This window comes from Streptomyces sp. ISL-99, assembly GCF_018614005.1.
Lineage (GTDB): Bacteria > Actinomycetota > Actinomycetes > Streptomycetales > Streptomycetaceae > Streptomyces > Streptomyces flavidovirens.
Window position 1 is genome coordinate 112,048 of record NZ_JAGGPC010000011.1, and the last position, 57,671, is coordinate 169,718.

Sequence of the window (57,671 nt, forward strand, 5' to 3'; positions counted from 1 at the left end):
CCGGGCCGAGTTGCCGACGACCGCGATGCTGCTGGTGTTGTGCAACAGCGCGGCGAGGACGGGATTCATGGACCCTCCGGCGCCGGCGAGCAGGCCGAGCAGGTTGACGCCGATGGCCAGACCGTAGTTCTGGCGTACGACGCGCAGCGTATGGCGGCTGAGTTCGACGACGGCGGCGACCTGGCGCAGGTCGTTTCCCGCCAGAGCGATGTCGGCGGTTTCCAGCGCCACGTGCGAGGAGTGCTCGCCCATGGTGATCCCCACGTCGGCCAGGGCGAGCGCGGGGGCGTCGTTGGTGCCGTCGCCGACCATCGCCACGGTGTGGCCCTCGGCCTGGAGGTCCCGGATCAGCTGGAGCTTGCCCTCCGGCAGCGCGTGCGCGTGCACCTCGGTGATGCCGAGCGCGTCGGCGACGACCTGCGCGGTCTCCGGAGCGTCACCGGTGAGCAGCACCAGGCGTGACACACCGAGCTCTCTCAGCTGCCCGATGACGGTCCCGGCGCCCGCCCGTACGGCGTCGGAGACCCCCAGCATGCCGATCAGGTCCTCGTCGTGGGCCAGGCAGATGACGGTCTCGCCGCCGCCCCGCAGCCGCTGCGTCCACCCCTGGGCGTCCTGGGTCAGCTCGACGCCGTGCCGGCGCAGCAGAGCCGGGCTGCCGACCAGCAGGCGCGTACCGTCCAGCTCGGCGCGCATGCCCATGCCGAGCACGACCTCGCAGGCCTGGTGGATGGGAACGTGCAGGTGCTGTTCCTCGGTACGGGCGACGATGGCCTGGGCGAGCGGATGCCGGGCGTGCAGTTCCCCGGAGGCGGCCAGGCTGAGCACCTCGTCGGCGCTGAACCTGTCGCTGAGGGTGACCACGCTCGTGACCAGCGGCCGCCCGAAGGTCAGGGTGCCGGTCTTGTCGAACACGACGGCGGTGACGCGCCCGACGCCCTCCAGGTGGGTTCCGCCCTTGATGAGCGTGCCGCGGCGCGCTCCGTTGCCGATGGCGGCGCTGATGGCGGTGGGCGTGGCCAGGCCGGCCGCGCACGGGCAGGCGATCAGCAGCATGGTCATCGCGCGCCTCGCGTCGCGGGTGACGAAGTACGTCAGTGCGGCGAGCGCGAAGGACACGGGGACGAAGCGCTGGGTGAAGCGGGTGGCGACGGTCTGGATCGGCGCCCGGTCCGCCTGGGCCTCTTCGACGCGGCTGATGATCCGGCCGACCGTGGTGTCGGCACCGACATAGGTGGCACGGACCTGGAGCGATCCGGACGTGACGATGGTGCCGGCGTACACGTGGGAGCCGGAACGGGCGTACACAGGAAGCGCCTCACCGGTGACCGCCGCCTGGTCCACCAGGGCCTCGCCGGCGACGACGTGTCCGTCGACCGGGATCCTGTGGTGCTCGTACACCGCGACCACGTCGAACGGCCGCACGTCTTCGAGCGCCACCTCGGTTTCGGCGCCGTCCTCCTGTACGAGCCAGACGCGCTCCTCGCCGATGGTGAGCAGCTCTTCGATGGCGCGCCGGGTGCGGCGCAGGGTCAGCGTCTGGAGGAACTCGCCGATGTTCAGGAGCCACAGCACGGTGAGGGCCACGACGTTTTCGCGCAGCACCAGCGAGATGACCGTCGCCGCGGTGACGAGGGTGTCCGTCCCCGGCGAACTGCGGCCACGGAGCGAGCGCAGAGCGCCACGGAAGAAGGGCAGGCCGGTGAAGACCGTGACCGCGCCGAGGAAGCCCGAGGAGCCGAGGGTGATCCGTGGTCTGCGCAGCAGGCGGCGCAGCGCGACGAGCGCGAGGACGGCGCCTCCGACGACCAGCCGGGCGACCTCGCCGGTGGAGGAGTCGGGTACGGAGCGGGTGGGCGTGGCGGGCGCGGACTCGGGTGGGGGTTCTTCGAGCGCGGCCACCAGCCGGTCGACGTCCAGGCGGTCCGGCTCCATCCAGATCACGACGCTGCCGGTGCGCGGGAAGATCCGCAGCGCGCGGAACCCGCTGACGCCGGTCAGGCGTTCGTCCACGAGTCCGGCGCTGCCGGGGCGGGCTCGCACCCAGGGAACGGTCAGCCGCGCCCGGCCCGCGGCGACGGAGCACACGACCACGGCGGACACGGCGGACATGGTCAGTGCTCGTGGTTGTCGACCTTGACCGCCGAGGGCGGCGGGACCTCTTCGCCGAGGCTGGTCCGGGCCTCCGCGAGCACGTCCCCGGCCTTGAGCCGCGCCTCTTCCGCGGCCGAGGCGACCCATCGCCCGGCGACGATGCTGCCCGCGATGCCGCCGATCAGGGCTTTGCGTGCGACCGGTTTCGCGTCGGGAAGGCGCTTCGAGGCTCCGCGGAGGATCAGACCGCCGACGACTCCGGAGACCGCGTAGTGCGCGAGACGGCCGGCTGCGGCACCGGCGAGAGCCACGGGGTGCATGAACGTCTCCTTCCGTCTGTGCCCAGGGGGCTCGACGGACTCTTCCTTCAAGTGTGCGCCCGCCCGGTGAACCCGGGCCAACGCAAGCACACCGCGGAACGGAGACTTGAACGCGTTCAACAGACCCCGTATGGTCAGTGCGAGATTGAATTGAACACGTTCAAATCTGGGGGGGGTTCGTGGTGTCCGTGCTGGTCAACCTGATCGTCATGCTCGGCATGCTCGTTGTCGTCCCCATGGGCCTGCGCCTCGTCGGTTCACCGGGACTCAGCCGCCTCCGGCGGGTATGGCCACTGCTCGCGGCGCCGGGGGCCGTCGCCCTGTGGCTGCCGCGCGGCGCGGCAGCGACCGCCCTCGCCGCGGTGTACGCCGCCGCGACCCTCGCTCTCGCGCTGCACGCCCCGGCGCGACTGGCCCGTACGCGCTCCCTCGCACCGGCCGAGATCGCGGTGCTCACCGCGCTCGCGACGCCGTCGGTCGCCGGGCTCGCGCTGGTCGCCGAGCGTGGTGGGCACGAGCTCTTCGGCTTCGACCTGGAGATCCTCGCGCTCACCGTGCCGCACTTCCACTTCGCGGGCTTCGCCGCGGCGCTGGTGGCGGGGCTCGTCTGCCGGGTGGCCGCCGAGCGGCCCGCCGCGCGATTCGCCGCCCTGAGCGTGCCGCTCGGCACGCTGCTGGTCCTCGCCGGGTACTTCATCGACGACTGGGCCGAGCTCGTGGGAGCGCTCGTACTGACCGCGGGCATGTGGGCGGTGGCGCTGCTGACGTGGCAGGACGTACGCGACGACCGGCAGGACCGGACGACCCGCACGCTGCTCGGCGTCTCGGCCGCCGTCCTGGTCGCGACGATGCTGCTGGCCCTCAGCTGGGCGCTCGGCGAGGCGACCGGCATTCCGCACCCCAACCTGACCTGGATGGCCGCCACCCACGGCCTGGGCAACGCGCTCGGTTTCGCGCTGTGCGCGGTGCTGGCCTGGCGACGACTCGAAGAGGAGACCAGCACATGAGCGACTTCACCTACCCCGAGGTCGGCGCCACCGGGCAGGCCCTCCTGCCCGCCGGCTACAACCATCTGCGCCACCGCGTGCCCGTGGGCACGGGCCGCGCCGCCTTCGAGGCGGCGGGCGCGGCGGTGACCACCTGGCGGATGCACCGCGAGTCGGGCGCACGGGTACGGGCCGACGCGGTGCGGGCCGAGCCCGGCGCGGCCGTCGAGGTCTCGATCGGAGTCGGGCCGCTGCGGGTGGCCGCACCGTGCGAGGTGGTCTGGACGGCGTACGAGAAGGACCGGACCGGGTTCGCGTACGGGACGACCGGCCGGCACCCGGAGTGCGGCGAGGAGTCGTTCGTCGTCGAGCTGGCGGACGACGGAACCGTGTGGTTCACCGTGACCGCGTTCAGCCGCCCGGCCGCCTGGTACACCCGGCTCGCCGGACCCCTCGTGCCCGTCTGCCAGCACTGGTACGCCCGGCGTCTCGGCAGGACCCTGCGGCGGATCGCCACCGGAGCGCCCGTACGCCGATAATGGGCGTGATGGAGTGGTTCGCCGCACCCGACTACTGGCTGAGCCGGCTGGTCTTCCAGCGGGCTCTGGCCGCCGTGTATCTGGTCGCGTTCCTCACGGCGGCCCTCCAGTTCCGGGCGCTCATCGGCTCACGGGGCATCCTGCCGGTACCGGAGTATCTGCGGCGGGCGCCCTGGCGCGAGTCACCCACCCTCTTCCGGCTCCACTACTCGGACCGCTTCTTCGCAGGATGCGCCTGGGCGGGCGTGCTGCTCGCGGCGGCGCTGGTCGCGGGCGCGGCGGACCAACTCCCGCTGTGGACCGCCATGCTGATGTGGGCGGCCCTGTGGGCGCTGTATCTGTCGATCGTCAATGTCGGGCAGACGTGGTACGCCTTCGGCTGGGAGTCACTGCTCCTGGAGGCCGGCTTCCTCGCGGTCTTCCTCGGCAACGAACACACCGCGCCGCCGGTTCTGGTGCTGTGGCTGCTGCGCTGGGTGCTGTTCCGGGTGGAGTTCGGCGCCGGCCTGATCAAGCTGCGCGGCGACCTGTGCTGGCGGAAGCTGACCTGCCTGGACTTCCACCACGAGACCCAGCCGATGCCGGGCCCGCTGAGCTGGTTCTTCCACCACCTCCCGAAGCCGCTGCACCGGGTGGAAGTGGCCGCCAACCACGTGACCCAACTGCTGGTACCGGTGCTGCTCTTCACGCCGCAGCCGGTCGCGAGTGCGGCTGCCGGCCTGATGATCCTGACCCAGCTGTGGCTGGTGCTCTCCGGCAATTTCGCCTGGCTGAACTGGCTGACGATCGTCCTGGCGGTGTCGGTCGTCGACTTCTCGCCCTGGGTCACCGCGCCCGCCCTGCCCGCTTCCCCGCTCTGGTACGAGGTGCTGGTCATCGCCGTCACCGCGCTGCTCCTCGTCCTCAGCTACCGGCCCGCGCGCAATCTCTTCTCGCGCCGCCAGGCGATGAACCGCACGTACGATCCGCTCCACCTGGTCAACGCCTACGGCGCGTTCGGGAGCATCAGCCGCGTCCGCCAGGAGATCGTCGTCGAGGGTACGGACGAACCTGTGGTGCACCGGGGCACGGTGTGGCGCGCCTACGAGTTCAAGGGCAAGCCCGGCGACCCGCGCAGGCTGCCGCGCCAGTTCGCGCCGTACCACCTGCGCCTCGACTGGTTGATGTGGTTCGCGGCGCTCTCCCCCGCGTACGCGTACTCCTGGTTCGACCCGTTCGTGGAGCGGCTGCTGACGGGTGACCCGGCGACGCTGAAGCTGCTGCGCCGAAACCCCTTCCCCGAGGCTCCGCCCACCTACGTCCGGGCCCGGGTCTACCGCTACCGCTTCACCACCTGGCGCGAACTGCGGGAGACGCACGCCTGGTGGCACCGCACGCTCGTCCGCGAGTTCCGGCCGCCGATGGCGCTCGCCTTCAGGGAGTCGCGCTGAGAGAATCGCCGTCCATCCGGAATGCGGGGAGGCGGGGGCGATGACGGCGGGAGCGTTCGACGCGGCCACCGGTGACGGGCCGGCCGCCGACGCGCCCGACGGGCGGCGGGCCGCCGAGGTGCGGGTCGCGTTCGAGGGGCTGATGCAGATCCGGCGCCTGACGAACACGGGGACCGACGATCCGCTGGCCGTACCGGCGGCGTGGGAGATCAATCAGGTGGTGCGGTCCGTGGCCCTGACACTGGAGGCCGCGGGCATCGCCCCCTCCGCCGTTGACGCGGCGGGCGCGCGGAGCGCGACGGGCTACCGCGTCGGCGCGGGCGAGCGACCCGGCACCGCCAGGGTGGAGTGGCTCGGCCCGCCGGGCGGCGGCGCCGCCCAGGAGGAGCAGGAGGCGCTGACCCGGTGCGCCGCGGAGCTCGGCCGCCTCGGCTGGACGGCCCTGCTGTACCGGGGGCCGCGCCGACGGCGCTTCCTGGAGGTGGAGCCGCCGGCCGCCGTACGCCCCCGCTGACGGACGGCGTCCCCCCTGCCGGGCCGTGTCGGCCCGGCAGGGGGGACGCCGTCGCACAGGTTGCTCAGTCGATTCCCGGAAGGATGTGCGGCTCCGCCAGGTCCTCTTCGTACCCCGCCAGTCTGATGGGAGCCGACCGGGACCACACTTCGAGGCTGCCCAGTTCATCGGGCCTGCGGCGGCGGGGCTGACCGGCCCGTTCACCACTTTCACGAGACCGCTTGTCCTGCTTTGTCATCTCTGGCGTCACCGCGCACTCCTCTGTGTCGCGTAACCCGTCGGACGTATCGCCTCGGCCTGGGCCGGCGGCGACCGGTCGCCCGGCGGGTCAGGAAAGTTGGGGCAGTTCGGTCGCGGTGGCGCCGGTTACTCACACTGGAGTGGCCTTGGTGAGGCTGTCCGTGACCAACAGAGTACCCATATGAGCGCGGTTCCGCTCGATGGATTGCGTCACCTTTCGGCCTGCCACCGTTCGTGCCCTGTTCAGCCGCGGGCCCGGGCCCTCATCACCCGCATTGGCCACCACGCAAAAAGTCCGGTGCGTGGCGCCCCGCCTGGGGCCCCACGCACCGGACTTTTTTCCGCTTCCTACCAGTTGGCGGGTGCGTAGTCCTTGAGGAAGACGCCGAAGACGTCTTCGCCGTCCTCGCCGCGCACGATGGGGTCGTAGACGCGGGCCGCGCCGTCGATCAGGTCGAGCGGGGCGTGGAAGCCCTCCTCGGCGAGCCGCATCTTGTCCGGGTGCGGACGCTCGTCGGTGATCCAGCCGGTGTCCACGGCGGTCATCAGGATGCCGTCGGACTCCAGCATCTCCTGGGCGCTGGTACGCGTGAGCATGTTCAGCGCGGCCTTGGCCATGTTGGTGTGCGGGTGGCCGGCGCCCTTGTAGCCGCGACTGAAGACGCCCTCCATCGCGGAGACGTTCACGACGTACTTGCGCTTGGCGGCGGCGGCCGCCATGGCCGGGCGCAGCCGGCTGATCAGGATGAACGGCGCCGTCGAGTTGCACAGCTGCACTTCGAGCAGCTCGACGGGGTCGACCTCGGAAACTGTCTGGATCCAGCTGTTCGTGTCGTCGAGGTCGGGTACGAGCCCGCCCGCGTCGATCGCCGTGCCCGCCTCGATCCTGGCGAGCGACGTCGAGCCGGTGACCAGCGCCAGGTCGGTGACCTGCTGGGCGGTGAGGCCCTCGGGGCGGGCCGTGGGCAGGGCGAGCTGGGCGCCGGAGCCGAAGGCGCCGATGACCTCGGCGGGCGGGAGCTCACCGGCGGGCAGCGGGGCGGACTCGGCGGCGATCAGCTCGCTGTACGCGCGCGGGGAGCGGCGTACCGTCTGCGCGGCGTTGTTGATCAGGATGTCGAGCGGGCCGTCGGCCGCGACCGAGTCGGCGAGCGCGACGACCTGGGCCGGGTCGCGCAGGTCGATGCCGACGATCTTGAGGCGGTGGATCCACTCGTCGCTGTCCGGCATCGCCTTGAAGCGGCGGATCGCGTCGTTCGGGAAGCGGGTGGTGATGGTGGTGTGCGCGCCGTCGCGCAGCAGCCGCAGCGCGATGTACATGCCGATCTTGGCGCGGCCGCCGGTGAGCAGGGCGCGCCGGCCGGTCAGGTCGGTGCGGGCGTCGCGGCGGGCGCGGTTCTCGGCGGCGCACTTCTGGCACAGCTGGTGGTAGAAGGCGTCGACCTCGACGTAACGGGTCTTGCAGATGTAGCAGGACCTGGGCCGCTGGAGTATGCCCGCGATCTCGGCGGTGGCCGTGGAGGACGGCAGGACGCCCTGCGTCTCGTCGTCGATGCGGTCGGCGGAGCCGGTGGCGGTGGCGTGGGTGACGGCCCGGTCGTGGGCGGTCTTGGCGGCGCGGCGCTCCTGGCGGCGGCGCTGCTTCACGGTCCGGTAGATGCCGGCGGTGGCGCGGCGTACCGCGATGGCGTCGGGGTGGTCGACGTCCAGCTTGTCGAGCTCGTCGAGCACGCTCAGGCAGACGGCCATGCGGTCCGGGTCGATGCCGGGGCCGAACGCCGGGGTGTCCTGGCCGTCCGGGATGTCGCCGTACGCCGCCGGGCTGTCCTCTGTCACCGTCATCGCCGCTGCTGTCCTCGTGTGCTCGTGCCGCTTGTGCCGCTGGTGAAGTACCAAAATCCGAACTTTACGTAAGCGGAGGGCTCGGAGCCAAACGATTCACCCCCGCAGGCGACGCGCAGCGACGTATCTCACACGGGCCGGTCAGGACACCACCTGGCCCTTGCCGAGCGCGACGACGCCGTTCCTGGAGACGGTGTAGAGCTGCTCGTCACGCTCCGGATTGACGCCGATCGTCGCTCCGGGCGGTACGTCGACGTTCTTGTCGAGTATCGAGCCCCTGACGACCGCTCCCCGGCCGACGCGGACGTTGTCGTGCAGTACGGACCCCTGCACCACGGCCCCCTCCTCCACCACCACGCCCGGCGAGAGCACGGAGCGGGTGACCTGGCCACGGATCACGCACCCCGCGCTGACGACCGACTCGCCCGCGATGCCGCCGGAGACGAAGCGGGCCGGGGGCAGCTGGCCGGGGTGGGTGTAGACGGGCCAGCGCCGGTTGTACAGGCTGAACTGCGGCTGGTCGGAGATGAGATCCATGTGGGCGTCGTAGTACGTGTCGAGGGTGCCGACGTCGCGCCAGTAGCCGTGCTCGCGCGGGGTCTCCCCCGGCACGTGGTTGTCGTCGAAGTCGTAGACCTGCGCCACCCCGCGCTCGGTGAGCATGGGCAGGATCGAGCCGCCCATGTCGTGCACCGAGTTCTCGTCCTCGGCGTCCCGGTGCAGCGCGTCGACGAGCACCTTGGCGGTGAACATGTAGTTGCCCATGGAGGCGAAGACGCGGCGGGGGTCACCGGGCAGCCCCGGCGGGTCGGCGGGCTTCTCCAGGAACTGCTCGATCCTGGCCCCGTCGGCGGCGGGCGTGATGACGCCGAAGGACGACGCTTCGGTGCGCGGCACGCGGATGCCGGCGACCGTGACGCCCGCGCCGCTCTCGACGTGGCGTCGCAGCATCTGCCGGGGGTCCATGCGGTAGACGTGGTCGGCCCCGAACACCGCGATGTAGTCCGGCTGTTCGTCGTGCACGAGATTGAGCGACTGGAGGATCGCGTCGGCGCTGCCCAGGTACCAGCGCGGGCCGAGCCGCTGCTGGGCGGGGACCGGGGTGACGTAGTTCCCCAGGAGGCTGGACATCCGCCAGGTCGTGGTCACATGCCGGTCCAGCGAGTGCGACTTGTACTGCGTCAGCACGCAGTTGCGCAGGATGTCGCCGTTCACCAGGTTCGACAGAACGAAGTCGACGAGCCGGTACGTGCCGCCGAACGTCACCGCCGGTTTCGCCCGGTCGGCGGTCAGCGGCATCAGCCGTTTGCCCTCCCCGCCCGCCAGTACGATCCCGAGCACCGAAGGTCCACCGCGCATCTGCACCGCCCCCTGCTCCGTCGCTCATCCGGACTTCAGGATCTCCTCGTACACCTGGACCGTGCGGCGTGCCACGGCGTCCCAGCCGAACTCCCGCACCGCACGTTCGCGGCCCGCCACGCCCATCCGCAGACCCGTGCGCCGGTCGCCGGTCAGCCGGTTGATCCCGTCGGCCAGACCCGCCTCGAACGCCTCGGGGTCCGACTCCTCGTACGGGACGAGCAGTCCGGTGCCGCCGTGCTCGACGACCTCGGGGATGCCGCCGACCGCCGAGGCCACGACGGGCGCGCCGCACGCCATCGCCTCCAGGTTGACGATGCCGAGCGGCTCGTACACCGACGGACACACGAACACCGCCGCATGGGTGAGGAGTTGGACGACGTCCGGGCGCGGCAGCATCCGTTCGATCCAGTGCACACCGTCGCGCGTGCGGCGCAGCTCGTGGACGAGCTCGCGGAACTCCCGCTCGATCTCCGGGGTGTCGGGGGCGCCGGCGCACAGGACGAGCTGCGTGGACGGGTCGAGCCGGCGGGCGGCGCGCAGCAGGTGCGGGACGCCCTTCTGCCGGGTGATGCGGCCGACGAAGAGGGCGTACGGGCGCTCCTGGTCGATGCCGACGCGCTCCAGCACTTCCGTGCCGGGATCGGGCCGGTAGAGCGAGGTGTCGATGCCGTTGTGTACGACGCGCACCCGGTCGGGGTCGAGAGCCGGGTAGCTGCTCAGGATGTCGGCGCGCATGCCGTGCGAGACGGCGACGACGGCGTCGGCCGACTCGATCGCGGTGCGCTCGGCCCAGCTGGAAAGGGTGTAACCGCCGCCCAGCTGCTCGGCCTTCCAGGGGCGCAGGGGCTCCAGCGAGTGTGCGGTCATGACGTGTGGGATGCCGTACAGCAGCTTCGCGACGTGGCCGGCGAGGCTGGTGTACCAGGTGTGGGAGTGGACCAGGTCGCACCCTTCGAGCGCGGCGGCCATCGACAGGTCGACGGAGAAGGCGCGCAGGGCTTCGTTGGCATCCGTGAGTGCGCTGTCGTGGCGGTGGCCGCGGATGCCGTCGCGGGCGGCGCCGCCCGCGCCCCAGCAGTGGACTTCGACCTCGGCGAGGGCCCGTAACTCCCGTACCAGGAACTCGACGTGGACCCCGGCTCCGCCGTAGACGTCCGGCGGGTACTCGCGGGTGAGCAGTCCCACCTTCACCGCGGTCCCCCCGTCGTCGCCTTCCCTTGATGGTCACTCAGATACGGGCTGTGCGGAAGACCGCTGCGGAGAGTGGTCGAATACGCAGTCGCCGCACAGGCCACCGGACGGGCAACGGTAGTAGAGACAGCAGCTGCGGCGGCGGAAGGACGCACCGTCCCGGTCCGCGGACAGCGTGCCGGTGGAGCGCAGGTCCGGATGGCGGAAGAGCTCGGCGGCCAGCTTCAGGGCCCGCTCCCCCACCTCGGGCCGCCCGTTCTTCCGTGCCCAGGCGTGCAGCTCGCGGGCGGCGCCGGCCAGCGCCGAACCCGCGTTGCCCCAGAGCAGCGGGCGCGAGATCCGGCCGCCTCGGCGGAGCGCGTCCGCGAGGGGTACGAGATGCCCGTACTGCACCACCTCGCGGACGCGCTCGGCGGTGGCGGGCATCGGGCGCGGCGGCGCGGACAGCCACAGGTCGTGCGGCGAGGTCAGGCCGGCGTCCCACCGCAGGCCGTCCGGCGGGAGGTCGGGGAACTCGCCGTACAGCGCGGCCGGGCCCAGTGCGACCGACCAGAGCCGGGCGGCGAGCCCCAGATGCGCGATCGAGGCGGCGACTCTGCGCTCGGGGGCGCCCAGCCGTGCGGCGACCTTGTCGACGCGGAACGTCAGTGGTGCGGTGTCACCCGCGTAGATCCGCGCGAGGGGTACGTGGGCACCCGCGTCGGGTGTCCCGGTGCGCAGCGCGAAGAACCCGCCCACCGCTGCCACTTCTGCCAGATCCATGTCCCGCCCTTCCGTCGCGGGCAAGTCTCACACGCCGCCGCGGTGCGGAAGTGGCCCGCTGTCCTCCACCCCTGGGTGGGGGAACATCACCGGGAGGAGGACCTTGGAGGTACCCCGTACTACGTCGGCAGTACGACCGAATGCCTGCTCAAGGACGACGACGCGAACGCGTTGAGCAGACATCGTGGATCACATGAGTGCTCTCGCGCTGTCCGTGCTGCTGGCGCTGGTCTCCGCTGTCGCCTATGCGGCCGGGGCCATCGTGCAGGAGCGCGTCGCGTCCACGACCCCGGCCCGCCCGTACGCCCCGCTGCGCCACGGCGTGTGGTGGGCCGCCGTGGCGCTCAACGGGCTCGGTGCGCTGCTGCATGTCGGGGCGCTGGCGTACGGGCCGCTGAGTCTGGTCCAGCCGCTGGGCGCGCTGACCATCGTCTTCGCACTGCCGATGGCGGCCGTGTTCGTACGGCGCAGGGCGGGCGCCGCTGCCCGGCGCGGCGCGATCATGGCGTCGGCCGGCCTCGCGGGCCTGCTGTCGCTCACCGGCACGGCCGACGCGCAGTCGTTGGGCGGCGGCGAGCGGACGGCGCTGGCGCTGGTGACGTCCTGCGCGGTGGCGGTGCTGTTCGTCGTGGCGCAGCGGGTGCACCGTGCCGTCGTACGCAGCATCCTGCTGGCGACTGCGGCCGGCGCCGCGTTCGGTATCGCGTCGGTGTTCACCAAGACGGTGGCGGTCGACTGGTCGGCGTCGGGCGGTCTCGGCGGGCTGACCGGACAGCTGCCGAGCCTGCTGACGATCGCGGGGCTCGCGGCCGCCGGAATGATGCTCTCTCAGGCGGCGTACCGGGGCGCGGGACTGGCCGCCCCGCTGGCCACGGTCACGGTGGCCAACCCGGTGGTCGCGGCCGCCGTGGGCATCACGCTCTTCGGCGAGCACTTCAGGTACGGCGTGACCGGCACCGCCCTGGCACTGGGCTGCGGGGTCGTGGCGGCGGGCGGGCTGATCCTGCTGACGACGGAGCGGCTCACCGCGCACACCGAGCGGCAGCCGCGGCCGGCCGGCGTACCGACGCGGGTGCCCGTGACACCGGCAGTCGCACCCGCGCCCGCACTGGTGCCCGTGACACCGGCAGTCGCACCCGCGCCCGCACTGGTGCCCGTGTCACCGGCGCTGCGGGCGCGGGTTCGTCCTTCGAGCCCGCCGTCGCGGACTCAGACGGTGACGCCGCCCGCCCTCAGGTAGGCCAGCGGGTCGATGTCCGAGCCGTAGCCGGGCCCGGTCCGCACCTCGAAGTGGAGGTGCGGGCCTGTGCTGTTGCCGGTGGAACCCGAGCGGCCGATGCGCTGGCCGCCGCCGACCTTCTGGCCCTCGCGGACGGTGAGCGCCGAGAGGTGCGCGTACTGGCTGTACTTGCCGTCGGTGTGCTGGATGACGACCTGGTAGCCGTACGCACCGCCCCAGCCGGCCGAGACGACCCGGCCGGGGGCGACGGACTTCACCGCGGTGCCCGTGGGCACGGGGAAGTCGACGCCGGTGTGGTAGCCCTTGGCCCAGGAGGAACCGGCCGCACGGTAGGGCGTGCTGGGGCCGGTGTCCACGGGGGCGGTGAGACCCGGGGACTTGCTCTCCTTCTTGGGCGTTCTGGTGTCCGAGGCGCGTTCGACCTCGCTCCCCTTGCCGGTTCGCGGTCCCGCCTTCGCGCCCGGTTTGGACCGCTGCGCGCCGTCAAGAGTCAGCCGCTGTCCGGGAAGGATGAGGTCGGGGTCGCTGCCGACGACCTCGCGGTTCGCTGCGTACAGGCGCTGCCAGCCGCCCTTGACGTCCTCGGCGTCCGCGATGGTGGAGAGGGTGTCACCGCCGGCGACGGTGTACGTCTTGCCCTTCGCCCGGCCGGAGTCCTTGGTGCCGGGTGGCGTGGTGGGAGCCGGGGCCTTCTTGGGCTGCGTCGCCGCCGCGGGGGCCTTCCGCTGTCCGGTGCTGATGTCCGGCGCGTCGCCGCCGCGGGTCAGGCCGGCCCGTACGGAGCACAGCGGCCAGGCCGTCGGCCCCTGGCCCTTGAGCACCTTTTCGGCCACGGAGATCTGCTGGTCCTTGGTGGCCAGGTCGGCGCGCGGGGCGTAGGCGGTGCCGCCGTACGCCTGCCAGGTCGACTGCTTGAACTGCAGCCCGCCGTAATAGCCGTTGCCCGTGTTGATCTGCCAGTTGCCGGTCGACTCGCAGGCGGCGACCTTCTCCCAGACGTCCACCGAAGCGGCGTCGGCCGCTCCCGGCGCGACCAGTGGCAGGGCTATCCCGGCTCCGCCGGCCGTGACCGTCAGCGAGGCACGGTTGATCCGGCTCGGCTGGTACCTGCGGTGTCGACCGGATGCGGCCATGGCTCGGTTCCCCCCACTCGCGCGTCGGACACGTCGCAATCGGAAAAAGTACGGCCACCGTACGGGCCCTGACAAGGGCCCGTACGGTGAACTCACCCCTGCCGGTGGCATATTGACGGGTGTCCTCAGCCGGGACCGCCCGTCACGGCTCCGTACGGACTGTGCCCGTTCCTGCCCGTGTCGCGATCGGTGTCGTCGCTGTTCAGGGGGCCTTACGCGGGTTCACGCGCGGGCGGAGCTGCCCGTACCGCCGCCGAACGGGCCCGAATCGCGTCCGTGTGGGTGAACGGGCGGGCCCCTTGGTACGTATCCCTGCGCACGCAGACACGGACACCCCAGGAGCTCACACATGAGTGGTAAGGCCCAGATCGGTGTAACGGGGCTCGCGGTAATGGGCAGCAATCTCGCCCGTAACTTCGCACGCAATGGCTTCACGGTGGCGGTGCACAACCGCACGGCGGCCAGGACCCACGCCCTCGTCGAGGAATTCGGTGACGAGGGCGCGTTCGTACCGGCCGAGCGGGCCGAGGAGTTCGTGGCGGCCCTGGAGCGACCGCGCCGCCTGGTCGTCATGGTGAAGGCGGGCGAGCCGACGGACGCCGTGATCCGGGAGTTCGCGCCGCTGCTGGAGCCCGGTGACGTCATCATCGACGGCGGCAACGCGCACTTCGAGGACACCAGGCGCCGCGAGAGGGAGCTGCGGGAGCTCGGGATCCACTTCGTCGGTACGGGTATCTCCGGCGGTGAGGAGGGCGCGCTGCACGGCCCGAGCATCATGCCGGGCGGGTCGGCCGAGTCGTACGCGTCACTGGGGCCGCTGCTGGAGAGGATCGCCGCGAAGGCGAAGGACGGGACCCCGTGCGTCGCCCACATCGGTCCGGACGGCGCGGGGCACTTCGTCAAGATGGTCCACAACGGCATCGAGTACGCCGACATGCAGCTGATCGCCGAGGCCTACCACCTGTTGCGCGCCGTCGCGGGATACAGCCCCGAGCAGATCTCCCGGACGTTCCGTTCGTGGAACACCGGCAGGCTCGACTCGTACCTGATCGAGATCACCGCCGAGGTGCTGTCCCACATCGACGACGCCACCGACGAGCCCTTCGTCGATGTCGTCGCGGACGTGGCCGAGCAGAAGGGCACGGGGCGGTGGACGGTCCAGATCGCGCTCGATCTGGGTGTGCCGGTCTCGGGCATCGCGGAGGCGGTCTTCGCCCGCTCGGTGTCTGGGCACACCGGCCTGCGGCAGGCGTCGCGCGGGCTGCCCGGACCCACGGCCACGCCGCTGGGGGAGGCGGAGGCGGCCGCCTTCGCCGACCAGGTGGAGCAGGCGCTGTACGCGTCCAAGATCGTGGCGTACACGCAGGGCTTCCACCAGATCCGGGCGGGCGGCGAGACGTACGACTGGGGCATCGACCTCGGGGCCGTTGCCTCGGTCTGGCGCTCGGGCTGCATCATCCGGGCGGCGTTCCTCGACCGGATCAGGGCCGCGTACGACGCCGAGCCCGGGCTGGTGAGCCTGCTGGCCGACAAGGGGTTCACCGAGGAGGTCGGCGCGGCGCAGGACGACTGGCGCGCGGTGGTCGCGGCCGCCGCGTTGCGCGGCGTGCCGACGCCGGGCTTCGCGGCGGCGCTCGCGTACTACGACGCACTGCGCGCCGAGCGGCTGCCCGCGGCCCTCACCCAGGGGCAGCGCGACTTCTTCGGGGCGCACACCTACCGGCGCACCGACCGCGAGGGTTCGTTCCACACCCTCTGGGGCGGCGACCGGTCGGAAGTACGGACCGGCTGATCAGACTCCCGTGGGCCCCGGCTGAGGCTCCGGGTCGGGTACGGGGTCGGGCCCCGGCGGCTTCGGAATCGGGTCGGGCGCCGGGCCGGGCGGAACGGGCCCGGGGCCGGGCTTGGGACTCGGGCCGGGGGCGGGACCCGGTTCCGGACCGGGGGCGGGTCCTGGCGCTGGGCCCGGGCCGGGCAGCGGCCCCGGATCCGGCAGCGGGCCGGGGTCCGGTGGCACGGGACCGGGGGGCGGCGTCGGGGACGGCGGTACGGGGTCGGGGTACGGATGCGTCATGGCTGGCCTCCTGCCTGTACCCGTCGGATGACGGAATCAAGACCCACTTTCTCCCGCTGCGACTGCCCTCGCCCGCCGGTGTCACACACCGGGGGCCGGATAAACCGCGAAGAACCGCCGATGCGTCCGCGATGAGGGCTACGGCAGACGGCGGCGCTCGGCGCAGCCAGGGAGGCGGCAGTCGGGAGCCGCACGCGGGCCGCGGCTACCGTACGGCCGCCGCCGCCGCCGCGCGCAGTCCGGGCGCCGGGCTGGAGAGCACGGGCGCGGCGGTGCCGGTACGCGTGCGGGCCGCCGCGTCCGCCATGGAGGCCTGGGCCAGCACCACCACGTCCACCCCCGTGATGGTGTCGACGGTCCGGGCGACGAGGTCCAGGTAGCTCTCCCGGTCGCCGTCCTCGAAGTACTTCCAGGCGCCTTCGGCCGGCACGGTGCGGATGACGGCCGTCCGCCCTGCGGCGTCCGCCTCTTCCCGAATCACATCGCAGGTCGGACCGAAGGTGCTCTCCACCGTGGCGACCACGGCTATGCGGACCACGTCGCGCTCCGGCGCGGCGGCGACGGCGGCTGCCGCCATCGGTCGGTCCACGCGCAGCACGGGAACGCCGAGCCGCGCGGCATTCGCCTCGGCCACCGCGCCGATGGTGGAGCACGTGCAGAGCACGGCCGTGGCCCCGCCTTCGCCCACGGCCGCGTCGAGCACCGCGGCGATCGCGGAGTCCGCGGCGCCGATGGTGGAGCACGTGCAGAGCACGGCCGTGGCCCCGCCTTCGCCCACGGCCGCGTCGAGCACCGCGGCGATCGCGGAGTCCGCGGCGCCGGGCCCGCCGGAGCGGGCCCGGTCCAGCAGTGCCTCGTCGACGACGTGGCGCATCGCGAGGCCGGGGTGCTCGCGGTCACGCAGGGCGTCGAAGACCGGGACGTGGACGGGGGACGTGTGCAGCAGGGTGAGCATGCCGCGCATGCTAGGCCACGGTCCCGAGCACGAGGCGGGACGTCTCACCCCTTCGGTGACGGTCCCTCCGTGGAGATCAGGTCCGGCAGCGGCATCTCCGGTCGGGCGGTGGCCATGGCCAGTTGGCGGGTGAACTCCTGCGCCCAGCGTGCGATTGTCGCGGCGTCGAACAGGTCCGTGGAGTACTCGAACGTCATGGTGATGCTCCCGGCCCGGGGCACGAGGACGACGTACAGCTCGTTGCGGGCGACGTTGCCGACGGGCACGCCGCGGATGCTCGCCAAGACCCCTCTCAGGTGGAGTGCCGGGGGCGGGGTGGTGACGACGGTGAACAACACCGTGGGAAACAGGCCGTCCGCCTCTTCGGGCGCGAGGAGACGGACGATCTCGTTCAGCGGCAGGGCCTGATGGTCGAGGGCGTTGAAGACCGTTCCGCCAAGTCCGCTGACGAGGTCGGCGAAGGTGCCGGCCTCGGAGAGCCGGGCCCGCAGCAGAACGGAGTCTCCCAGCAGACCCACTACGTCCTCGTGTTCGCGGGAGCCTGCCCGGTTGGCGCTGGAGGCGGCGAACACCACGTCGGAGTCGCTGCCGCGCAGCCGGGCGGCCCAGGTGGCGAAGGCGGCGGCGAGCACCATGTAGGGCGTGGTGCCGAGACGGGAGGCGACTTCGGCGACACGGCCCGGCACGTCGCCCTCGACCACCTGGTGGTGCAGGGCTCCGCTGCCGGAGAGCGTGGCCGGACGAGGACGGTCGTACGGCAGCTCCAGACGCAGGGGTACGCCGCCGAGTTCGGCTCGCCAGAAGGCCTCCAGCCGGGCGCGGCGTCCGCCGCGGAGCTGTTCGCCCTCCCAGCGCGCGTAGTCCGTGAACTGGGCGGCGGGCGGGTCGAGGGGCTTCGCGGCGCCGTCGTTGTACAGCGTCTGCAGGTCGTTCCACACGATGCCCATCGACCAGCCGTCGCAGATCGCGTGGTGCAGGACGACCATCAGAACCCACCGGTCCTCGGCCTGCCTGCCGAGCCGGAAGCGGAACAGCGGTGCCTGGTTCATGGCGAACGGGCGTGCTGCCTGTTCCTGGCACCAGTGGTCGAGTGCCAAGGTGTCCAGGGCAGTGAGGTCGTCGACGGGGACGCCGACCGGGACCTCGGCCAGGGTCTCGACGAGAAGCCCGCCGTCCCGGAGCACGGCCTGGCTGCGCAGCGCGCCGTGGCGTCGTACGAGAGCTTCGAGCGCGCGGGTCAGGGCCCGCGGGTCCAGGTCGCCCCGCAGGTCGATCCGGTGAGCGACGTTGTACACGCTGGGGTCGGCACGCTCGTGGTGGCGTCGCCACAGTCGGCGCAGCGTGGCAGGCGCAGGGACGGGATCCGACGACGGCCCCGCTCCGGGGTCGAGGCGGCGGGCGACGGCGCGGATGGTCGGCGCGCGGAAGAATTCCGCCATGGACAGCGCGGTGCCGTGCTCCGTGGTCATACGGTTCAGCAACCGTACGGCGCTCAGCGAATGGCCGCCGAGTTCGAAGAACGAGCGAGTCACCGGCACGCCGCTGAGGCCCAGTTCGGCGCACCACAGCTCATGGAGTGTCTTCTCCACGGGGGTGGCCGGTGCGTCGTCCGCGTTCACCGGGCCGGGCGCGGCGTCCTCGGGGGCGGGCAGCCGGCCGCGGTCGAGCTTTCCGGCCGTGCTCACCGGCAGCCTGTCCAGGCTCACCCACTGACTCGGCACGAGGTGGCCGGGCAGCTCCGCGGCCAGTTCGGCGCGCAGCCTTTCGGTGTGCGTACGGTCCGGGGCGGCGGGCGTGACGTACGCGACGAGTTCCCATTCCCCGTGACGGTCCCTGCGGGGCAGGACGGCGGCGTCCCGGACGCCCGGCCGCCGCGTCAGTGCCTGCTGGACCTCGGCGGGTTCGACGCGGTGGCCCCGGATCTTGACCTGGTCGTCGGTACGGCCGAGGTACGCGAGCGTCCCGTCGTCGCGCCAGCGCGCCAGGTCTCCGGTGCGGTAGAAGACCTCGCCCGTGCCGGTCGGCAAGAAGGCCGCGGCCGTCTCGTCGGGACGGCGGTGGTAGCCGTGCGCCACCGCTGTGCCGCCCACATGGATCTCACCGGTCACACCCCGTGGCACCTCGTCGCCGGCGGCGTCGAGCAGTTTGATGCGCGCGCCGGGGACGGGTGTGCCGATGGGCGGGCAGGTGCCCTGGCGGGGGTCCACCCGGTGCGAGGTGACGATGACGGACGTCTCGGTCGGACCGTACTGGTTGTACAGCGCGCACCGGGGGTGCGTGTCGAGGAACCGGAGGAACGCCGGGGTGAGCTGCAGGGCCTCTCCGGCCGAGAACAGCTCGCGCAGCGCGGGCAGCCGGGGGCCGGTCTCGATCAGGTACTTCAGCGGAGTGCACGGCATGAACATCCGCTGCACGTCGTGGCGGCGCAGCAGCTCGGCGAGTGCCACCGGATCGTGCCGCACCTCGTCGTCCACGAGCACGAGCGCGGCCCCGGATGCCAGGGTGGTGAAGATTTCCTGGACGCTGACGTCGAAGGCGGGCGATGTCCACTGCAGGGTCCGCAGCGCCGGATGCCGCTCGATGTGGCGGAGCACCAGGTTGACCGGGCCCCGGTGGGGTACGACGACACCCTTCGGACGGCCGGTGGAGCCCGAGGTGTAGATGCAGTACGCGGGATCCTCGGCGCGTACGTCGTCGGCCCCGGCGTCCGCTGTGTGGTGCGGCGTGTCCTGGCCGGCTGCCTGCTCCATCGTGCGCACGCGCCTCTGCTGGAGGGCGGGACACCCGGCTGCTGTCGCCTCGTCCGTCAGCACCAGCACGGGAAGGCCGTCGGCCAGGAGCTGTTCCCTGCGGGCCGACGGCAGGGACGCGTCGACGGGGAGGTACGCCGCCCCGCTCTTCAGCACCCCCAGCAGCGCCGTGATCAGTTCGGGGCCGCGCGGGAGCACGACCGCGACCCGTTCGCCGCGGCCTGCCCCCTGCGACTTCAGCCATCGCGCGAGACGGGTCGCCCGCCGGTCCAGTTCCCCGTACGGCACGTGCCCTGTTCCGGTGAACAGCGCGACAGCGTCCGGAGTCCGGCGGGCCTGCGCTTCGAACAGTCCGTGCAGGGTCTCCTCGACGTCCGGCAAGGGCTCCTGCTGCCGGCCGAGTAGCGCCAGGTCCGCGCGATCGGCTCCGGTGAGCGCGGTGAGTGCGGAAAGCGGGGCCCGCGGATCGGCGAGGGCCCTGCGCAGCACGTGCTCGACGTAGTCCACGAGCCGTCGTACGTCGCGTTCCGCGAACAGGTCCGTGTCGTACTCGGTCATGAAGCGCAGGCCGTCGCGGTGGTGCGTCAGGTAGAAGCTGAGGTCGAAGGGCGCGCGGTCGGAGGGCGTGTCGAGGAGGGTCGCGGTCAGCGCCGGAGGGTCGAAGTCCACTTCCCCTTCGTTCTCGTACTCCACCATCACCTGGAACAGGGGGTTGCGGCTGGGGTCGCGATGCGGGTTGAGCTCGGAAACGAGTTCGTCGAAGGGGACGTCCCGGTGTTCGTAGGCGGCGGTGCTGCGCTCCTTCACCCGCCCCAGCAGGTCCGTGAAGCCCGGGTCACCGGTCAGATCGAGACGGAGCGCGACGGTGTCGAGGAACAGGCCGATCTCGTCCTCGGCTCCCTCCGGCCTGGCGGCCACCGCAGTTCCGACCACGATGTCCCGCTGCCCGCTGAACCGGCCGAGCACGGCGCCGATCGCGGCCGTCAGCACCATGAACAAGGTGGCACGGCGCTGCGCGGCGAACTCCCTCAGCCCGGAGACCAGTCGAGCGTCCAGCGCGTGGGTGAGGCTCGCGCCCGCGCCGGAACGGACGGGCGGACGTGGCCTGTCGGAAGGCAGGGTCAGGTCTTGTGCGCCCTCCAGTTCGCGTCGCCAGAAGGCGAGCACTTCCGCCGTCCGGTCGGGGCCGACAACGGCTTGCGGGCGCGCGACCAGCGGCGCGAGAGCGGGGTCGTCGGGCCAGGATCGGTAGTGGGCGGCCACCTCACGGGCGAAGACCCCGGTGGACGAGGAGTCGAAGACGATGTGGTGCGCCAGGAGGAACAGGATGTGCCGCTCGTCCGACAGGCGCAGCAGCCGGCAGGAGAACAGTGGCCCTGTGGTCAGGTCGAAGGCAGCGCCTCCCCCGGTCCGCAGAGCCGAGCGCAGTGCCTGTGCCTCGGTGGCGCCCGTGTGGTCCTCCACCGGGCAGTCGAACTCGATGTCCTCGTGGGTCCGCCGGCGGGGGACGCCGTCCACTCCGGCGAAGAACGTGCGCAGCGCGGGCTGACGCGCCACTGTCCGGCGCAGGGCCCACGTCAGCCGCGGCACGTCCAGCGGGCCCTCCAGTCGGATCGCCTTCGGCTCGTGGTACATGCTGGTGCCGGGGTACATCTGCTCCACGAGCCAGATCCGGCGCTGAGCGGGCGACAGGTCGCTGGGGACGGTCTCGACGGCCGCCGGCGGCCGCTGCTGTGTGCGAGCGCGCAGGGCGTCGATCGCGGGCAGCGCGGCGAGCACCTTGTCGGCGGGGACGCCGAAGTCCACGAAGCAGGCGATCTCGTCCGCGCCGGCTTCGGTCAGCCTCCGCACCGTCGCGGCCACCGAGTCGGTGTCGCCGATCAGGGCGCGTGAGGCGCAGTAGCTCTCGTAGGCCCGGCCGAGCAGGAAGTCCACGTCCTCCTCGGGCGTGTTCTCCAGGTCGACTTCGAAGCCGAGGCTGTTGGTGACCTGGTCGAAGAGGGCGAGCGAGGAGCGCAGGTACGCGACGAAGGGGTGGTACGCCTCGGCGCGTGCGGTCTGCGCGTCCGCGCCGAGATAGGTGTGTACGAGGACCACGACCCGGCCCGCGGCGGGGTCGAGACCGTGCTCGGCCCGGGTACGCCGGTAGAGCGCGATGTTCTCGGCCAGTTGCTCGACGGACTGCGACATCAGGTTGGTGACGACCCCGAGGCCCTCGGCGGCGGCGCGGCGGTAGCTGTCGGGGTTGCCCACGACCGCGACGTACAGGGGCGGCATGTCCTGGACGGGGCGGGGGTGCAGCCGGATCTCGACGGGTTCGCCGTCTCCCGCCGCCATCGTCAGCGGCTGTCCCGACCAGAGGGTGCGTACGGTCTCCAGCCGCTCGTACATCACCTCGCGGTGCCGGCCGAAGTTCTCCGGGGCGAGCGCGAAGTCCTTGGCGTGCCAGCCGCTCGCGAAGCAGAGGCCGACCCGGCCGCCGGAGATGTTGTCGACGACCGACCACTCCTCGGCGACACGGACCGGGTGGTGCAGGGGAAGGACCACTGAGCCGGCGTGCAGCCGGACCCTGCTGGTGCGGGACGCGAGTGCGGCGGCGAGCACCGAGGGGTTGGGGAAGGGGGCGCCGAAGGAGTTGAAGTGCCGTTCGGGGAACCACAGGGCGTGGAAGCCGTTTCGGTCCGCGAATTCGGCGGCCTCCGTGATCAGCGCGTAGGTGTCGCGTGTGCCGGTCTCGGGGTAGTCGCCGAAGAAGTACAGGCTGAAGTCGCAACTGCCTGTCTTCTGTTGGTCGTCCCCGGTGTCCTGGGGTGGTGCGGCAGCCGTGGCGGGCCGGTGCGGTACCACGGGCGTTCCGGCGTGCGGTTCTGGTGCCGTGGCACGGACCGGCTGCGGTGGCGGGGCGGCGGAGGCGGCGGTTTCGGGCGCCGGGCCGGTGAACATCTCCAGTTGACGGGTCATCAGGCCGGTGACCTGTTCGACGAGCTGCGCGGCGAGCTGGAGCTGCTGCGTCACTACCTCCCGCAGTCCCTTGTCACCGTCCGGTTCCTGCCCGGTGGTGCCACGCGGCGTCTGCGCGGAAGTTCCGGCAGGCGGCCCGCCAGGCTGCTGTTCCCGGGGCCCCTGCGCCGCTGGTACGGCGTCGGGAGCCGCCGGTCGCGGACCGCCTCCGAGCCGTACGACGAGTTCGGCGAGCTTGCGCGGAGTGTCGGAGTCCGAGAACAGCTCCCGGACCGGGACACGCACTCCGTGGAGCCGCTGCAACTCGGTGGTCATGCCCATCAGCGCCAGGGAGTCGGCGCCCAGAGCGAAGAACGAGCGGTCGGGCTCCACGTCCGTGGGATCAACACCCAGCTTCCGCGCTGTCAGTTCGCGAATGGCGCCGATGATCTCGTCCGCGACGCCGGTCGTGGTTGTCGGTGCCGCGGTCCCGGCGGCCGGTGCAGGTGCCGGTGTAGGTGCCGGTGTAGGTGCCGTACCCGCGTGCGCCGACGGCCCGGCCGCCGGAGCCCGGCCCGCCACCCCCGCACCCGCACCCGCGACCGGGTAGCGGCGCCGCCGCATGGGGTGGCCGGGGAGCGGTACGCGGCCGCCCTCGCGGCACACCTCCTGCCAGTCGATGTCAGCTCCTCGCCGGTAGAACTCACCGACAGATGTCAGGAATCCCCGCCACTGCCTGGCCCCTGTCCCCTGGCCGGGCACCCAGCGGCTGTCGGGCAGGCAGTGCCGGCCCAGGCGCGTGAGCACATCACCGGCGCCCATCTCCAGGAAGTCCGTACAGCCTTCGCGGGCCGCCGTCGCTGTCGCCAGGTCGAAGCGGACGGGCTCCCGTGCCTGGCGTACGAGGTAGTCGGCGTCGACCGTCCAGCCGGCCGGGAGCAGTACGCCGTCGAGCGTGCTCACCACTGGAAGGCGCAGCGGGTGCCGCTCCAGCCGTTCGGCGCGGGAGCGCAGTTCGGGCAGCACGGGGTCGAGCTCCCCCGAGTGGAAGGCGCGGTCCACGGGCACGGCGCGCCACGGGATGCCCTCCTGGTCGAGGAGGCGACCGGCCTCCCGCACGGCGTCCGCCGGTCCTGAGACGACCTGGGAGCGCGGCCCGTTGACCCCGGCCAGTTCGGTTCCCGACGCCTGCGCGATGCGCCGCGCCGTCCCTGTGTCGGCGCGCAGCGTCAGCATTCCGCCGGGAGGGCACTGCTGCTCCATCAGCCTGCCGCGCCAGGCGGTGATCCGCAGACCGTCCTCGACGGACAGGGCGCCCGCGGCGCACAGCGCCGCGTATTCTCCGACGCTGTGTCCGAGCAGGAGGGCGGGGCGGATTCCGACGGCGCGCCACAGTTGTGTGAGAGCCATGTGGTGGGCGAAGAGGGCGGGCTGGGCGGTGCCGGTCGGCCAGATCGCGTCGGGGTGTGCCGTGGTCTCGTCGAGAAGGAGGGGCAACAGCGTGCCGCCGAACTCCTCGGCGTACACCTGCTCGCACAGGTCGAGGACCGGGCGGGCACCGGGGTGGACCGCGTAGATCTCACGTGCCATGCCCGGGCGGGCGCTGCCCTGGCCGGAGTACGCGAAGGCCGGCCGCCCGAGCGGGGCGCCGTCGACGGCCGCACTGTCCAGCGCCCGGCCGAGCTCCTGTGCCGTACGCCCCACAACGGCCGTCCGGTGCCTGCGCTGGGGTCTGCCGAGAGCCAGCGTGGCTGCCACGTCGGAGGCGGCCGCGCCGGGGTGCTCCAGCAGGTGCCGTCGCAGCCGGTCGACGAGCTCGGCCAGGGCTTCGGGGTCCCGCGCGGAGACGGGCACGAGCACCGGGTACCGGGCGGGGGGCGGGACGCGGCGGGGCGGCGCCTCTTCCAGCACCACATGGGCGTTGGTGCCGCCGACGCCGAGCGCGCTGACACCGGCTCTGAGCGGTACGCCGGGAGGCGCGGTCCAGGGCTTCAGTTCCGTGCCGAGCACGAACGGGCTGTCTTCCAGCGGGAGCGCTGGGTTGGCCCGGCGCAGGTGCAACGTCGGCACGAGAGTGCGGTGCTTCAGCATCAGCACCGTCTTGATCAGGCCGGCCATGCCGGCACAGCTGTCCAGATGACCTATGGCAGGTTTCACCGAGCCCAGCGTGCAGAAGCCCGTGCGGTCGGTGCCCTCTGCGAAGGCGCGCGACAGCGCCTCGAACTCCACCGGGTCACCGAGCTGTGTGCCGGTGCCGTGAGCCTCCACGTAGGTGACGGTGTCCGGTGGAACCGCGGCCTTCCGCAGCGCCCGCCGCACCACCTCCACCTGTCCGGCCAGCCCGGGTGCGCTGAACCCGGCCTTGCCCGCCCCGTCGTTGTTGACCGCCGAACCCGCGATGACGGCGTGCACGGTGTCACCGTCGGCGAGTGCGCGGTCGAGCCGCTTGAGCACTACGGCGGCGACTCCGTTGCCGCCCACGGTGCCGTCGGCGTCCGCGTCGAACGCCCGGCAGCGTCCGGTCGGCGACAGGATGGAACCGGGGTGGCTGCGGTACCCGGAATCCTGCGGAGTGTGCACGGCCGCGGCGCCGGCGAGGGCCACGTCGGCGTCGCCGCTGATCAGCGACTGGGCGGCGAGGTGTACGGCGACCAGCGAGGTCGAGCACGCCGTCTGGACGCCGATGGCGGGGCCGGTGAGGCCGAGCCGGTAGGCGACGCGCGTGGCGAGGAAGTCCGGTTGCCGTCCCATGGCCGTCAGCAGCCCGGTGGCCGGGTCGCCGTCCGCGCGCGCTGTCGCACCTGGCGCACTCTGGTGGTCGTAGAGATTCATTCCGGAGCCGGCGAACACACCGATGCGGCTGTCGGGTGCCGAGCCCGCGTAACCGGCGTCCTCCAGCGCCTCGTGGCAGCACTCCAGGAAGAGCCGGTGAGCCGGGTCGGTGAGTCCGGCCTCCTTGGGACTCACCCCGAAGAAGTCCGAGTCGAAGCCCTCTATGTCGTCGAGAACACCACCGACGGGGACATGGTCCGGCTCGGTACCACGCCCCGGAAAGACGCTGACGCTGTCCTTGCCCTGACGGAGATTCGCCCAGAACGCGTCGACGGACGGGGCTCCCGGAAAGCGTGCGGACATGCCGATGACCGCGATGCGGTGATCCGGCGCTTCGGCCGCCCCGCCCCGGGCCGGTGCCTGCTGTGGGGCGGGGGCCGGGAGGCGGGACGGTTCCGGGGCGGCGGCGGCCAGATGCGCCGCCAGGGCGGAGACCGTCGGGTGCTCGAAGAAGGCCGTCTGCGGTATCGCGCGGCCGAGCCGCCGTTCCAGCCGGTCACGAAGCCGGGTGAGGGCGAGGGAAGTCATCCCCAACTCGTAGAACGGCGTTGCGCTGTCCGCCGGGTGTCCGAGAAGTGCGGCGACGGCCTCCCGTACCGCCTCCAGCGGGCCGGGCCGCTCACCCCGGCCCGGATCGCCCGTATCGAAGGCACCTGCCAGCAGCCGGTCGCGCAGCTCCGTCCGGCGTATCTTCCCCGCCGGGGTACGCGGGAACCCGGCCTCGGGGACGGGTACGGCGCGTGCGGCGGTGAGCCGGAGCCTGGCGAAGACGGCTGCCTTGATACCGCGGGCGACGGCCTCGTCTTCGCCGGCGCTTGCGGTGCCGACGAAGAACACGGCCAGCGACTCGCTGCCGGTGTCCGGGTCGGGAATGCCGCAGGCGGCGATCCCGCCCGCCCGCACCCCCGGCACGGAGGCGGCGACGTCCTCGACCTCGTGGCAGTAGACGTTGTGCCCGTTCAGGATGATCAGATCCTTGCCGCGGCCGGTGATCGTCACCTGCCTGGCGGCGAGGAACGCCAGATCGCCGGTGTCGAGCCAGTCCGGTCCGGCGGGAAACGCGGCACGGTCGGCCGCGGGGTTCCTCACGTACCCCGGCGTGACCCGCGCGGTGGACCGCACCTGCAGTCGGCCGATCCGCCGCTCCGCGAGAACTTCCCCCCGGTCGCCGACGACACGCACCGCGGCGCCGTGTGCGGGTGCTCCGACGGCGACGAAGGTCAGGACGTCCTGCTCCGGAGTGTCCTCGCCGGCGTCGATCAGTTGTCCGCCGAGGCTGTCCTTCCGTACGCGGTGAACGGCTCCCGGGCCGCCCAGCCTGCCGTAGGTGATGGCCGTGACCGTCTCCGCCATCCCCCATACGGGAACGATGTGTTCTGCCCGGACACCGAACGGTTCCACGGCGGCGAGGAACCCGTTCATCACCGGCAGCGGTATCTGTTCCCCGCCGCACACAAGGCTCCGTATCGCGCTCAGATCCCAGGTGCGGTCCGGGCACTCACCGACCGCCTCGGCGATCAGCCGGTACGCGAAGGCTGGTGCCCAGCTGTGGTTCGCCGCGTGTTCGTCGAGAAGGTCCAGCCAGCGCAGCGGTGAGCCGAGTACGTGCCCGGTCGGCGCGTGGACATTGGTGCAGCCCACGAACACCTCAAGGAGGTGGTAAAGCAGGAAGGCACCGCTGTGGTCCAGCGGCAGCCAGTTCACGGTCGTGTGGCCGGGCCGCACATCCAGGATCCGGCGGCTGCTCGCCGCGAAATCGGCCAGTCCGGCGTGAGTCAGCTGCGCTGCCTTCGGGGCGCCGGTGCTGCCCGAGGACAGCATCAGCAGGGCGACATCACGGCCTTCGGGCTCCACGTGATCCTCGGCGGGCGGGTGTCGCAGGCTGTCCTCGGCGACCACGGTCCGCAGGCCCGGGGCGGAAACCGCCAGCGCGTCCGCTCCCGCCCGGTCCGTCAGCACCAGCGGTGAGCCCAGCAACTCGCAGGTGTGGCGGAGCCGTTCCAGGGTGGGAGAGCCGTCCTCGGCCCGTTCGGCGATGGCGACGGGTCTCGCGCCGCCGAGCACGCAGGCCCAGAAGGCGGGGAAGAAGGCGGGCAGCGGCAGCCCGCACAGCACGATGTCCGCACCGGGGCCCAGGCCCTGGGCGCGCAGCCCGGCGAGCATACGGCGGGCCATGGACAGCAACTCGGGGTAGAGCAGGGTGTGTGAGCGGCCGTCGTCCCCGAGGGTGACCACTCCCGCGTGGGGAGAGCGTTCCGCCGCGCGCAGGAGGGCGCTGACGGCGTTCGGCGGGTCGTCGTCGGTGAACTCCGGCTCAGGACCTTCGTACACGGCTTCCCCCGGGGCTCGGTTCATGAGTGTGCACTCCTTGTGATCACGCAGGTCATCCGTCTGCTGTGCGGCGGCCGGGGAGAGTCGTGAGAAACAGCGTCAGCGCGCCGCAGAAGGCCAGTCCGTGGAAGACCCCCACCACGGCGAGCACGGACCAGGCCTCGAGCGCTGCCGCGGCGGCCACCATGCCGAGGGCGAATCCGCACGTCTCCACCGTGGCGGACAGGCCGAACAAGCGGCTTCGTTCCCGGTCCGGCATTTTCTGGAGCATCGAGGTGTAGACGATCTCGGTGAATCCGTCGGCGATCCCCGCGACGCCGACGATCACCATGAGCACGAGGGGCGCCGGGCCCGTGAAGGCCAGGACGAAGCACAGCGACATCGCACACGTACCGCCCACGTACGCGTACAGGCCCCACCGGTCCTCTGTACGGGAGGCCTTCCGGCGCTTGAGCACCTGGTGGGCAACGAGCGTGCCGGCGGCCCAGGAGGCCCAGAACTGTGTCATGAAGACGGCAGGGTTCTGGGGCGAGTGGAGAGCGGAGACCACGGGCAGCGCCACGTTGTGCGAGGAGGATGCCAGCGCGTCGGCGCCTCTGAGCAGGATCATGCCAAGCATGAGGGCCGGCACCGCGGTCATGACGCGCAGCAGGGACAGGGAGTCCGGCCGCTCCGCGCCCTGGGGAGTGGCGGGCTCTTCGTCGGTCCGCAGGCGCAGGAAGAACATCGCCGCCGCGGACACCAGGAAGCTGGCGCCGTTCACGGCGAACGCGGCGCCGTAGCCCGCGATCCCGATGACGGGTGCGGCGGAGGCGAAGCCGGCCACCGTCGCCACCGAACGCACCGTCATCAGCTGCCCATTGACCCGGACCCGCGCCTCGGAGCCCACGAGCACCGGGACCGCGCTGCGCAGGGCGACCGTGAAGAAGGTGTTTCCGGCGCCGAGCACGATCACCACGACGGCCAGCAGCCACGCCGTAGCCGACCGGGCACACACCGCGAGGACCACCATGGCCACCGCCTGGCAGCTGTCCGCGGTGATCATCAACCGCCTGCGGCCGGCCCTGGCCGCCAGCGCGCCGGCGGCCAGTCCGGCCAGGAAGCCGGAGAACAGCCGCAGCGCCATGAGCAGGCCGAGACCAAGTCCGCTGCCGGTGACCTCGTACGTGAACAGGCTCAGCGCGATCAGATTGAGAAAGTTCCCGTAGGACGACACCGCATAGGCGGCCACGAGCGCGCGTACGCGAGGACGTACCACCTCAGCGGCTGTGATTGCCGTTTCCCCCATGTACTCCTCCGACTGCGGCGGGCTCCTGCGCCCTCCCCCATGCGCTGAAGGGATACCACCACAACAAAGCGCGGAGGACCGGGTGTTTGCCGGCTCTCGGCTCCGCAGGCCGGCCGACCGCAACCGTGAGCCGGCAGACGGGGCGTTTTCTCCTGGTTCGTCCCCGGCGGTTGGGGGTAGTCACCGGACATGATCACTGTGGGAGTCGAGGAGGAGTACCTGCTGCTCGACCCGGAAACCGGCATGCCGGTGCCACTGTCCGAAGAGGTGCGCGGGTCGTCCGGCCTGGCGCCGGTCGTGGAGCACCGGGAGGTGCAGTGCGAGCTCCTTCAGGCACAGGTGGAGGTCGCCACCCCGGTGTGCAAGGACCTCGACGAGGTCGGAGGCCACCTGCTGCGGCTGCGCCACGCGGTGGGTGCCGCGGCCGAGGAGCTGGGATGCCGGATCGCCGCCTGCGCCACAGCTCCGCTGAGGGCGGCGGCGCCGGTTCCGGTCAGCCGGAACCGGCGCTACCTCGCTATGCAGTCGCAGGCCCCGCAACTGGTGGCGGAGCAACTGATCAACGGGATGCACGTACACGCGGAGGTACCCGATCCGCACGTGGGCGTCGCTGTCCTCAACCGGATCAGGGTCTGGCTGCCGGTACTGGTGGCCATGTCGGCGAATTCCCCGCTGTGGGACGGCCACGACACGGGCTTCGCCAGCTGGCGCACCATGATCTTCGGACGCTGGCCCGTCAGTGGGCCCCCTCCGTACTTCGTCGATCTGGCCGATCACGAGCACCGGGTCCAGGACCTGCTCAGCTCGGGGATCATCTCCGACACGGGCCAGATCTACTGGCAGGCCCGTCTCTCCGGCCGGTACCCGACCGTCGAGGTGCGGTGCATGGACGTTCAGCTCCGGGCCGATGACGCCGTCATGTTCGCCGGCATCGTCCGCGCGCTGGTCGCGACAGCCATCCGCGACGAAAAGGCCGGCACGCCGCCGCCCCAGTGCTCGCCGGAGCTGTTGCAGGGCGCGAACTGGCTCGCCGCACGGCACGGCATCGGTGGTTCGCTGGTGACCCCCTCGGGCGAGCGCCGCAGCGCCGGCGACGTACTGCATCAGCTGATGGAGCACATCACCCCCGCTCTGGAGGAAGCCGGGGACATGCGGGAGGTGGGGTCCCTCGTCCACCGCCTCCTGCGACAGGGAACTCCTGCGGACCGGCAGCGCCGCGCGCTCGATCAGGGGCTGCCCGCCCTGATCGATCTGATCACGACGCAGAGCACCGCGCCGTAACCCGCCCCGCCCCATGCGTTGACCCGCCCCATTCGTTGAGGTGGCGTCCAGCCGTGCGGCGGCGGGCGCCGCGGAGTGTGGTCACGGAGGATGGAATCATGAGTGATGCACGCACCACTGTCGTCGTGATCACCCACAACCGCCGCGACGAGCTGCTGCGCACCCTCGACAAGCTGACCGGACTGCCGGAGCGCCCACCGGTGATCGTCACCGACAACGCTTCCACGGACGGTACGGCCGAGGCCGTCGCCCGGCTGTACCCGGAGGTGACCCTGCTGACCCCCGGCCGGAACCTGGGGGCGGTGGGCCGCAATCTCGCGGCGCGGCAGGTGCGGACGCCGTACATCGCCTTCTGTGACGACGACTCCTGGTGGGAGCCGGGCTCCCTCGCGCGGGCGGCGGACCTGCTGGAACGGCACGAGCGGCTGGTGGGCGTCACCGCCCGCATTCTCGTCGAGCCGGGCGGCCGGGAAGACCCGATCGTGGCCGAGCTGCGCGATTCGCCGGTCGAGAGACCGGACTGGCTGCCCGGTCCGGCTCTGGGCTCGTTCCTGGCGGCGGCGACCGTGCTGCGCACCGATGCCTTCCTGGCGGCGGGCGGTTTCAGTGAGCGGCTGTGGCTCGGCGGCGAGGAAGAGCTGCTCGCCACCGATTTCGCGACGCACGGCTGGTGGCTGGCGTACGTGGACGAGCTGACGGCCCACCATGCGCCGTCGCCGGTACGGGACGCGACGCTGCGGCGCGTCCACGGTCTGCGCAACACCCTGTGGTTCTGCTGGCTGCGCCGGCCGGCGCCCGCCGCACTGCGCAGGACCTTCTTCCTGGCCCGTACGGTGCCGCGCGACCGGGCATCCCTGCGGGCGTTCGGCCAGGCGGTCGCGGGGCTCCCCTGGGTGCTGCGCGAGCGGCGCGTCGTACCACCGGCGGTGGAGGCACGCCTGCGGTCACTGACACAGGCGCAGCGCCGCTCCACCGCCCGCCGGTACATCGGCTGATCCGGGCGCCCCACACGTAAAACCGCACACGTAAAACCGCACACGTATACGCCGCGCGGGAACGCCGCGCGGGCAAGAATTCCGGCCGCCGGATACTGGTCGTATGGACGTGTCCGCACCCGCCGTCTCCTACGTGCGCGAGCGACTCAGCAGCAGCCTGTTCAGCCGTGTCGCCGGGCCCGCGGGCAGGGACACACGCGCTCGCATTCACGAGACGCCGGGCCCGCGCTGGTTCGGTCCTGACAGGCCGATCCGTACGGTTCACGGGGACGCCTCGATGTTCATCGGCGGGCTGAGGGCCTTGCTGTTGCAGTCCCTGCATCCGCTCGCCATGGCCGCCGTCGCGGCTCATTCCGGCTACCGGGGCGATCCGTGGGGCCGGCTCCAGCGCACCAGCACCTTCCTGGCGGTGACGACGTACGGCACGGCGCAAGACGCGCAGGAAGCGGTGGACCGCGTCCGGGCCGTGCACGAACGCGTGCGAGGGACTACCGCCGCCGGGGAGACCTACCACGCCGCCGACCCGCACCTGCTGGCCTGGGTCCACATCGCCGAGGTCGACAGCTTTTTGTGCGCCCACCAGCTCTACGGCGCGCGACCACTGGACCCCGACGGCTGTGACGCGTACATAGCGGACATGTCGCGGGTGGCGGCCGCGCTCGGTGTGAGCGACCCGCCGCGCACGCAGGCCGAACTGGCCGAACGGCTGCGCGCCTACCGACCCGAGCTGCGCGCCACCCAGGAGGCTCGCGAGGCAGCACGCTACATCCTGCTCCGCCCGCCGCTGCCCTTGATCGCCCGGGCGCCGTACGCCGCTCTCGCCGCGAACGCGGTCTCGACGCTGCCACCGTGGGCCCGCGAACCGCTCAGGCTGCCCCGCCTGCCGGGTTTCGAGAGGACCTGCGTGCGCCTGAGCGGGCACGCGCTGACCAGAACGATCCGGTGGGCGATGGCGCCACCCCCGCGCGCTGCGGGCCCGCGCCCGGTGGACTCCTGACCGCGCCTGAGGTGCTTCGCCGGCCGGTCGGCGGCCGGCCGCACCACGACGCGGGGCCTGCACCGCGGCCTACATCGCGGCCCGGTCCGCGCCTTCCGCCTGTGCCTTGCTGCGCTTGGTGAGGACCCCGGCCGCCGCGAGCGCGCAGCCGGTGAAGGCCAGTGCCACGGTCCACGGCTGGTCGAAGCGGTGCCCCATGACGTGGTCCAGCGAGTAGCGGCCGGCTCCGGCGAGGCCGATGGCGGCCGCCGTGAAGCCGAGGAACGCCGGGTACTCGTAGCCGCCCGACTGGGCGAAGAAACCGGCGGGCGCGTGTACGGCGACGGCCCCGGCCATGGCTCCGGCCGCCGCCGCGCCGGCCGCGGGCGTGGCGAGCCCGAGGGCCAGCAGTGCCCCACCGCCCGCCTCGCCGAGCCCGGCCGCGACGGCGCTCTGCCGGCCGGGGCTGAAGCCCATGTGCTCCATGGCCGTCGCGGTCCCCTCCACGCCTCCGCCGCCGAACCAGCCGAGCAGCTTCTGCGTGCCGTGCGCCGCCAGTACGGCGCCGGTGCCCGTGCGCAGTACGAGCAGGCCGAGGTCGCGTCGGTTGATGTGAGCCATGGGTCTCTCCCAGCGTGAAGGGGCGCGGTTACGTCTCCACTTTCGTCACGAAACACACCTCGCGCACCATTTCGCTCAGCGCAGCAGCAGCTGAAGGCCGCCCAGTACGGTCGCCCAGATCACCAGCTGGTCGAAGAGCCGCTGGTTGATCCGGTCCACGCACCTGCGGCCGAGCCAGGCGCCCGGGACGACGAACAGCACGAGGGCGGCGTCCAGCAGCAGGGACCGGAGGTCGATCAGCCCGAGGCCGACGCTGAACGGCACCTTCGAGGTGTTGACGATCAGGAAGAACCACGCCGACGTGCCGAGGAAGCCGAGCTTCCGGAAGCCCGCGGAGAGCAGATAGAGCGACATGACCGGGCCGCCCGCGTTGGCGACCATCGTGGTGAAGCCGCCGAGCACACCGTACGAACGGGCCTTGATCCGGCCGCCGCGCGACGCCGTGCCGGTCTCCGGCTCCGCCCCTGGTTCCGGCTCCGGCGGCGTGCGCCGGCGCCACAGCGTGACCCCGGCCATCAGCAGCAGGATCGCGCCGATCGACGTGCGTACGGCCTCGTCGTCGGCCCACAGCATGAACACCGCGCCCACGACCACACCCCCCGCCACCGCCGGGAACAGCCGCAGCAGGGTCGGCCAGTGGGCGTGCCGCCGGTAGACAAGGACCGCGATCAGGTCGCCGGCGATCAGGATGGGCAGCAGTACGCCGGTCGATTCACGGGCCGGGAGTACGGCGGCGAAGACGGCGAGGCTGACCGTGTTCGCACCGCTGACGGCCGTCTTCGAGAACCCGACCAGGGCCGACGCGGCGGCCAGTATCGCGAATTGCCACAGGGTGATGGTGTCCATGCCGGGAGCCGACGCTACAGCCACCCTCGCCCAGGGCCGCCCCTCACCCCTCGCGGGGGCGACAAGGGTTTTCCCCGTATCGGGTTCATCTCGCCGTTCCCTACTGTCTGCCGCACCGGCGAATCCCGTCTCCTGAGCATTTGCTGTCAGGTGCATGTAAAGGGTGGGGTACGCCGGCGACGGCCTGACCCAGGGTCGTAGCGCCGGCGGCGGCGCACGGGCTCACCCGGCCCAGGAACCGCGCACCCGTGGCCCCCACGCCACGCGTGGCTCCCGCGCCGCCGGCCAGGCGCTCCGCACGTACGTCATGAAAGGGAACACCTTGAACGGTTCCAGGCGGAGACTCATATCCGTCGTGGCCGCGACCGCCACGATCGCCGGCGTCGTTGCCACCTCCTCCGTGGCGTCCGCCGCCGCCACGGGCCCCTCCCCGAAGCCCGCCCCGGCTTCGCAGGCCATGACCGAGCTGCCGGCCGCGCCGGTCGAGAAGGTCATCGTCACCTACAAGTCCAAGTCCGCCGAGGCCGGTTCCAACACCGCGGCCAAGAACGACGCGGCCGCCAAGGGCAAGGAGACCGGCGAGAGCCTGTCGTTCGAGCGCCGCCTCGCCGGCGGCGCCGCCCTGGTCGACCTGGGCGGCGAGGCGTCCAAGAAGGACCTCACCGAGGTGATGGACGCCTTCCGCGCCGACACCTCCGTCGCGTCCGTGGAGCCCGACATCCGCGCCTACGCGATGGCGGCCACCCCGAACGACACCGACTACGCCATGCAGTGGGACCTCTTCGAGGCCACCGGCGGCATGAACGTACCCGGCGCCTGGGACAAGACCACCGGCAGCGGCGTCACCGTCGCCGTCATCGACACGGGTTACGCCGCCCACACCGACCTGGCCGGCAACGTCGTCGCCGGGTACGACTTCATCTCCTCGTCGGCGGACGCCCGTGACGGCAACGGCCGCGACAGCAACGCCAAGGACGAGGGCGACTGGAACGCCACCGACGGCGAGTGCGGCACCGGTTCCAAGGCGAGCAACTCCTCCTGGCACGGCACGCACGTGGCCGGCACGATCGGCGCCACGACCAACAACACCAAGGGCATCGCGGGCATCGCGTACAGCGCCAAGATCCAGCCCGTGCGCGTGCTCGGCAAGTGCGGCGGCTCCTCCTCGGACATCGCCGACGCCATCACCTGGGCGTCCGGCGGCACCGTTCCGGGCGTAACGGCGAACGCGACCCCGGCCAAGGTCATCAACCTGAGCCTCGGCGGCGCCAGCTCGACCTGCCCGAGCGTCTACCAGACCGCCATCAACGGCGCCGTGTCGCGCGGCACCACCGTGGTCGTCGCGGCGGGCAACAGCAACGCCAACGCCTCCGGCTTCACGCCCGCCAACTGCTCCGGCGTCATCAACGTGGCGTCCACGAGCCGTGAGGGCAACCGTTCGTTCTACTCGAACTACGGCACCATCATCGACGTCTCCGCGCCCGGCGGCGAGACCCGTCGCGCCACGGACACGCCCGGTACCGTCACCACCCCCGAGAACGGCATCCTCTCGACGCTGAACTCCGGTACCACAACCCAGTCCACCGAGAACTACAAGCCCTACCAGGGCACTTCGATGGCCGCCCCGCACATCGCCGGGCTCGCCGCGCTGCTGAAGTCGGCCAAGAGCACCCTCACCCCGGCCGACATCGAGTCCGCGATCAAGGCCAACGCCCGGCCGCTTCCCGGCACCTGCACCGGCGGCTGCGGCTCCGGGATCGCCGACACCACGAAGACCGTGAACGCCGTCACCGGCACCACCACCCCCGGCGGCGCCACCTTCACCAACGCGGCGGACGTGACGATCAACGACAACGCGACCGTCTCGTCCTCGCTCGCCGTCACCGGCCGCACCGGCAACGCCCCCGCCGCCCTCAAGGTCGACGTGGACATCAAGCACACCTGGCGCGGTGACCTGGTCGTCGACCTGGTCGCTCCGGACGGCACCGTGCGCAACCTGAAGGCCTCGTCGTCCTCGGACAGCGCCGACAACGTCATCGCGACGTACACCGTCGACGCGTCCAGCGAGGTCGCCAACGGCACCTGGAAGCTCCAGGTACGCGACGTGGCATCGGGTGACACCGGCTACATCGACAGCTGGAGTCTCACCTTCTGAGACGTCAGGTACGTCACATCAACGCTGTTCACGGGCGCGTCCGCGGCTTGCCGCGGGCGCGCCACGCCGCATGTGCGTCCGCATGCCGGACAATTGGTCTGGACGACGGCCGCCGACTTCGTATTCTCTGCTCGCACGGGCAGTGGGCTCGCGCGCCGGAGGGTGGTGGTGGGTTCGTGACGTCGGCGGTGCACCGACCCGCGCCGGTCGGGCGGACCGAGCTCCTCGCGCGGCTCGAACGGGTCCTGCGCGCTCGCGGCCGCGCCCTGCTCACCGGCCCCGCCGGGGTCGGCAAGACGGAACTCGCGCTGGCCGCCGCCGCGCGGGCCGAGTCCCGTGGCGAGAGCGTGATCTGGCTGGCCACGCTTCCCGCCGACCGCGACATACCGGGCGCGGCCGCCGCCGCCCTCGTCGCGTCCGTGGCGGCGTGCGTCTCCTGGCCCGCGCCCGGGTCGGCCCACAGCGGCCCCGGCGGTCAAGGCGGCTCCTGGTGGCCCGGTGGCGCCGGTAAGTCCGGTGGCCCAGGCGGGGACGGGGGCGCGGCCGGTCGTCCGGGAGGGCTCGGCGGGCCTGGCGGTCCCGCAGGAGCCAGTGGTTCCGGCGTGCCCAGTGGCGCCGGCGTCTCCGGTGGCCCCGTCAGCCCGGGAGCGTACGACGCCGGCCCGGGAACGTACGACATCCTCGACGGGCTGCCCGGCCCGCAGCGCACCGCCGTCGCCATGCTGTGCCGCGAAGCGCTCATCCCCGACGGCGGCTGGGACGCCATCGCCCTGCGGCTCGCCCTCGCCCAGATCCTGCGGACCCTCGCCGCGCGCGGCCCCGTCCTGCTGGTGGTCGACGGTGTGCAGCGCATCGACGACACCAGCGCCGACCTCATGCGCTTCGCCCTGCACCTGGCTCCGTCCGCGCTGCGGGTGCTCGCCGTCGAGACACCGTCCCCGTACGGCTCCGTCCCGCCCCATGGCGTTACGCCGCGACCGGAAGCGGCGGGCCCGGAGCCCCTGTGGGTGCCCTCCGAGGCCGACGTCCTGTTCGTACCGCCGCTCCAGGCCGACGAGATCGCCGAGCTGCTCATCCATCACCGGCTGCCCTCCCGGATGGCCGGCCGCATCCACCGGGCGAGCGGCGGCAACCCGCGTCTCGCGCTCGCCGTCGGCCGGTCCCTCGCCGACGCCCGGACACCGGTGCACCACGCCGAGGCGCTGTCCCTGTCCGGGCGCGCCCGGGATCTCGCCCGCCAGCTCCTGGGCGCCGCATCGCCCGACGTACGCTCCACGCTCCTGCTGGCCGCGCTCGCGCTGCGCCCGACCGCCTCGCTGATGCGCCGCGCGGGCCGCCCCACCGCCGAGGCCGAACTCGCGGCCGCCGAACGCGCGAACCTGGTCTCCCTCGACGAGGACGGCACGGTGCGCTTCACCGCCGGCGTACTGCCGTCGACGCTCGTGCACGACGCGTGCTGGACGGAGCGCAGCGCCGGTCACGCCGCGCTGGCGCGGGTCGTCGACGACCCCGTCGAGGCGGTACGCCACCGGGCACTGGCCACCGACATCCCCGACGGGGCGCTGGCCACCGAGGTCGCCGCGGCCGCCGACATCGCGCGGCGCCGGGGCAACAGCGCGCTGGCCGCCGAACTCGCCCTGCTCGCCGCCGAGTCCACGCCCGTACAGCACGGCGCCGAGCGGATAGCCCGGCTCGTCGACGCCGCCGAGGAGGCGGCCCGCGCCGCCCGCGCCGACCTGGCCATGCGCGCGGCCACCGACCTGCTCGCCCGCGACGCCGCGCCGGCCGACCGCGTCCGCGCGCGGCTGGCGGTGCTGGACACGGCGGGCCAGGGGCTGTGCGACCTCGAAGAGATCTACGTCCACGCCATGGAGGACTCCGAGGGCGATACGGCGCTGCGCGCGGCCGTCCAGCTGCGGCTCGCGGTGAAGTACGTCCTGGCCGACGGCGACCCCGTACGCTCCCGGGCCGCCGCCGTCGAGTCCGCCGCGCTCGCCGGCTCGGTGGGCGACCGCAGGACCGCGGCGCGGGCGCTGACCGTACAGGCGCGCATGGACCGTGTCCTCGGCTCGCCGGACGCGGAGCGGGTACTGGCCGAGGCGCGGGCCCTGGAGGTGTTCGAGCGCCCCCTCGGCATCCGCAACGCCGCGCAGATACTGACGATCCGCCACGCCATGTTCGACGGCCGGCTCACCGATGCCCGCGACCAGCTCAACGCCCTGCTGCCGCTGGTCGAGCGCCGGGGCCCGGTGGAGGACTCCATCGAGCTGCTCAGTACGCTCGCGGAGATCGATGCCAGGCAGGGGCAGTGCGCGGCGGCGCTCGCGCACGCCGGCCGGTCGCTCGCCCTGACCCTGGAGGCCGGTCTGTCGCCAGGACCCGCCTGGTACGCCCTGGCTCTCGCGGAGACCGCGGGCGGCAGTTTCGAGCGCGCCGCGAGTTACGCCCGGCGCAGCGTCCGGGCCTCCGAGGAGGAGGGCGACCACGTCTTCCTCTCCCGCAGCCTGTACGCGCTCGGCCGGGTCCAGCTCATCAACGGCGACGTGGCGTCGGCCCTGGAGAGTCTGCGCCGCGTCCAGGCCGACGAGCGCGCCCAGTCGACCGTCGACCCGTCCATGCTGCGCTGGCACGAGGAACTGGCCGAGGCGCTGCTGGCGAACGACGCCCCGGAGGAGGCCGCGGCCCTGCTCGACGACGTGCGGCCGGTCGCCGGACGCCTCGGCCGTACGACGGTGCTCCTGGGCCTCGACCGGGCGTACGCGCTGTACCTCGCGGCGAGCGGGAAGCCGGACGAGGCCGCGGATCTGCTGGCCCGGACGGCGGAGAGCTTCGCCGTGGCGGGTCTGCCGCTGGAGCGCGGCCGGGCACTGATCGCGCTCGCCCGCGTGGAGCGCCGCCGCCGCAGGAGGTCGGCCGCCCAGAGCGCCCTGCACGCCGCCGCGGCGGTCTTCGAACGGGCGGGGGCGGTCCCCTGGCTCGGGCTGACCACCGAGACGTCGTCCCGTACGGCCGAACCCGCCCCCGCCCGCGGTGACACCCTGTCCTCCCTCACGGACGCGGAGCTGCGCCTCGCCCTGCTGGTCGGGCAGGGCGCCAGCAACCAGGAGGCGGCGGCGAAGCTGTACCTGAGCGTGAAGACGGTGGAGGCCCGGCTCACCCGCATCTACCAGAAGCTGGACGTCCGCTCGCGCGCCCAGCTGGCGACCGCCCTGACCGCCCGGCCGGGCCACCGGCCGGCGCCCGCCGCCACGGAAAACCCGGTGGCCGGCTGACGCGAAGATGCGCGGCACCACGGCTGGGGAGCATCCTTGCTGTGTGACCTGGTACGGCGCGGCCGGGCCCGCACCGCCGAGCCAGAGCGGGGCTACGACCGGGAACCCGGACAGCGAAGGCCGAGCTCCGGACGAACTCGCGCTGGTGCTCGCCCAAGCCGCGGTGAACGCGATCGAGTCTGCCGGCGGATTCGCCGGCGGCGTCTATCTGCGTTCCCGGACGCCGGGGCTGCTACGGCTGGCGGTCCTGGGCGGGCTGCCCGGCACACTGTTCCGCCCCTGGTGGCGCATGCACGTCAACCGCCCCTTCCCCGTGGCCGAGGCGCACCGCTCGGGCCGGCCCGTCCTCCTGGCCGACGCCGAAGACGCCATGCGACGGTTCCCGCAGTTCATGGCCGGTCTGCCGTTTTCTTTCGGCTCGCTGTACGTTCCCCTCGCCGACGGCCGCGAGAAGTTCGGGGTGCTGGTGGTACTGCGCGCGGCCACGACCGGCGTCCCCGTCGACGAGACCGATCGACGCCGGATGCTGCAGTCCGGGGAACGGCTCGCCGCCGCGCTCGCCGAGCTGTGCGCGGACGGAAAGGCCGTCGAGTGGGAGGGCGAGCCGGTCTGCGTACACCTGCCGTCCGTCACCACACCGCCGGTGCGGATCGGGAATTTCGAATGGGATCTGGCCGACGGCGCGGTAGTGGCCGACGACGAACTGTGCGCCATCCTCGGCATCTCCCCGGCGGCCTTTCCCGGCACGATCGATGCTCTGGCGGCGCGGCTGGACCCGGAGGACGCGTACGGGCTGTGGGCCGTCGCCCGGCACGTGGCGAAGTCCGGCGCTCCGGTGACCCGCAGGATGCGGCTGCGGGGCCCGGACGGGCGGCCGCACCTGCTCGAACTCTCCGCCCGCGCCCGGCCGCCCGGCGGCGGCCCCGGGGGCCACCTGGCCGGCTTCCTGGTGGACTTCGGCGCCGGCCCTGTCGTCGCCGAGGCGACCGACCGGCTCCCGCGCGCGATCCTGTCGCTCGACCGGGTCGGGCGGATCACCTATCTGAACCACAGCGCGGAGATGCTGTTCGGCCAGGCGCGGTCCCACCTGACCGGCCGTGTCCTGTGGGAGGCCCTGCCGTGGTTCGGGCATCCGGCGTACGAGGAGCACTTCCGGGCGGCGCTGCTTTCCGACGAGGACGTCCACTTCACGGCCCGCCGCTCGCCCGGGCCGGAGGAGTGGCTGTCGGTCTCCCTGTATCCGGGCCACGACGGCCTGACCGCCACGCTCGCCCCGGCGGACCAGCCCGCGTACGCGCCGGGGTCGGTCACCAGACCGGGCACCGGCCTCGGCTCTCCGGCCGACCGCGCGTCGGCGCTGTACCGTCCGGTCGCCCTGGCCATCGCGCTGACCGAGGCCGTCACGGCGCGCCAGGTGTCCTCGGTGGTCACCGACGAGCTGCTGCCCGCCTTCGGCGGCCGTCAGCTGGCGATCTACCTGCTGAACGAGCGGCATCTCTACCTGGCCTGGGAGACCGGTTTCCCGAAGGGTTTCCTGGACCGCTTCGACGGCGTGAGCCTCGACACCCGGCTGCCCGGCGTCGAGACGCTCACCACGGGCCGCCCCCTGTTCTTCGAGTCGATGGAACACCTGGCCGCCGCGTACCCCGGTATCCCGATGGACGCCCATGTCGGCGCCAGGGCCTTCCTGCCGCTGATCGCCTCCGGACGCCCCGTCGGTTCGTGCATCCTCGGTTTCGACCAGCCGCGCGGCTTCAGCCCCGAAGAACGCACGGTCCTCACCGCTCTGGCCGGTCTCATCGCGCAGGCCCTCCAGAGGGCCCAGCGTTACGACACCGAAGCCGCCCTCGCGCGCGGCCTGCAGGACGCGCTGCTGCCGCACCGCCTGCCCGTCGTCGAGCACGTCGACACCGTCGCGCGGTACCTGTCCGGCACCCAGGGCATGGAGGTGGGAGGCGACTGGTACGACGTGGTCATCACGGGCCAGGGGCTGGCTCTGGTGGTGGGCGACGTACAGGGGCACGGTGTCGCCGCTGCCGCCACGATGGGCCAGTTGCGCAGCGCGGTACGGGCCTTCGCCCTCGCCGGACAGGACCCGCAGGAGGTCATGCACGACACCAACCGTCTGCTCATCGACATCGATCCCGGCCAGTTCGCCAGCTGCTGTTACATCGTCCTCGACCCGGCGTCCGGGGCCGCGCAGGCCGTGCGGGCCGGGCATCCGCAGCCGCTGCTGCGCCACAGCGACGGCAGGACGGAGGTTCTGGACCTGGCCGGCGGCATCGTGCTGGGCGTGGACCAGCATGCCTCGTACCCCGTCACCGAACTGCGGCTCGATCCGGGCGCCGTGCTGGCGCTGTTCACGGACGGGCTGGTGGAGCAGCCGGGCATCGACATCGACCTGGGCATCGAGCGGCTGCGCGCCACCTTCTCGGAAATCGGCTCGTCCTCTCTGGCCGAGACGGCGGACCGTCTGATCCGGGAGGCCCGGCAGTCCGCCGACCGGCCCGACGACATTGCGCTTCTGCTCGCCGCCCGCTGGGCGGCACCGACAAGGCAGGTGCCATGAGCGCGGTACACGCAGCCGGGGACGCCGACTTCCGCGGCCCCCTCGACTTCTCGCGAGCGGCCACGGCCGTGCTGGACGCCGACGACACGGTCGTCGGATGGAGTCCGGCGGCGCAGCGGCTGCTGGGGTACCTGCCGCAGGAGGTTCTCGGGCGTCCCGTGGGCACCATTCTGGCGGACCGCGCGGACGGCAGCCGGACGGCGGCCGTCCTGCCGGGCGCCGGTCTGCCGGCCACCGGACGCGTCCGCCGCCAGGTGCTGCGTATGCGTCACCGCGACGGCCGCGTCGTCCGGGTGGCCACGGCCGTGCTCCCGCTGTCTCCCGCGGGCACCGGTCCTGCCCGGTTGCTGGCGGTGGCCGACGCCGAGGAGACGGAGCAGTGGGAGGCCTTGCAGTCGATGCTGCGGGGGCTGGCCACCCAGTCACCGGTGGGCCTGGCGATCTACGACACGGACCTGCGGGTGGTGTGGACGAACGCCGCCCTCTACAGCGAGATGGGGACCACACAGTACGCCGGTCTCGGCCCGGACGAGATGGTGGCCGACGGCGAGATCCTGTCCGAGCGGTACCCGCCGACCCTGGAGGAGACGATGCGGCAGGTGATCGCCACGGGCGAGCCTGTCATTCAGCTCCATTACCGCGGCCGCCCGCCCGTCGACCCGGAGCGCGACCACGTCTGGTCGTGTTCGTACTACTGGCTGCGGGACGCGACCGGAGCCTCGCTGGGAGTGTGCGAGGAGACGATGGACGTCACCGACCGCTACCTCGCGCAGCAGCGGTTGGACCTGCTCGTACGGGCAGGCGGGCAGGTGGGCACGACCCTGGACATCACCCGTACGGCCCAGGAGCTCTCGGAGGTCACCGTCCCGCAGTTCGCCGACGAGGTCACGGTTGACCTCCTGGAGGCCGTACTGGAAGGCGATCAGCCCACCTGGGGGATCGCGCCCGCGGGCGACGTGATCCGCGTGTGGGGACCGGGAAGCGGAGCGACCACCGCGGAGCGCCCCGCGGCACCGCGGCGGATCGACTACCCGCCGGACTCCCCCCAGGCCCGCAGCCTGTCCTCCGGCCGCTCGGTGCAGGAACGCCTGGGCCACACGGAAGGCGCCGACGGGCAGCCGCAGCCGCGCGCACGGCTGGTGGTGCCGCTGCGCGCCGAAGGCGCCACGCTGGGCGTGGTGACGTTCGCCTGGGACCGCCGCCGCGACCCGTTCGACGCCGGGGAGCTGGCCGTGGCGGACGAACTCGTCGCCCGTACCGCCGTGAGCATCGACAACGCCCGCCGCTACACCCGTGAGCACACCGCGGCCCTCATGCTCCAGCACAGCCTGCTGCCGCAGAACCTCCCGGAGCTGTCCGGCGTGGAGCTGGCGCACCGCTACCTTCCCGCCGACAACAAGGCCGGTGTCGGCGGCGACTGGTTCGACGTCATCGCGCTGTCGGGCACGCGGGTGGGCCTGGTCGTGGGAGACGTGGTCGGTCACGGTCTGCGGGCGGCCGCCACCATGGGCCGCCTGCGCACGAGCGTACGGGCGCTCGCCCGGCTGGACTTCGCGCCCGACGAACTCCTCGCCCGACTGGACGACCTGGTCAACCAGGCGGCCAACGAGGGCGCCGTCCCCGTCGACGGCCACACGATGCCCTACGACGAAGCGCTGGGCGTGACGTGCCTGTACGCCGTGTACGACCCGGTGTCCGGCCTGTGCAGGATGGCCCGGGCCGGCCACCCGCCCCCCGCCGTGGTCGACCCCGCGGCCGGTTCCGTCACCTTCCCCGACCTGCCCGCGGGTCCACCGCTCGGGCTCGGGGGTCTGCCGTTCGAGACGGCGGAGCTGAAACTGCCGGAAGGCAGCCTCGTCGCGCTGTTCACCGACGGTCTCGTGCAGAGCCGCGACCGGGACCTCGCCGACCAGCTCGACGGCCTGCGCTCCGTACTCACCGAGCACCGGCTCCCACTGGACGAGCTGTGCGACCGGACGGTCGAGACACTGCTGCCCGGTTCCGTGGACGACGACGTGGCGCTGCTTCTCGTACGTACGCACATGCTCAGCCGCCACCAGGTGGCCGTGTGGGACCTGGCCTCCGATCCGGAGGCGGTCGGTTTCGCGCGGGCCGTCGCCACCAAGAAGGTCGGCGAATGGGGCCTGGAGGCGCTCTCGTTCACCACCGAACTGGTGGTCAGCGAACTCGTCACCAACGCCATCCGGCACGCCCCCTCGGGCCCGATCCAGCTACGGCTCATCCGCGACCGGACCCTGATCTGCGAGGTCTCCGACAGCGGACACACCTCACCTCACCTGCGCCATGCCCGCAGCGACGACGAAGGCGGCCGGGGCCTGTTCCTCGTCGCGCAGATGACCCAGCAGTGGGGCACCCGCTACACGTCCACCGGCAAGACCATCTGGGCCGAGCAGCCGCTCGTACCGGAAGGCGGAGCCGACGAGTTCTGACCCGTACCCGACGGGTCGGCACGTACGACCGTCCTGCCCCTCCCAGCCATTGCGTACCGGTTTGTCCAAGAGGTCGCTTTGGCCCTGGTATCCATACCGACATGACCGACATGAGCGATGACGAGGCCGGTCCTGGTCGGGTTTCCACCCTTGAGCTGTTCTTCGACCTTGTGTTCGTCTTCACCGTCAGCCAGCTGACAACCGTGCTCGTCGAGGACCCGCACATCGGTGGCGTGGTGCAGGCCGCTTTGCTGTTCGGTCTCATCTGGTGGATGTTCAACGGCTACGTGTGGCTGACCAATGAGCTGCCGCCGACGACGGACCGGCGCCGCATCCTGCTCTTTGCCGGCATGGCAGGCTTTCTGACGATGGCACTGGCCCTTCCCGATGCCTTCAAGGACGGGGGGCCAAAGTCTTCGCCGCTGGATACGCGCTGGTGACCGTGGTCCACGCCGGGCTGTTCTCACGAGCCACCCGTGCGGAAGCCAGCCGGGCGATCACGCGGCTGGCTCCCTTCAACCTCACCGGAGCGGCGCTCCTTGTGCTCGGCGCCTTCACCCACGGCAGGACCCAGTACGCCCTGTGGCTGGCGGCCCTGGTCATCGAAGCGGCAGCGCCTCGGCTGGGAGGCCGACTGGCCGGCTTCACCATCCGTCCGGCGCACTTCGTCGAACGCCACGGGCTCATCATCATCGCCCTGGGCGAGTCTCTGATCGCCATCGCGCTCGGCGCGGCAGGTCTGCCTGTCAACGCGCCCCTGATCGCCGTCTCGGTGGCCACCCTGGGCATCGCGGCCTGCCTGTGGTGGATGTACTTCCGGTCGGACATCGAACGGGCCGAACAGGCGCTGGCCTACCAATGCGCCACCCATCGAGCTGCCGTGGCCCTCAACGCCTACAACTACGCGCACATCCCGCTCCTGCTCGGCGTGGTCACCTTCGCCGCAGGTGTGAAGAAGGCCGCCGCCCACCCCCTGGAACCCGCCTCCACAGCAGGCGCCCTGTTCGTCGCCGCGGGAATCGCCCTCTACCTGTGCGGACATGCTGTGTTCCGCCGGACCCTTCACCTCGGCGGCCCCTGGCTCCGCCTCGCCACCTCGGCCGCGATCCTGGCCACCGTACCCATCGGGGTGTACGGCGCTGCACTGGCGCAACTGGGTGTGGTCCTCTGCCTGCTGTGCCTCTGCGCCACCCTGGACCTGCGAATCCCGCGTAAGGAGCCGATCATTCCCCGCTCCTGACCACGAGTCGGGCAGTCGTGATGTGCTGCGGCACCGATATGCGCCGTCGCCCCAAAGGAGGGGCCGGTCTTTGGCTCCCGGGACCGAGATCCGCATCGGGGTGTGCGGGTTGACTCGGGTGCGTGGCCGGCGGATGTCGGTGACGCAGGTCCGGCCGGCCGGGCACATTCCCCGTGCTCTGACTGTGCCCGTCACGGCCGGGCCCGGCCCTACGTGAGGAACGTGCGAGGTGCTTGTGGACGACCTGGTTGGTGCCTGGGCCCTGGAGGACTTCTCGGCCACACGCGGAGGAGTGACCACCCACCCACCTGCTGGTGGACGGTGGCGGCAGGCTGACCTCCGTGATCGACTTCGGGTGCGTGGGGGTGGGTGATCCGGCCTGCGATCTGTTCCCGGCGTGGAATCTGCTGCCGGCCAATTCGAGGGAAGTCCTCCGCGAGGCACTGGGCGTGGACGACGCGACCTGGACCCGCGGACGGGGGCGGACGCTCTCGCAGGCGCTGATCGCGCTGCCGTACTACCGGACGACGAACCCGGCGATGGCACACAACGCCCGGCACGTGATCCAGGCGGTGCTCGGAGACGAAGGCTGAGGCATCCCACTGCGTGTTGGGACCGTGCTGGTCACAGCCATCCGGCACAAAAACCTCAGCAGGTCCTGGAGGACATCGAGGACCTGGCAGAGGGTCAGGCCGACGTGCGACCTTTAGGTCGAGCCGCCCACCGCACCGCCGTCGGGCCATTCCACCAGCACCGTCCGAGCTGGGAGAACACCGTCCCACCGGTTGTGGCCGCCTCCCGCTTCCTGGGCGGCGGCCAGGGACAGCTTGCCTGCCGGCCGCACCATGAGCGCGGTGAACCGCGAGGCCCGGCGAACCCGCCTGCGGCGGTCTCGGCCGCAGGGAGGGAGACGGATCGTGGCGGAGTCCGGTGGCGCGGCAGGGCCGGCGGCCCGAGCCCGCGCCGTAGGCGCGCAGGATCGTAAACCGCCATCGAGCACCCTCGCGGCGCGCCCGGGCCTACCGGGGAGTGGTGAAGCGGGCCTGCCACAGGTCGCGGAGCAACGCGATCTCGGCCATGTGGTGGATGAGTTCGAGGTTGGCCGCCGACAGCACGGTGATGAAGGGGTAGTCGGCGTCGTTGCTGTACGGGTACTGCGAGAAGCCGACCGTGTCGAGCTGCTCGTCGGTCATGGCGGCGACGCTGCCGCGCCAACGGTCGATCAGCGCCCAGAACCGTTCGAGTGCCACGGCGGCGGATGGGGTGAAGTCGACCAGCAGCTTCGGCTCCTGCCGCCGTTCACCGAAGGTCCACTCCCATTGGCCCGCGAAGTGAAAATGCACGTGCGCCAGCCGCCACGCGATGGTCGTGATCGGCGTTTCGTCAGGCTCCGGCGCACCGGTGTGGGCGAGTATCTGCTCGACCCGCTCGACACTCACGCTCCAGTCATCGGCGATCTTGGCGACGCTCATGCCGTCGGCGGCCTGCCGGGCGACCTCGGCGTACTCATTCGCCGGGATGTCCGGGGCGCCCTGGTCGAGCACCCACTCGCCCGGCCCGAACGCCCTGGGCGTCGCCGCCTCGCCCCGGCGTCGTATCGACCAGCAACCGGGCACCGGCTCCCACAGGTACTCCTCGTCACTGAGCCCCGTCAGCCGCACCTGGGCCATCTCCCTGGCGTGGTCGAACTGGTCGAGCAGTAAGCCCAAACGATCGTTCCGCGCACCCTCATTCTCCATGCATGGCTCCCTTCGCGGTGGCGTCTCGTACCTCACTGCGCTCAGGCGGAAGCTAACGGCTCACCTCACGGGGCGCGACCGAATTCCTCGCCCCACGAAGCGGTGGGGCCCCTGCCTGGCCGGCTGGCGACTGCGTGTGGCGCCCGCCCCTTGATTACCTTCCACCTCGCACCCTGCCCCTCGGGGCAACCCGTATCGGCTGAGGCGTCTTCGCCGCAAGGCCCTGTCCGGTCCCAGAAATGTCAAGAGGCCGTGTCGGATTACTCCGATACGGCCTCTGACTTGCGACTCTTTCGAGTCGGGACGACAGGATTTGAACCTGCGACCCCTTGACCCCCAGTCAAGTGCGCTACCAAGCTGCGCCACGTCCCGATGCCCGCCTGACCTGGGGTTTCCCCTGGCTGGGCGTGCAACAGAACAATACCTCACTCTCTGAGCGGTCCCGACTCCGCCGGGACTTCAACGCCTGTCCGGGACGGGTCCGGTGACCGCGTACCGGAACAGGTGACAATGGGCGGATGGGCGACAGGGAACGGGACATGGACAGGAGGGACCGCGATCCCGAGGGGCGGGCGCGCAGCGCGCGGCCGCGTGACGGGCTCGGCAGGCCGCTGCCGTACGGCGCCGAGGCCGTGGCCCGGCAGCCCGAGGGTGTGCAGCGCACCGGGGGCGAGACGGTGTACGAGGCGCAGCGGCTGCTCGACGCCGGTATGCCGTTCCACGCGCACGAGGTCTTCGAGGACGCCTGGAAGTCGGGCCCCGAAGCGGAACGCGCCCTGTGGCGCGGCCTCGCCCAGCTCGCCGTCGGTCTCACCCACGCGGCCCGGGGCAACCGGAGCGGCGGTGCGACGCTGCTGCGGCGCGGGGCCGCCGGCATCGCCGCGTACGGCGACGCGCGTCCGTACGGGATCGCCCTCGCCGAACTCACCGCGTGGGCGGAGGAGCTGGCCGGCCGTGTCGTGCGGGAGGAGAAGCCCGTACCGGCGGCCGAGAGCGCTCCGCGCCTGCGCGGGCGGCCCGAGACCGAGGCCGGCGGACCCGATGCGGCAGACTCCGTCCGGTGAGAAAGATCTATGTCATAGGCATCGGCGCGGGCGACCCGGACCATCTGACGATCCAGGCCGTAAAAGCGCTCAACACGGTGGACGTCTTCTTCCTCCTCGACAAGGGCGAGGAGAAGTCGGACCTGATCCGGCTGCGGCACGAGATCCTCGGCCGTCACATCGCGGACGGGCGGGAGTACCGGCTGGTCGAGGGACGCGATCCGGACCGCGACCGCAGGGCGGGGGGCGCCGACTACTCCCCCGCGGTCGGCGACTGGCGCAGCCGCCGGGCCGACATCTTCGAGCGGATGATCACCGACGAGCTGGGCGAGGACGAGACCGGCGCGTTCCTGGTGTGGGGCGATCCGGCGCTGTACGACAGCACGCTCGGCATCCTGGAGGAGATCCTGGAGCGCGGGAAGGTGACCTTCGAGCACGAGGTCATCCCCGGTGTCAGCAGCGTGTCCGCGCTGGTCGCCCGGCACCGCACCGGGTTGAACCAGGTCGCGAAGCCCGTCCAGATCACGACCGGCCGACGGCTCGCCGAGGGCTGGCCCGAGGGCACGGACGACGTGGTGGTGATGCTCGACGCGCACCAGGTCTTCCAGCGGTACGCCGAGGAGGACCCGTACATCTACTGGGGCGCCTACATCGGCACCGCGGACGAGATCCTCGTCTCCGGCAGGCTCTCCGAGGTCTCGGACCGGATCCTGCGGCTGCGCGCCGAGGCCCGCGCCCGAAAGGGCTGGATCATGGACACGTACCTGCTGCGCCGGGAATCGCGCCGGGACTGAGGCACCCGAGCCGCTCCAGCTCCGCGACCGCCCCAGCCACATCGGGGACGGTACGCACGCCCGGCGGCGGGGGCGGCCGCCGTACGACGACGACCGGCAGGCCGAGTTCCCGGGCCGCCGTGAGCTTCGCGGCGGTGGCGGGGCCGCCGCTGTCCTTGGTGACGAGGACGTCGGCGGCGTACGTACGCAGCAGCTCCCTCTCGCCCTCGACGGTATACGGGCCGCGGTCCAGCAGCAGCCGCGTACGGCGGGGCAGCGGCGGCTCCGGGGGCTCTACGGAACGCACGAGGAAGTCGAGCCCGTCCAGGCCGGCGAAGGCGGCCAGGCCGAGCCTGCCGGTGGTCAGGAAGACCCGGCGGCCGAGCCCCGGAAGCAGCGCCGCCGCGTCGTCCAGGCTGTCGGCGTGGTGCCAGCGGTCGCCGGGGCCCGGCTGCCAGCCGGGGCGGCGCAGCGCGACCAGCGGGACGCCAGCGGCAGCCGCCGCCGTCGCCGCGTTCGCGCTGATCAGGGCTGCGAAAGGGTGCGTGGCGTCGATCACAGCGGCGACCTCTTGCTCGCTCAGCCAGGCCGCCATCGGGCCCGGACCGCCGAAGCCTCCGACGCGAATCTCACCATCAGGCATCCTTGGTTGTGTCACCCGTCCTGCGAGCGAGGTCGTAACGCGCAGGAGGGGGACCGGAGCCAGTGTCCGCGCTAGCTGCCTGGCCTCCGTCGTACCGCCGAGTATCAGTACATGGCCAGTGCCGGTGATCATGCCGTCACGCTACCGGAGGGGCCCCGAGCGGGCTGTTTCGGGAAAGTGGTTCAGGTCACTCTATTCAAGGCGTAACGAAATGGCGCGAGCGTGCGATGAACCCACAGGTGTCGTCGCGCTGCCCCTTACGTCATGCGACCTCGCCTAGTCATCATTTTTGCTACGAGAGGCTCCTCGTGTCGGTCAGTCCGTCCCGCCCGTTCCCACAGGAGATTGCGGAATCCCCCTCCCTGGTCGCGCTCATCGAGCATGGCAAGGAGCAGGGTCACATCAACGGCGACGACGTACGCCACGCCTTCGAGGCGGACAGCATTCCCGCGGACCAGCTCAAGCGGGTGCTGCGCAGCCTCAACCAGGTCCTCGACGAAGAGGGCGTGACGCTCATGGTCACGGCGCCCAAGGCTCCGGCCAAGGCGCCCGTCAAGCGTGCGCGCAAGACCGTCGCGAGGGACGAGGAAAAGCGTCCGGCGACCAAGAAGGCCGCTGTCAAGAAGACCGTCAAGAAGACCGCTTCGGCGACGTCACAGGCGGCTCCCGCGTCAATATCGGTAATGGACTCCGCCGCCGAGACCGAGGCCCCCGCCGCCCCGGCGAAGCGCGCCGCGAAGAAGACGACCGCGAAGAAGACCGCCGCCAAGAAGGCCGCCGCGGCCCCCGACGAGCCGCAGGGCGACGCCTGGGCCGACGAGTCCCCTGTCGCTGACGACGCCGACGAGAAGCCGGCGAAGCAGCCGCAGCAGGGTGACGGTTACGTCCTGTCCGACGAGGACGAGGACGACGCGCCCGCGCAGCAGGTCATGGTCGCCGGCGCCACCGCCGACCCGGTCAAGGACTACCTGAAGCTGATCGGCAAGGTCCCGCTGCTCAACGCCGAGCAGGAGGTCGAGCTGGCCAAGCGCATCGAGGCGGGCCTCTTCTCCGAGCACAAGCTGGAGGAGGAGGACGAGCAGGACCCGGTCTTCCGGCGTGAGCTGGAGATCCTCGTCGAGGACGGCCGCCGCGCCAAGAACCACCTGCTGGAGGCCAACCTCCGCCTGGTGGTCTCGCTGGCCAAGCGCTACACCGGCCGCGGGATGCTCTTCCTGGACCTGATCCAGGAGGGCAATGTCGGTCTGATCCGCGCGGTGGAGAAGTTCGACTACACCAAGGGCTTCAAGTTCTCGACGTACGCCACGTGGTGGATCCGGCAGGCGATCACCCGCGCGATGGCCGACCAGGCCCGCACCATCCGTATCCCGGTGCACATGGTCGAGGTCATCAACAAGCTGGCCCGTGTCCAGCGCCAGATGCTCCAGGACCTGGGCCGCGAGCCCACCCCGGAGGAGCTGGCCAAGGAACTCGACATGACCCCCGAGAAGGTCATCGAGGTCCAGAAGTACGGCCGCGAGCCCATCTCGCTGCACACCCCGCTGGGCGAGGAGGGCGACAGCGAGTTCGGCGACCTCATCGAGGACTCCGAGGCGGTCGTCCCGGCCGACGCGGTCTCCTTCACGTTCCTCCAGGAGCAGCTGCACTCGGTGCTCGACACCCTCTCCGAGCGCGAGGCGGGCGTCGTCTCGATGCGCTTCGGTCTGGCCGACGGCCAGCCGAAGACGCTGGACGAGATCGGCAAGGTCTACGGCGTGACGCGTGAGCGCATCCGTCAGATCGAGTCGAAGACCATGTCGAAGCTGCGGCACCCGTCGCGCTCGCAGGTCCTGCGCGACTACCTCGACTAAGAGGTCCGGGGCTCCTGCCAGGAGCTCCTGTACAGCGGCTTCGGCGCCTCGGGCGGATCACTCGCCCGTGGCGCCGAGCCGCGTTCGGGCCCTTGTCGTCCCGCTTGCTGTCCCGCGCGGCCGAGGACTTCGCCGTACGGGGTGGCGGAGGCACGGGTCACGGCGTCACGGAATGAGAAACGCGTCCGCCGCCACCGCCGCCGCCAGGCCCGCCACCAGCAGCCAGGTGCCCAGTCGCGTGCGCCCGCGCCGGCTGAGCTCGATCACGCCACCGCACAGGATGAGCGCCAGCCCGTAGACCCCGACGACCAGAACCGACGACCGGCTCGCCAGCCGCACGGCCAGCACCGCTCCCACCGCCACCATCAGGACCGACGCGGCGGCGATGCGCAGGCGCCGGGCCTGACGGGGCGTGAGGCCACCGGTCCGGACGGGAGAGGGGTCGGTCACTGCCTGTTCCTGGTCAGAAGCGCTCATGAGTTCGGATCGTAATCGCTCGTACGGGACGCCGTTGCGCCACCCCACAACCCGTCCGGCCGCACCGGCGGACCCGTGCGATAGGTTTTGCCTCTCCTTGACCACGATCGACTTCACGCGCGGAGACTTAAGACCAATGGAAGACATCGTCAACGGACTTGGCCGCTCCGCCGCCTACGGCGCCCTGGGCGTGGTGCTGCTGACGCTCGGCATATTCCTCGTGGACGCCCTGACGCCGGGCAAGCTGGGCCGGCAGATCTGGGAGGAGCGCAACCGCAATGCGGCGCTTCTGCTCAGCTCGGCGCTGCTGGGTATCGGCGGGATCGTGTTCACGTCGATCTGGACGACGTACAACGACTTCGGCAAGGGGCTTGTGTCGACGGCCGCGTTCGGAGTTCTGGGGCTCGTGATGATGGCGGTGGCGTTCTTGGTCGTCGACCTGGTGACGCCGGGGAAGCTGGGCGAAACGCTGGTCCAGGACGAGCCGCATCCGGCGGTGTGGGTGACCGCGTCGTGCAATGTCGCCGTGGCGGCGATCGTTTCGGCGTCCATCGCCTGAGGCGACGCGGCGCCGGCGGGGCGGGTGGTGTCCTGCGGAGCTTGTTCCCCACCCCGCCCCTTCCCGAACTGGGGCAAGCCCCAGACCCCGGCCCCGGAACCCGGACGCCCTGCGGGCGAGTCGCCCTCAAACGCCGGACGGGCTGAAGTAGCCCTGGCGAGGAGGGGAGAGACCACCGACCCCGGCACGGTTTCGCCCAACGCGACACCCCCAAAGGCCCGCCTGACCTCCCGGTACGGCGAGCCCGCACCCCACCCGGACAACTTCCACACACGCCCCACCTTCCACGCACGCCGAACCACCTCCCCGCCCGGCGACTCCGCCCCGCCCCCCACAAAACCTTCCCCTTGCGACAACCGCCTCCGCCCGGGCAACGTTCGCACGCGAGCCCCTCCCCCACTGCGGCGACCACCGCGCTCCGGCCCGAAAAGGCCCTTCCGCACTGCGGCAACCACCCACCGACGGCGCGACATTCCACGTACCGCCCCCCTCCACCCGGCACTCTCACCCGCCCCAGCGCGACAATCCGCGTACGGGCCCCCTCAGCCCGCCCGGCAACGCTTGCCCGGCCCCGCGTGACGTTCCGCGTACCGCGCCCCCTCCGCCCGTCCGCGGCATCGCCCGGCACCGTGACACCCTTCCGCGTTGCCCAACCGCCCGTCCGCTCGGCGGCCTTCGGCCGGCGTGGTGAAGCGTCTATCCGTGCGGCAACCGCCCAGCCCGTCCGGCGTTTGAGGACCGGGGGCCGGGGCGGAGCCCCGGTTCGGGAAGGGGCGGGTAGGGGAAGAGCTCCGCGGGACTCGCCCCTCCGCGCCGGCTGATCGACGCGGCCACGGCCACAGCCGCCTCCGCCGGAGCGGGGCCTTCGCTCGGGCGCGGCCACGGCCGCCTCCGCGGGAGCGGTCTTCGCGCGTACACAAGGCCTACTCGTCACCCGTTCGGTTACTCCTTGCGCACACGCATGAGCCCAGTGTGCAAAGTTGGCGAGTCTAAACCTGCCAGGAGGGCCCGTGCAGAGGGTTAGGCGAATATGCCGCCGCACTGATCCCATCTGGCTAAGCTCGCTCGAAGCGCGCCGAGTTGATATGAAACCACGCACTTGTTCGCAAGTGTCTTGATAGTTCGAGTACATCACCGAATCGACCGCCAGAGGGTTTACATGGTTCGCGTTGAATCGCCTCCAACTGACAGAGAATCCCCCTTCTTTCGCGCGCTTGTGCCACCCGCCCTCCTGATGGCCGCGGCCACCGCCGCCGCCCTCGTCGTCGTACCGGGTCCCGCCCGGATACCAGTCGTGTGGTTCGGCGTCCTGGCGACCGTGGTCGTGACGGCCGTCGCCGCCCAAGTCGTCCGTCGCGGGCGGGCCATGCGGGCCCTGCGTGCGGAGTACGAGCAACGCCTCACCGTCCTCGACCAGCGCGTCACCGGGCACGCCCAGCAAACCCTGCGGCTCAGCAACGAGCTGCTGCCGGCCACCATCCGCCGCCTCCGGCAAGGGCAGTCGCCCGACGAGGTGATGCGGGACATGGTGGACGCGGACCCGACGTACCGCGGTCTGCCCGAACCGGAGCGCGCCCTGGTGCGCTCCGTCCTCGAGATCGTCGACAACGAGGAAGCGATGCGCGACTCCGCGCAGCGCGCGTTCGTCAACATCGCGCGCCGCGTGCAGGCCATCGTGCACCAGCAGTCCAGTGAGCTGCGGCTGATGGAGGAGGACCACGGGCGCAACCCCGCGGTCTTCGACGACCTGCTGCGCCTCGACCACGGCACCTCGCTGATCGGCCGCCTCGCCGACTCCATCGCCGTACTCGGCGGCGGCCGGCCCGGACGTCAATGGCCCGAGCCCGTACCGCTGTTCAGCGTTCTGCGGGGCGCCATGTCCCGGATCCTGGAGTACCAGCGGGTCGATCTGCACTCGATCGCCAAGGTCGCCATCATCGGCACGGCCGTCGAACCGCTCATTCACGCCTGCGCGGAGCTCCTCGACAACGCCACGCGCTACTCCCCTCCGCAGACCCGGGTGCACGTCACCGCGGTGGAGGTACAGACCGGCATCGCCATCGAGATCGAGGACGGCGGCGTCAGCCTCAGCGAGGAAGCCAGGGGCAGGGCCGAGCGCATGCTGGCCCGCGCCCAGGCGGGCATCGACCTCAACGACCTCGGTGAGACGCCGCGGCTCGGCATGGCCGTCGTCGGCCGTCTCTCGCAGATGTACGACCTCAAGGTCTCGCTGCGGCAGTCCGCGTACGGCGGCGTCCGCGCGGTGCTCATCGTGCCGCGCGACGTGATCACCACCGGTCGCGCCCCCGGCATCGCCCACGGCATCGGCGCGCAGGCGATCCCCCGGCAGGGCCCGTCCGGCCTGTCCGAGGCGGAAGAGGCTCGTGTCCCCAGGCGCAAGCCCAAGCCGAAGCCCGCCGTCCAGCCGCAGCGTCCGGTGCACATGCCGGTCGCCAGGGAGGAGGACGTTCCCGAGGTGACCGAATGGACGGCGCAGGGGCTGCCGCAGCGCCGCAGCCGGGGCCGTGCACCGCTCGGGTCCCACAACCTGCCGCCCGAACAGCGTCCGCCGCTCAACGGCCACACCAACGGCCACACCAACGGCCATGCCAACGGCGCGGCCAAGGAGCCCGAGCCGGAGCCGGGGCTCTGGATCGAAGCCTTCAACAAGGGGTTCAACGGGGAGCTGCCGGACCCGTCGGCCGATGACGAACCTGACGACGCGTTGGACAAGGGAGATCTCAAGTGATCCAGCAACGGGCGAATTTCGACTGGATGCTCAAGGAACTGGCCGACGGGGTGCCGCAGATCCAGCAGATCGTGGTCCTGTCCGCGGACGGACTGCGCATCGCCCGGCACGGCGGCGACCCCGACATCGCCGACCGGCTCGCGGCAGCCTGCGCGGGGCTGCAGAGCCTCGCCGCGGCCGTCGCCGCCGAGATCCCGTACAGCGAAGGCAAGATGCGGCTCGTCGTCATCGAAGTCGACCGTGGCCTCTTCTACATGATGGCGGCCGGGACCGGCGCCTACCTCGCGGTGCTCGCCGACGAGACGGTGGACGCGGGCCTCATGGGGACGCGTATGCGGGACCTGGTCATCCGTATCGGAGCCCACCTGACGAGCCCTCCGCGCCATGACGGGCACACCGCATGAGTCCGCCCCGACGAGAACGGCGACAACCCGGGACGAAGGACCCGGAACGGCTGTACGTGCTCACCGGCGGCGCGGACAGTGCTGACCGGGCCCCGCTCGATCTCGTCACGATGGTCGTCTCCCGCACCGAACCGACACCGACGGTCCAGCCCGAGCAGGCCGCCATTCTGCGGCTGTGCCGGGCCCCGTTGTCGGTGGCCGAGGTCTCGGCGTATCTCAATCTGCCCTTCAGTGTGGTGACGGTGCTGGTGACCGATCTCCTCGCCACTGAACTGGTCGAATCGCGGGCGCCCATCGTCCGTGCCGCCCTGCCGGACCGATCCCTCCTCGAAGCGGTGATGCATGGACTTCAGAAGCTCTGACACGATCACCGGCCCACGCGGCGAGGACGTCCTTCCCACCACGGCCTCGGCCGCGGTGAAGATCGTCATCGTGGGCGGGTTCGGGGTGGGCAAGACCACGATGGTGGGCTCGGTGAGCGAGATCCGTCCGCTGACCACCGAGGAGACCATGACCGAGGCCGGGGTCGGCGTCGACGACAACCTGGAGGGCAAGACCGCCACCACCGTCGCCATGGACTTCGGCCGGATCAGCATCAGCGACGAGCTGATCCTCTACCTCTTCGGCACACCGGGCCAGGAGCGTTTCTGGTTCCTGTGGAACGGCCTGTTCGAGGGCGCCCTGGGCGCGGTGGTGCTGGTCGACACCCGCCGCCTCGAGGTCAGTTTCGACGTGATCGGGCGCCTGGAGGAGCGCGGAGTGCCGTTCGTCGTCGCCATCAACACGTTCCCGGACGCGCCCCGTTACCCCCTCGACGTCCTGCGCACCGCCCTCGACCTGCCCCCCGAAGTGCCGATAGTGGACTGCGACGCGCGAGGGCGCGGGTCCTGCCGCGATGTCCTCCTGACGCTGATGCGCTATCTGCACTCCTTGTCCCTGTAACTGCCGGGTCCGGTACGTGCCGGGCCCCCGGCCACCACCGGGGCCCTGTATCTGCCGGCCTGATCGCCCGATCCCTGGAGTGACCGTGACAACCCCCTTCCACCATCTACCCGGAGCGGACGACGGGGCCCTTCCGCCCCCGGGATGCCCGGCCCACGCCATCACCGCAACGGGCCCGGGCGGCCTGCGCCGGCTGTACGGGCCGGAGCACGAGAACGACCCGATGGCCGTGTACGAGAAGCTGCGCGCCGAGCACGGCCCGGTCGCCCCCGTACTGCTCAACGACGACGTACCGGCCTGGCTGGTCCTCGGTCACACCGAGAACCTGCACATGACCCGCACCCCTTCGCAGTTCTCCCGCGACTCGCGCCACTGGCGCCTGGTAGCCGACGGAACCGTGCCCCCCGACCATCCGCTGGCCCCGGTCTTCACCTGGCAGCCCATCTGTGTCTTCGCCGACGGCGGGGACCACGAGCGGCTGCGCGGCGCGGTCACCGACAGCATCGGGCGCATCGACACGCGCGGTGTACGCCGCCACATCAACCGGTACAGCAACCGGCTCGTCAACAGCTTCTGTCAGGACGGCAAGGCCGATCTGGTGAGCCGGTTCGCCGAGCACCTGCCGATGATGGTGATGTGCCAGATCCTGGGCATGGCGGAGGAGTACAACGAGCGGATCGTGCAGTGCGCCCGCGACATGATCAAGGGCACAGCGACGGCGAACGCCAGCAACGCCTATGTGATGGGCGTACTGAACAGGCATGTGGCCAAGCGCCGGCTCGCGCCCCAGGAGGACTTCACCAGCTGGCTCGTCGAGCACCCGGCCGGGCTCACCGACGACGAGGTCAGCCAGCATCTGCGGCTGGTGCTGATCGCGGCGTACGAGACGACCGCGAATCTGATCGCCAACGTACTGCGCATGGTGCTCACCGATCCGCGCTTCCGCGCGCAGCTCAGCGGCGGCCACATGACGCTGCCCGAGGCGGTCGAGCAGACGCTGTGGGACGAGCCGCCGTTCACCACGATCCTGGGCCGTTGGGCCGTCGGTGACACCGAGTTCGGCGGCCAGCAGATCAAGAAGGGCGACGCCCTGATCGTCGGCATCGCCGCCGCCAATGTCGATCCGGTGGTACGCCCCGACCCGCACGCCTCGATGCAGGGCAACCGGGCCCACCTCGCCTTCAGCGGCGGGCCGCACGAGTGCCCGGGGCAGGACATCGGGCGCGCCATCGCCGACACCGGCATCGACGCGCTGCTGATGCGC

The 57,671-nt window shown here is 71.8% G+C and carries 41 protein-coding genes, 1 tRNA gene and 2 pseudogenes (2 of these 44 only partly in view); 26 read left to right on the plus strand and 18 right to left on the minus strand.

The features are described 5' to 3' along the window. Both J7E91_RS06760 and J7E91_RS06765 read right to left on the minus strand, forming a co-directional pair. Window positions 1-2,112: the 5' portion of a cation-translocating P-type ATPase gene (locus J7E91_RS06760; protein WP_251015276.1), read on the minus strand. Its footprint begins 84 nt before the window's first position; 2,112 of the gene's 2,196 nt are visible here — the first part of the coding sequence; it begins with the start codon at window positions 2,110-2,112; the stop codon falls past the left edge of the window. Between the two features lie 2 nt (window positions 2,113-2,114). Further along, window positions 2,115-2,414, minus strand: coding sequence for a DUF1490 family protein (locus J7E91_RS06765; RefSeq protein WP_214899945.1), 300 nt, complete (start codon window positions 2,412-2,414; stop codon window positions 2,115-2,117). A gap of 182 nt (window positions 2,415-2,596) precedes the next feature. Here J7E91_RS06765 and J7E91_RS06770 point away from each other — a divergent pair, with 182 nt between their 5' ends. From J7E91_RS06770 to J7E91_RS06785, 4 genes are read left to right on the plus strand one after another with little or no spacing between them, the layout of a single operon-like run. After that, window positions 2,597-3,421: a YndJ family protein gene (locus J7E91_RS06770; RefSeq protein WP_214900010.1), complete on the plus strand. Its 825-nt coding sequence runs from the start codon at window positions 2,597-2,599 to the stop codon at window positions 3,419-3,421. Then, complete coding sequence (locus J7E91_RS06775) at window positions 3,418-3,939, plus strand: DUF1990 family protein (protein ID WP_214899947.1); 522 nt, start codon at window positions 3,418-3,420, stop codon at window positions 3,937-3,939. The genes J7E91_RS06770 and J7E91_RS06775 overlap by 4 nt, the downstream gene beginning before the upstream one ends. 8 nt (window positions 3,940-3,947) lie before the next feature. Beyond that, window positions 3,948-5,369: a lipase maturation factor family protein gene (locus tag J7E91_RS06780; RefSeq protein ID WP_214899948.1), complete on the plus strand. Its 1,422-nt coding sequence runs from the start codon at window positions 3,948-3,950 to the stop codon at window positions 5,367-5,369. A gap of 40 nt (window positions 5,370-5,409) precedes the next feature. After that, complete coding sequence (locus tag J7E91_RS06785) at window positions 5,410-5,883, plus strand: hypothetical protein (protein WP_214899949.1); 474 nt, start codon at window positions 5,410-5,412, stop codon at window positions 5,881-5,883. A gap of 64 nt (window positions 5,884-5,947) precedes the next feature. Here J7E91_RS06785 and J7E91_RS36960 read toward each other — a convergent pair whose 3' ends face one another. The 5 genes from J7E91_RS36960 to J7E91_RS06810 all read right to left on the minus strand — a co-directional run bounded on the left by J7E91_RS36960 (window position 5,948) and on the right by J7E91_RS06810 (window position 11,280). Next, complete coding sequence (locus J7E91_RS36960; RefSeq protein ID WP_214899950.1) at window positions 5,948-6,133, minus strand: hypothetical protein; 186 nt, start codon at window positions 6,131-6,133, stop codon at window positions 5,948-5,950. A 338-nt stretch (window positions 6,134-6,471) separates the two neighbouring features. Continuing rightward, on the minus strand, window positions 6,472-7,965 hold the full coding sequence (locus J7E91_RS06795) for an SDR family NAD(P)-dependent oxidoreductase (RefSeq protein WP_214899951.1): 1,494 nt from the start codon (window positions 7,963-7,965) through the stop codon (window positions 6,472-6,474). A 141-nt stretch (window positions 7,966-8,106) separates the two neighbouring features. Next, complete coding sequence (gene glgC, locus J7E91_RS06800) at window positions 8,107-9,324, minus strand: glucose-1-phosphate adenylyltransferase (protein WP_214899952.1); 1,218 nt, start codon at window positions 9,322-9,324, stop codon at window positions 8,107-8,109. 24 nt (window positions 9,325-9,348) lie between these two features. Continuing rightward, window positions 9,349-10,518, minus strand: a complete 1,170-nt coding sequence (gene glgA, locus J7E91_RS06805; RefSeq protein WP_214899953.1) for a glycogen synthase — start codon at window positions 10,516-10,518, stop codon at window positions 9,349-9,351. Window positions 10,519-10,551: 33 nt separating this feature from the next. Further along, on the minus strand, window positions 10,552-11,280 hold the full coding sequence (locus J7E91_RS06810) for a (2Fe-2S)-binding protein (protein WP_214899954.1): 729 nt from the start codon (window positions 11,278-11,280) through the stop codon (window positions 10,552-10,554). Between the two features lie 193 nt (window positions 11,281-11,473). Here J7E91_RS06810 and J7E91_RS06815 point away from each other — a divergent pair, with 193 nt between their 5' ends. After that, window positions 11,474-12,520 (plus strand): DMT family transporter, encoded by a 1,047-nt coding sequence (locus tag J7E91_RS06815; protein WP_214899956.1) that lies wholly within the window; start codon window positions 11,474-11,476, stop codon window positions 12,518-12,520. Here J7E91_RS06815 and J7E91_RS06820 read toward each other — a convergent pair. Then, window positions 12,490-13,653: a transglycosylase family protein gene (locus J7E91_RS06820; protein WP_214899958.1), complete on the minus strand. Its 1,164-nt coding sequence runs from the start codon at window positions 13,651-13,653 to the stop codon at window positions 12,490-12,492. The two genes, J7E91_RS06815 and J7E91_RS06820, sit on opposite strands and share 31 nt — an antisense overlap. Window positions 13,654-14,002: 349 nt before the next feature. Between J7E91_RS06820 and gndA the strand changes: the two genes are divergently transcribed. Beyond that, window positions 14,003-15,445: an NADP-dependent phosphogluconate dehydrogenase gene (gene gndA / locus J7E91_RS06825; protein WP_214899960.1), complete on the plus strand. Its 1,443-nt coding sequence runs from the start codon at window positions 14,003-14,005 to the stop codon at window positions 15,443-15,445. A 487-nt stretch (window positions 15,446-15,932) separates the two neighbouring features. Here the strand turns inward: gndA and J7E91_RS06830 are convergent, their stop codons facing one another. From J7E91_RS06830 to J7E91_RS06840, 3 genes are read right to left on the minus strand one after another with little or no spacing between them, the layout of a single operon-like run. Continuing rightward, the gene (locus J7E91_RS06830) at window positions 15,933-16,682 is read right to left on the minus strand and encodes an aspartate/glutamate racemase family protein (protein WP_214899962.1); all 750 of its coding nucleotides are present in this window, start codon (window positions 16,680-16,682) and stop codon (window positions 15,933-15,935) included. 44 nt (window positions 16,683-16,726) lie between these two features. Continuing rightward, entirely contained in the window at window positions 16,727-27,559 is a 10,833-nt protein-coding gene (locus J7E91_RS06835; protein ID WP_214899964.1) for a non-ribosomal peptide synthetase/type I polyketide synthase, read from the minus strand. Between the two features lie 28 nt (window positions 27,560-27,587). Further along, on the minus strand, window positions 27,588-28,823 hold the full coding sequence (locus J7E91_RS06840; RefSeq protein WP_214899966.1) for an MFS transporter: 1,236 nt from the start codon (window positions 28,821-28,823) through the stop codon (window positions 27,588-27,590). A 189-nt stretch (window positions 28,824-29,012) separates the two neighbouring features. On the opposite strand from J7E91_RS06840, the gene J7E91_RS06845 reads away from it, so the two are divergent. The 3 genes from J7E91_RS06845 to J7E91_RS06855 all read left to right on the plus strand — a co-directional run bounded on the left by J7E91_RS06845 (window position 29,013) and on the right by J7E91_RS06855 (window position 32,096). After that, window positions 29,013-30,104, plus strand: a complete 1,092-nt coding sequence (locus J7E91_RS06845; RefSeq protein WP_214899969.1) for a glutamate--cysteine ligase — start codon at window positions 29,013-29,015, stop codon at window positions 30,102-30,104. Between the two features lie 98 nt (window positions 30,105-30,202). Continuing rightward, on the plus strand, window positions 30,203-31,099 hold the full coding sequence (locus J7E91_RS06850; RefSeq protein WP_214899970.1) for a glycosyltransferase family 2 protein: 897 nt from the start codon (window positions 30,203-30,205) through the stop codon (window positions 31,097-31,099). A 103-nt stretch (window positions 31,100-31,202) separates the two neighbouring features. After that, complete coding sequence (locus tag J7E91_RS06855) at window positions 31,203-32,096, plus strand: oxygenase MpaB family protein (protein ID WP_214899971.1); 894 nt, start codon at window positions 31,203-31,205, stop codon at window positions 32,094-32,096. 69 nt (window positions 32,097-32,165) lie between these two features. Here J7E91_RS06855 and J7E91_RS06860 read toward each other — a convergent pair whose 3' ends face one another. Both J7E91_RS06860 and J7E91_RS06865 read right to left on the minus strand, forming a co-directional pair. Next, window positions 32,166-32,696, minus strand: a complete 531-nt coding sequence (locus J7E91_RS06860) for a DoxX family membrane protein (protein ID WP_214899972.1) — start codon at window positions 32,694-32,696, stop codon at window positions 32,166-32,168. 75 nt (window positions 32,697-32,771) lie between these two features. Continuing rightward, on the minus strand, window positions 32,772-33,542 hold the full coding sequence (locus J7E91_RS06865; RefSeq protein ID WP_214899973.1) for a sulfite exporter TauE/SafE family protein: 771 nt from the start codon (window positions 33,540-33,542) through the stop codon (window positions 32,772-32,774). A gap of 355 nt (window positions 33,543-33,897) precedes the next feature. On the opposite strand from J7E91_RS06865, the gene J7E91_RS06870 reads away from it, so the two are divergent. From J7E91_RS06870 to J7E91_RS06900, 7 genes and pseudogenes are all read left to right on the plus strand, one after another. Next, window positions 33,898-35,697: a S8 family serine peptidase gene (locus tag J7E91_RS06870; protein WP_308376132.1), complete on the plus strand. Its 1,800-nt coding sequence runs from the start codon at window positions 33,898-33,900 to the stop codon at window positions 35,695-35,697. Between the two features lie 176 nt (window positions 35,698-35,873). After that, complete coding sequence (locus tag J7E91_RS06875; RefSeq protein ID WP_214899975.1) at window positions 35,874-38,969, plus strand: LuxR family transcriptional regulator; 3,096 nt, start codon at window positions 35,874-35,876, stop codon at window positions 38,967-38,969. Between the two features lie 7 nt (window positions 38,970-38,976). Continuing rightward, the gene (locus tag J7E91_RS06880; RefSeq protein WP_214899977.1) at window positions 38,977-41,538 is read left to right on the plus strand and encodes a SpoIIE family protein phosphatase; all 2,562 of its coding nucleotides are present in this window, start codon (window positions 38,977-38,979) and stop codon (window positions 41,536-41,538) included. Further along, entirely contained in the window at window positions 41,535-43,988 is a 2,454-nt protein-coding gene (locus J7E91_RS06885) for a SpoIIE family protein phosphatase (protein WP_214899978.1), read from the plus strand. Before J7E91_RS06880 ends, J7E91_RS06885 begins: the two co-directional genes overlap by 4 nt. 101 nt (window positions 43,989-44,089) lie before the next feature. Beyond that, entirely contained in the window at window positions 44,090-44,428 is a 339-nt protein-coding gene (locus J7E91_RS06890; RefSeq protein ID WP_214899980.1) for a low temperature requirement protein A, read from the plus strand. Then, entirely contained in the window at window positions 44,425-45,228 is an 804-nt protein-coding gene (locus J7E91_RS06895; RefSeq protein ID WP_214899982.1) for a low temperature requirement protein A, read from the plus strand. Before J7E91_RS06890 ends, J7E91_RS06895 begins: the two co-directional genes overlap by 4 nt. 299 nt (window positions 45,229-45,527) lie before the next feature. Next, window positions 45,528-45,821, plus strand: a pseudogene (locus tag J7E91_RS06900) (phosphotransferase); the annotation flags it as partial. A gap of 113 nt (window positions 45,822-45,934) precedes the next feature. Here the strand turns inward: J7E91_RS06900 and J7E91_RS35715 are convergent. The 3 genes from J7E91_RS35715 to J7E91_RS06915 all read right to left on the minus strand — a co-directional run bounded on the left by J7E91_RS35715 (window position 45,935) and on the right by J7E91_RS06915 (window position 47,339). Then, the gene (locus J7E91_RS35715; protein ID WP_251015277.1) at window positions 45,935-46,075 is read right to left on the minus strand and encodes a hypothetical protein; all 141 of its coding nucleotides are present in this window, start codon (window positions 46,073-46,075) and stop codon (window positions 45,935-45,937) included. Window positions 46,076-46,247: 172 nt separating this feature from the next. Beyond that, the gene (locus tag J7E91_RS06910; protein WP_214899984.1) at window positions 46,248-46,967 is read right to left on the minus strand and encodes a DinB family protein; all 720 of its coding nucleotides are present in this window, start codon (window positions 46,965-46,967) and stop codon (window positions 46,248-46,250) included. 298 nt (window positions 46,968-47,265) lie between these two features. Then, window positions 47,266-47,339, minus strand: a tRNA-Pro gene (locus tag J7E91_RS06915). A gap of 146 nt (window positions 47,340-47,485) precedes the next feature. On the opposite strand from J7E91_RS06915, the gene J7E91_RS06920 reads away from it, so the two are divergent. Both J7E91_RS06920 and cobF read left to right on the plus strand, forming a co-directional pair. Further along, window positions 47,486-48,031, plus strand: a complete 546-nt coding sequence (locus J7E91_RS06920) for a DUF309 domain-containing protein (RefSeq protein ID WP_251015278.1) — start codon at window positions 47,486-47,488, stop codon at window positions 48,029-48,031. Further along, window positions 48,028-48,804 (plus strand): precorrin-6A synthase (deacetylating), encoded by a 777-nt coding sequence (cobF, locus tag J7E91_RS06925; RefSeq protein WP_214899985.1) that lies wholly within the window; start codon window positions 48,028-48,030, stop codon window positions 48,802-48,804. The genes J7E91_RS06920 and cobF overlap by 4 nt, the downstream gene beginning before the upstream one ends. Here the strand turns inward: cobF and J7E91_RS06930 are convergent. Beyond that, window positions 48,761-49,558 carry a cobalt-precorrin-6A reductase gene (locus J7E91_RS06930; protein ID WP_214899986.1) on the minus strand — a complete coding sequence of 266 codons (798 nt, stop codon included), beginning with the start codon at window positions 49,556-49,558 and terminating at the stop codon, window positions 48,761-48,763. The genes cobF and J7E91_RS06930 overlap by 44 nt on opposite strands. 95 nt (window positions 49,559-49,653) lie before the next feature. Here J7E91_RS06930 and J7E91_RS37235 point away from each other — a divergent pair. After that, window positions 49,654-49,953, plus strand: a pseudogene (locus J7E91_RS37235) (RNA polymerase sigma factor region1.1 domain-containing protein); the annotation flags it as partial. Window positions 49,954-50,109: 156 nt separating this feature from the next. Continuing rightward, the gene (locus J7E91_RS06935) at window positions 50,110-51,276 is read left to right on the plus strand and encodes an RNA polymerase sigma factor (RefSeq protein ID WP_374224644.1); all 1,167 of its coding nucleotides are present in this window, start codon (window positions 50,110-50,112) and stop codon (window positions 51,274-51,276) included. A gap of 165 nt (window positions 51,277-51,441) precedes the next feature. On the opposite strand, the gene J7E91_RS06940 is transcribed toward J7E91_RS06935, so the two are convergent. Then, entirely contained in the window at window positions 51,442-51,753 is a 312-nt protein-coding gene (locus tag J7E91_RS06940; protein ID WP_028814408.1) for a hypothetical protein, read from the minus strand. A 136-nt stretch (window positions 51,754-51,889) separates the two neighbouring features. Between J7E91_RS06940 and J7E91_RS06945 the strand changes: the two genes are divergently transcribed. From J7E91_RS06945 to J7E91_RS06970, 6 genes are all read left to right on the plus strand, one after another. Next, on the plus strand, window positions 51,890-52,312 hold the full coding sequence (locus J7E91_RS06945; protein WP_214899988.1) for a DUF350 domain-containing protein: 423 nt from the start codon (window positions 51,890-51,892) through the stop codon (window positions 52,310-52,312). Between the two features lie 1,159 nt (window positions 52,313-53,471). Further along, window positions 53,472-55,061, plus strand: a complete 1,590-nt coding sequence (locus tag J7E91_RS06950; RefSeq protein ID WP_214899989.1) for a sensor histidine kinase KdpD — start codon at window positions 53,472-53,474, stop codon at window positions 55,059-55,061. Continuing rightward, entirely contained in the window at window positions 55,058-55,465 is a 408-nt protein-coding gene (locus J7E91_RS06955) for a roadblock/LC7 domain-containing protein (RefSeq protein WP_214899990.1), read from the plus strand. The genes J7E91_RS06950 and J7E91_RS06955 overlap by 4 nt, the downstream gene beginning before the upstream one ends. Further along, window positions 55,462-55,827 (plus strand): DUF742 domain-containing protein, encoded by a 366-nt coding sequence (locus tag J7E91_RS06960; RefSeq protein WP_214899992.1) that lies wholly within the window; start codon window positions 55,462-55,464, stop codon window positions 55,825-55,827. The genes J7E91_RS06955 and J7E91_RS06960 overlap by 4 nt, the downstream gene beginning before the upstream one ends. Then, entirely contained in the window at window positions 55,808-56,407 is a 600-nt protein-coding gene (locus J7E91_RS06965) for an ATP/GTP-binding protein (protein ID WP_214899994.1), read from the plus strand. Before J7E91_RS06960 ends, J7E91_RS06965 begins: the two co-directional genes overlap by 20 nt. Window positions 56,408-56,492: 85 nt before the next feature. Then, window positions 56,493-57,671, plus strand: the 5' portion of a protein-coding gene (locus tag J7E91_RS06970) for a cytochrome P450 (RefSeq protein ID WP_214899996.1). Its footprint extends 354 nt past the window's final position; the window shows 1,179 of its 1,533 coding nt (coding positions 1-1,179); it begins with the start codon at window positions 56,493-56,495; its stop codon lies beyond the right edge, outside the window.

Bases quoted from the DNA above. Each gene is read 5' to 3' on its own strand.
- J7E91_RS35715 (WP_251015277.1), bottom strand. From the start codon at position 46,075: ATGGTGCGGCCGGCAGGCAAGCTGTCCCTGGCCGCCGCCCAGGAAGCG.
- J7E91_RS06935 (WP_374224644.1), top strand. From the start codon at position 50,110: ATGGACTCCGCCGCCGAGACCGAGGCCCCCGCCGCCCCGGCGAAGCGC.
- J7E91_RS06965 (WP_214899994.1), top strand. From the start codon at position 55,808: ATGGACTTCAGAAGCTCTGACACGATCACCGGCCCACGCGGCGAGGAC.
- J7E91_RS06835 (WP_214899964.1), bottom strand. From the start codon at position 27,559: ATGAACCGAGCCCCGGGGGAAGCCGTGTACGAAGGTCCTGAGCCGGAG.
- J7E91_RS06920 (WP_251015278.1), top strand. From the start codon at position 47,486: ATGGGCGACAGGGAACGGGACATGGACAGGAGGGACCGCGATCCCGAG.
- glgC (WP_214899952.1), bottom strand. From the start codon at position 9,324: ATGCGCGGTGGACCTTCGGTGCTCGGGATCGTACTGGCGGGCGGGGAG.
- J7E91_RS06840 (WP_214899966.1), bottom strand. From the start codon at position 28,823: ATGGGGGAAACGGCAATCACAGCCGCTGAGGTGGTACGTCCTCGCGTA.
- J7E91_RS06815 (WP_214899956.1), top strand. From the start codon at position 11,474: ATGAGTGCTCTCGCGCTGTCCGTGCTGCTGGCGCTGGTCTCCGCTGTC.
- J7E91_RS06930 (WP_214899986.1), bottom strand. From the start codon at position 49,558: ATGATCACCGGCACTGGCCATGTACTGATACTCGGCGGTACGACGGAG.
- J7E91_RS06845 (WP_214899969.1), top strand. From the start codon at position 29,013: ATGATCACTGTGGGAGTCGAGGAGGAGTACCTGCTGCTCGACCCGGAA.
- J7E91_RS06765 (WP_214899945.1), bottom strand. From the start codon at position 2,414: ATGCACCCCGTGGCTCTCGCCGGTGCCGCAGCCGGCCGTCTCGCGCAC.
- J7E91_RS06860 (WP_214899972.1), bottom strand. From the start codon at position 32,696: ATGGCTCACATCAACCGACGCGACCTCGGCCTGCTCGTACTGCGCACG.
- J7E91_RS06775 (WP_214899947.1), top strand. From the start codon at position 3,418: ATGAGCGACTTCACCTACCCCGAGGTCGGCGCCACCGGGCAGGCCCTC.
- J7E91_RS06785 (WP_214899949.1), top strand. From the start codon at position 5,410: ATGACGGCGGGAGCGTTCGACGCGGCCACCGGTGACGGGCCGGCCGCC.
- J7E91_RS06880 (WP_214899977.1), top strand. From the start codon at position 38,977: ATGCGCGGCACCACGGCTGGGGAGCATCCTTGCTGTGTGACCTGGTAC.
- J7E91_RS06945 (WP_214899988.1), top strand. From the start codon at position 51,890: ATGGAAGACATCGTCAACGGACTTGGCCGCTCCGCCGCCTACGGCGCC.
- J7E91_RS06865 (WP_214899973.1), bottom strand. From the start codon at position 33,542: ATGGACACCATCACCCTGTGGCAATTCGCGATACTGGCCGCCGCGTCG.
- J7E91_RS06810 (WP_214899954.1), bottom strand. From the start codon at position 11,280: ATGGATCTGGCAGAAGTGGCAGCGGTGGGCGGGTTCTTCGCGCTGCGC.
- J7E91_RS06850 (WP_214899970.1), top strand. From the start codon at position 30,203: ATGAGTGATGCACGCACCACTGTCGTCGTGATCACCCACAACCGCCGC.
- J7E91_RS06780 (WP_214899948.1), top strand. From the start codon at position 3,948: ATGGAGTGGTTCGCCGCACCCGACTACTGGCTGAGCCGGCTGGTCTTC.
- J7E91_RS06940 (WP_028814408.1), bottom strand. From the start codon at position 51,753: ATGAGCGCTTCTGACCAGGAACAGGCAGTGACCGACCCCTCTCCCGTC.
- J7E91_RS06855 (WP_214899971.1), top strand. From the start codon at position 31,203: ATGGACGTGTCCGCACCCGCCGTCTCCTACGTGCGCGAGCGACTCAGC.
- J7E91_RS06960 (WP_214899992.1), top strand. From the start codon at position 55,462: ATGAGTCCGCCCCGACGAGAACGGCGACAACCCGGGACGAAGGACCCG.
- J7E91_RS06890 (WP_214899980.1), top strand. From the start codon at position 44,090: ATGACCGACATGAGCGATGACGAGGCCGGTCCTGGTCGGGTTTCCACC.
- J7E91_RS06910 (WP_214899984.1), bottom strand. From the start codon at position 46,967: ATGGAGAATGAGGGTGCGCGGAACGATCGTTTGGGCTTACTGCTCGAC.
- J7E91_RS06830 (WP_214899962.1), bottom strand. From the start codon at position 16,682: ATGCTCACCCTGCTGCACACGTCCCCCGTCCACGTCCCGGTCTTCGAC.
- J7E91_RS06820 (WP_214899958.1), bottom strand. From the start codon at position 13,653: ATGGCCGCATCCGGTCGACACCGCAGGTACCAGCCGAGCCGGATCAAC.
- J7E91_RS06795 (WP_214899951.1), bottom strand. From the start codon at position 7,965: ATGACGGTGACAGAGGACAGCCCGGCGGCGTACGGCGACATCCCGGAC.
- J7E91_RS06885 (WP_214899978.1), top strand. From the start codon at position 41,535: ATGAGCGCGGTACACGCAGCCGGGGACGCCGACTTCCGCGGCCCCCTC.
- gndA (WP_214899960.1), top strand. From the start codon at position 14,003: ATGAGTGGTAAGGCCCAGATCGGTGTAACGGGGCTCGCGGTAATGGGC.
- J7E91_RS06950 (WP_214899989.1), top strand. From the start codon at position 53,472: ATGGTTCGCGTTGAATCGCCTCCAACTGACAGAGAATCCCCCTTCTTT.